The 56,733-nt window shown below is 59.3% G+C and carries 53 protein-coding genes and 1 riboswitch (1 of these 54 only partly in view); of the genes, 28 read left to right on the top strand and 25 right to left on the bottom strand.

The features are described 5' to 3' along the window. The 7 genes from ACJ8IN_RS07070 to ACJ8IN_RS07100 form a co-directional block, all read left to right on the top strand. A partial coding sequence (locus ACJ8IN_RS07070; RefSeq protein ID WP_442519489.1) for a phage tail tape measure protein occupies positions 1–1,922 on the top strand: 1,922 nt, incomplete at its 5' end. Beyond that, positions 1,922–2,392 (top strand): hypothetical protein, encoded by a 471-nt coding sequence (locus tag ACJ8IN_RS07075; protein WP_071883785.1) that lies wholly within the window; start codon positions 1,922–1,924, stop codon positions 2,390–2,392. The genes ACJ8IN_RS07070 and ACJ8IN_RS07075, both read left to right, overlap by 1 nt. After that, complete coding sequence (locus ACJ8IN_RS07080; protein WP_072270286.1) at positions 2,389–2,871, top strand: DUF1833 family protein; 483 nt, start codon at positions 2,389–2,391, stop codon at positions 2,869–2,871. Before ACJ8IN_RS07075 ends, ACJ8IN_RS07080 begins: the two co-directional genes overlap by 4 nt. A 10-nt stretch (positions 2,872–2,881) precedes the next feature. After that, the gene (locus ACJ8IN_RS07085; protein WP_060706310.1) at positions 2,882–3,262 is read left to right on the top strand and encodes a hypothetical protein; all 381 of its coding nucleotides are present in this window, start codon (positions 2,882–2,884) and stop codon (positions 3,260–3,262) included. After that, positions 3,259–6,327, top strand: coding sequence for a host specificity factor TipJ family phage tail protein (locus ACJ8IN_RS07090; protein WP_440483513.1), 3,069 nt, complete (start codon positions 3,259–3,261; stop codon positions 6,325–6,327). The genes ACJ8IN_RS07085 and ACJ8IN_RS07090 overlap by 4 nt, the downstream gene beginning before the upstream one ends. A 64-nt stretch (positions 6,328–6,391) precedes the next feature. After that, positions 6,392–8,689 carry a hypothetical protein gene (locus ACJ8IN_RS07095; RefSeq protein WP_144337681.1) on the top strand — a complete coding sequence of 766 codons (2,298 nt, stop codon included), beginning with the start codon at positions 6,392–6,394 and terminating at the stop codon, positions 8,687–8,689. A gap of 1 nt (position 8,690) precedes the next feature. Beyond that, positions 8,691–9,587 (top strand): hypothetical protein, encoded by an 897-nt coding sequence (locus ACJ8IN_RS07100; RefSeq protein ID WP_442519490.1) that lies wholly within the window; start codon positions 8,691–8,693, stop codon positions 9,585–9,587. A 12-nt stretch (positions 9,588–9,599) separates the two neighbouring features. Here the strand turns inward: ACJ8IN_RS07100 and ACJ8IN_RS07105 are convergent, their stop codons facing one another. Together ACJ8IN_RS07105 and ACJ8IN_RS07110 are read right to left on the bottom strand one after the other, a co-directional pair. Then, a complete protein-coding gene (locus ACJ8IN_RS07105) occupies positions 9,600–9,839 on the bottom strand; it encodes a hypothetical protein (protein ID WP_442519491.1) in 240 nt (79 codons plus the stop codon). Further along, the gene (locus ACJ8IN_RS07110; protein ID WP_197825062.1) at positions 9,839–10,930 is read right to left on the bottom strand and encodes a tyrosine-type recombinase/integrase; all 1,092 of its coding nucleotides are present in this window, start codon (positions 10,928–10,930) and stop codon (positions 9,839–9,841) included. Before ACJ8IN_RS07110 ends, ACJ8IN_RS07105 begins: the two co-directional genes overlap by 1 nt. A 314-nt stretch (positions 10,931–11,244) precedes the next feature. Between ACJ8IN_RS07110 and pgl the strand changes: the two genes are divergently transcribed. Next, positions 11,245–12,240 carry a 6-phosphogluconolactonase gene (gene pgl, locus ACJ8IN_RS07115; RefSeq protein ID WP_033637496.1) on the top strand — a complete coding sequence of 332 codons (996 nt, stop codon included), beginning with the start codon at positions 11,245–11,247 and terminating at the stop codon, positions 12,238–12,240. A 67-nt stretch (positions 12,241–12,307) separates the two neighbouring features. Here the strand turns inward: pgl and ACJ8IN_RS07120 are convergent, their stop codons facing one another. After that, positions 12,308–12,790, bottom strand: a complete 483-nt coding sequence (locus ACJ8IN_RS07120) for a kinase inhibitor (RefSeq protein WP_033637497.1) — start codon at positions 12,788–12,790, stop codon at positions 12,308–12,310. A gap of 156 nt (positions 12,791–12,946) precedes the next feature. On the opposite strand from ACJ8IN_RS07120, the gene ACJ8IN_RS07125 reads away from it, so the two are divergent. Then, on the top strand, positions 12,947–13,348 hold the full coding sequence (locus ACJ8IN_RS07125; RefSeq protein WP_047568831.1) for a YkvA family protein: 402 nt from the start codon (positions 12,947–12,949) through the stop codon (positions 13,346–13,348). A gap of 4 nt (positions 13,349–13,352) precedes the next feature. On the opposite strand, the gene bioA is transcribed toward ACJ8IN_RS07125, so the two are convergent. Further along, on the bottom strand, positions 13,353–14,627 hold the full coding sequence (gene bioA, locus ACJ8IN_RS07130; RefSeq protein WP_060421221.1) for an adenosylmethionine--8-amino-7-oxononanoate transaminase: 1,275 nt from the start codon (positions 14,625–14,627) through the stop codon (positions 13,353–13,355). Positions 14,628–14,715: 88 nt separating this feature from the next. On the opposite strand from bioA, the gene bioB reads away from it, so the two are divergent. Genes bioB through bioD form a run of 4 tightly spaced genes read left to right on the top strand, consistent with a single transcriptional unit; the run spans position 14,716 to position 18,328 of the window. After that, positions 14,716–15,753, top strand: coding sequence for a biotin synthase BioB (gene bioB, locus ACJ8IN_RS07135; RefSeq protein ID WP_033653544.1), 1,038 nt, complete (start codon positions 14,716–14,718; stop codon positions 15,751–15,753). Then, the gene (gene bioF / locus ACJ8IN_RS07140) at positions 15,753–16,904 is read left to right on the top strand and encodes an 8-amino-7-oxononanoate synthase (protein ID WP_060421224.1); all 1,152 of its coding nucleotides are present in this window, start codon (positions 15,753–15,755) and stop codon (positions 16,902–16,904) included. Before bioB ends, bioF begins: the two co-directional genes overlap by 1 nt. After that, entirely contained in the window at positions 16,888–17,655 is a 768-nt protein-coding gene (gene bioC, locus ACJ8IN_RS07145; RefSeq protein WP_033647122.1) for a malonyl-ACP O-methyltransferase BioC, read from the top strand. The genes bioF and bioC overlap by 17 nt, the downstream gene beginning before the upstream one ends. Next, complete coding sequence (bioD, locus tag ACJ8IN_RS07150) at positions 17,648–18,328, top strand: dethiobiotin synthase (RefSeq protein ID WP_060421227.1); 681 nt, start codon at positions 17,648–17,650, stop codon at positions 18,326–18,328. The genes bioC and bioD overlap by 8 nt, the downstream gene beginning before the upstream one ends. A 65-nt stretch (positions 18,329–18,393) precedes the next feature. On the opposite strand, the gene ACJ8IN_RS07155 is transcribed toward bioD, so the two are convergent. Both ACJ8IN_RS07155 and ACJ8IN_RS07160 read right to left on the bottom strand, forming a co-directional pair. Beyond that, positions 18,394–20,028 (bottom strand): hypothetical protein, encoded by a 1,635-nt coding sequence (locus tag ACJ8IN_RS07155; protein WP_308325526.1) that lies wholly within the window; start codon positions 20,026–20,028, stop codon positions 18,394–18,396. 129 nt (positions 20,029–20,157) lie between these two features. Next, positions 20,158–20,868, bottom strand: a complete 711-nt coding sequence (locus ACJ8IN_RS07160) for an ATP-binding cassette domain-containing protein (protein WP_041033958.1) — start codon at positions 20,866–20,868, stop codon at positions 20,158–20,160. A 144-nt stretch (positions 20,869–21,012) separates the two neighbouring features. Between ACJ8IN_RS07160 and ACJ8IN_RS07165 the strand changes: the two genes are divergently transcribed. The 3 genes from ACJ8IN_RS07165 to ACJ8IN_RS07175 all read left to right on the top strand — a co-directional run bounded on the left by ACJ8IN_RS07165 (position 21,013) and on the right by ACJ8IN_RS07175 (position 24,356). Continuing rightward, positions 21,013–21,192: a hypothetical protein gene (locus tag ACJ8IN_RS07165; protein WP_130042688.1), complete on the top strand. Its 180-nt coding sequence runs from the start codon at positions 21,013–21,015 to the stop codon at positions 21,190–21,192. Positions 21,193–21,976: 784 nt separating this feature from the next. Continuing rightward, positions 21,977–23,989 carry an excinuclease ABC subunit UvrB gene (uvrB, locus tag ACJ8IN_RS07170; protein ID WP_033647115.1) on the top strand — a complete coding sequence of 671 codons (2,013 nt, stop codon included), beginning with the start codon at positions 21,977–21,979 and terminating at the stop codon, positions 23,987–23,989. Positions 23,990–24,089: 100 nt separating this feature from the next. Further along, positions 24,090–24,356 (top strand): VF530 family DNA-binding protein, encoded by a 267-nt coding sequence (locus tag ACJ8IN_RS07175; protein WP_004939783.1) that lies wholly within the window; start codon positions 24,090–24,092, stop codon positions 24,354–24,356. Between the two features lie 6 nt (positions 24,357–24,362). On the opposite strand, the gene yvcK is transcribed toward ACJ8IN_RS07175, so the two are convergent. Next, positions 24,363–25,280 (bottom strand): uridine diphosphate-N-acetylglucosamine-binding protein YvcK, encoded by a 918-nt coding sequence (yvcK, locus tag ACJ8IN_RS07180; protein ID WP_049195910.1) that lies wholly within the window; start codon positions 25,278–25,280, stop codon positions 24,363–24,365. Positions 25,281–25,814: 534 nt separating this feature from the next. Next, positions 25,815–25,959, top strand: a riboswitch (molybdenum cofactor riboswitch). Between yvcK and moaA the strand changes: the two genes are divergently transcribed. The 6 genes from moaA (at position 25,946) to ACJ8IN_RS07210 (ending at position 29,631) form a co-directional block, all read left to right on the top strand. After that, positions 25,946–26,932, top strand: coding sequence for a GTP 3',8-cyclase MoaA (moaA, locus tag ACJ8IN_RS07185; RefSeq protein WP_016928681.1), 987 nt, complete (start codon positions 25,946–25,948; stop codon positions 26,930–26,932). Its footprint overlaps the riboswitch before it by 14 nt. A 147-nt stretch (positions 26,933–27,079) precedes the next feature. Next, positions 27,080–27,595, top strand: a complete 516-nt coding sequence (gene moaB, locus ACJ8IN_RS07190; RefSeq protein ID WP_197846943.1) for a molybdenum cofactor biosynthesis protein B — start codon at positions 27,080–27,082, stop codon at positions 27,593–27,595. A 3-nt stretch (positions 27,596–27,598) separates the two neighbouring features. Next, entirely contained in the window at positions 27,599–28,078 is a 480-nt protein-coding gene (gene moaC, locus ACJ8IN_RS07195; RefSeq protein ID WP_033637506.1) for a cyclic pyranopterin monophosphate synthase MoaC, read from the top strand. Further along, a complete protein-coding gene (moaD, locus tag ACJ8IN_RS07200) occupies positions 28,075–28,320 on the top strand; it encodes a molybdopterin synthase sulfur carrier subunit (RefSeq protein ID WP_019453985.1) in 246 nt (81 codons plus the stop codon). The genes moaC and moaD overlap by 4 nt, the downstream gene beginning before the upstream one ends. A gap of 2 nt (positions 28,321–28,322) precedes the next feature. Beyond that, on the top strand, positions 28,323–28,790 hold the full coding sequence (gene moaE, locus ACJ8IN_RS07205; protein WP_197846944.1) for a molybdopterin synthase catalytic subunit MoaE: 468 nt from the start codon (positions 28,323–28,325) through the stop codon (positions 28,788–28,790). 130 nt (positions 28,791–28,920) lie between these two features. Beyond that, positions 28,921–29,631 carry a Bax inhibitor-1/YccA family protein gene (locus ACJ8IN_RS07210; protein WP_033637508.1) on the top strand — a complete coding sequence of 237 codons (711 nt, stop codon included), beginning with the start codon at positions 28,921–28,923 and terminating at the stop codon, positions 29,629–29,631. Positions 29,632–29,706: 75 nt separating this feature from the next. On the opposite strand, the gene ACJ8IN_RS07215 is transcribed toward ACJ8IN_RS07210, so the two are convergent. Genes ACJ8IN_RS07215 through cecR form a run of 5 tightly spaced genes read right to left on the bottom strand, consistent with a single transcriptional unit; the run spans position 29,707 to position 35,425 of the window. Beyond that, entirely contained in the window at positions 29,707–30,813 is a 1,107-nt protein-coding gene (locus ACJ8IN_RS07215) for an ABC transporter permease (protein ID WP_047568816.1), read from the bottom strand. Positions 30,814–30,825: 12 nt separating this feature from the next. After that, positions 30,826–31,980: an ABC transporter permease gene (locus tag ACJ8IN_RS07220; protein WP_060421236.1), complete on the bottom strand. Its 1,155-nt coding sequence runs from the start codon at positions 31,978–31,980 to the stop codon at positions 30,826–30,828. Then, positions 31,977–33,713, bottom strand: a complete 1,737-nt coding sequence (locus ACJ8IN_RS07225; RefSeq protein WP_048232982.1) for an ATP-binding cassette domain-containing protein — start codon at positions 33,711–33,713, stop codon at positions 31,977–31,979. Before ACJ8IN_RS07225 ends, ACJ8IN_RS07220 begins: the two co-directional genes overlap by 4 nt. A gap of 8 nt (positions 33,714–33,721) precedes the next feature. After that, entirely contained in the window at positions 33,722–34,708 is a 987-nt protein-coding gene (gene hlyD, locus ACJ8IN_RS07230) for a secretion protein HlyD (RefSeq protein WP_060421239.1), read from the bottom strand. Between the two features lie 18 nt (positions 34,709–34,726). Further along, positions 34,727–35,425 (bottom strand): transcriptional regulator CecR, encoded by a 699-nt coding sequence (cecR, locus tag ACJ8IN_RS07235; protein WP_041033964.1) that lies wholly within the window; start codon positions 35,423–35,425, stop codon positions 34,727–34,729. Between the two features lie 297 nt (positions 35,426–35,722). Between cecR and rhlE the strand changes: the two genes are divergently transcribed. From rhlE to dusC, 3 genes are all read left to right on the top strand, one after another. Further along, on the top strand, positions 35,723–37,099 hold the full coding sequence (gene rhlE / locus ACJ8IN_RS07240; protein ID WP_033637514.1) for an ATP-dependent RNA helicase RhlE: 1,377 nt from the start codon (positions 35,723–35,725) through the stop codon (positions 37,097–37,099). 114 nt (positions 37,100–37,213) lie between these two features. Continuing rightward, positions 37,214–38,173, top strand: a complete 960-nt coding sequence (locus tag ACJ8IN_RS07245) for a D-2-hydroxyacid dehydrogenase family protein (RefSeq protein WP_060421242.1) — start codon at positions 37,214–37,216, stop codon at positions 38,171–38,173. A gap of 84 nt (positions 38,174–38,257) precedes the next feature. After that, positions 38,258–39,190 carry a tRNA dihydrouridine(16) synthase DusC gene (dusC, locus tag ACJ8IN_RS07250; RefSeq protein ID WP_060421245.1) on the top strand — a complete coding sequence of 311 codons (933 nt, stop codon included), beginning with the start codon at positions 38,258–38,260 and terminating at the stop codon, positions 39,188–39,190. 41 nt (positions 39,191–39,231) lie between these two features. Here the strand turns inward: dusC and ACJ8IN_RS07255 are convergent, their stop codons facing one another. The 8 genes from ACJ8IN_RS07255 to ACJ8IN_RS07290 all read right to left on the bottom strand — a co-directional run bounded on the left by ACJ8IN_RS07255 (position 39,232) and on the right by ACJ8IN_RS07290 (position 48,424). Next, complete coding sequence (locus ACJ8IN_RS07255) at positions 39,232–39,498, bottom strand: hypothetical protein (protein ID WP_060421248.1); 267 nt, start codon at positions 39,496–39,498, stop codon at positions 39,232–39,234. Positions 39,499–39,744: 246 nt separating this feature from the next. Continuing rightward, complete coding sequence (fbpC, locus tag ACJ8IN_RS07260) at positions 39,745–40,791, bottom strand: ferric ABC transporter ATP-binding protein (protein ID WP_060421251.1); 1,047 nt, start codon at positions 40,789–40,791, stop codon at positions 39,745–39,747. Positions 40,792–40,802: 11 nt separating this feature from the next. Continuing rightward, a complete protein-coding gene (locus ACJ8IN_RS07265; protein WP_060421254.1) occupies positions 40,803–42,881 on the bottom strand; it encodes an ABC transporter permease in 2,079 nt (692 codons plus the stop codon). A gap of 67 nt (positions 42,882–42,948) precedes the next feature. Next, the gene (locus tag ACJ8IN_RS07270; protein ID WP_047568801.1) at positions 42,949–43,980 is read right to left on the bottom strand and encodes an ABC transporter substrate-binding protein; all 1,032 of its coding nucleotides are present in this window, start codon (positions 43,978–43,980) and stop codon (positions 42,949–42,951) included. Then, complete coding sequence (gene uhpC / locus ACJ8IN_RS07275; protein ID WP_442519494.1) at positions 43,977–45,305, bottom strand: MFS transporter family glucose-6-phosphate receptor UhpC; 1,329 nt, start codon at positions 45,303–45,305, stop codon at positions 43,977–43,979. The genes ACJ8IN_RS07270 and uhpC overlap by 4 nt, the downstream gene beginning before the upstream one ends. A gap of 60 nt (positions 45,306–45,365) precedes the next feature. Then, complete coding sequence (locus ACJ8IN_RS07280; RefSeq protein ID WP_060421259.1) at positions 45,366–46,907, bottom strand: MASE1 domain-containing sensor histidine kinase; 1,542 nt, start codon at positions 46,905–46,907, stop codon at positions 45,366–45,368. Then, positions 46,907–47,536, bottom strand: a complete 630-nt coding sequence (locus ACJ8IN_RS07285; RefSeq protein WP_060421262.1) for a response regulator transcription factor — start codon at positions 47,534–47,536, stop codon at positions 46,907–46,909. The genes ACJ8IN_RS07280 and ACJ8IN_RS07285 overlap by 1 nt, the downstream gene beginning before the upstream one ends. A 123-nt stretch (positions 47,537–47,659) precedes the next feature. Beyond that, the gene (locus tag ACJ8IN_RS07290) at positions 47,660–48,424 is read right to left on the bottom strand and encodes an arylamine N-acetyltransferase family protein (RefSeq protein ID WP_060421265.1); all 765 of its coding nucleotides are present in this window, start codon (positions 48,422–48,424) and stop codon (positions 47,660–47,662) included. 151 nt (positions 48,425–48,575) lie between these two features. Between ACJ8IN_RS07290 and ACJ8IN_RS07295 the strand changes: the two genes are divergently transcribed. Further along, positions 48,576–49,328 carry an SDR family NAD(P)-dependent oxidoreductase gene (locus tag ACJ8IN_RS07295; RefSeq protein ID WP_047568791.1) on the top strand — a complete coding sequence of 251 codons (753 nt, stop codon included), beginning with the start codon at positions 48,576–48,578 and terminating at the stop codon, positions 49,326–49,328. Positions 49,329–49,360: 32 nt separating this feature from the next. Here the strand turns inward: ACJ8IN_RS07295 and ACJ8IN_RS07300 are convergent, their stop codons facing one another. Together ACJ8IN_RS07300 and ACJ8IN_RS07305 are read right to left on the bottom strand one after the other, a co-directional pair. Beyond that, a complete protein-coding gene (locus ACJ8IN_RS07300; protein ID WP_060421268.1) occupies positions 49,361–51,181 on the bottom strand; it encodes a hypothetical protein in 1,821 nt (606 codons plus the stop codon). Between the two features lie 197 nt (positions 51,182–51,378). Continuing rightward, positions 51,379–52,278 (bottom strand): LysR substrate-binding domain-containing protein, encoded by a 900-nt coding sequence (locus ACJ8IN_RS07305; RefSeq protein WP_060421271.1) that lies wholly within the window; start codon positions 52,276–52,278, stop codon positions 51,379–51,381. 116 nt (positions 52,279–52,394) lie between these two features. On the opposite strand from ACJ8IN_RS07305, the gene ACJ8IN_RS07310 reads away from it, so the two are divergent. Then, entirely contained in the window at positions 52,395–53,174 is a 780-nt protein-coding gene (locus ACJ8IN_RS07310) for a HalD/BesD family halogenase (RefSeq protein WP_060421274.1), read from the top strand. Positions 53,175–53,211: 37 nt separating this feature from the next. Here the strand turns inward: ACJ8IN_RS07310 and ansP are convergent, their stop codons facing one another. Both ansP and ACJ8IN_RS07320 read right to left on the bottom strand, forming a co-directional pair. After that, entirely contained in the window at positions 53,212–54,678 is a 1,467-nt protein-coding gene (gene ansP, locus ACJ8IN_RS07315) for an L-asparagine permease (RefSeq protein ID WP_033637529.1), read from the bottom strand. 436 nt (positions 54,679–55,114) lie between these two features. Beyond that, complete coding sequence (locus tag ACJ8IN_RS07320; protein WP_016928654.1) at positions 55,115–55,552, bottom strand: PACE efflux transporter; 438 nt, start codon at positions 55,550–55,552, stop codon at positions 55,115–55,117. A gap of 112 nt (positions 55,553–55,664) precedes the next feature. Between ACJ8IN_RS07320 and ACJ8IN_RS07325 the strand changes: the two genes are divergently transcribed. Next, positions 55,665–56,558: a LysR family transcriptional regulator gene (locus ACJ8IN_RS07325; protein WP_033637531.1), complete on the top strand. Its 894-nt coding sequence runs from the start codon at positions 55,665–55,667 to the stop codon at positions 56,556–56,558. Between the two features lie 16 nt (positions 56,559–56,574). Here ACJ8IN_RS07325 and ACJ8IN_RS07330 read toward each other — a convergent pair whose 3' ends face one another. Further along, positions 56,575–56,733, bottom strand: the 3' portion of a protein-coding gene (locus ACJ8IN_RS07330) for a DedA family protein (RefSeq protein WP_033647075.1). It continues 405 nt past the right edge of the window; 159 of the gene's 564 nt are visible here — the last part of the coding sequence; its start codon lies off the right edge, out of view; the stop codon is at positions 56,575–56,577.

The following is a 56,733-nucleotide window of genomic DNA, read 5'->3' on the forward strand; positions in this document are numbered from 1 at the left end:
CATCAATTGATGACCTTATAAAAGTAAATGATATTTTCCAAGACATGGAAAGTCAGGTTAAAGGACTAAAAATTGAAATTGCATCAGGGCTAGCAAAAGTTGATTTATCACCATTACAGGACTCTCTTGACAAGGTTAGATCTGTTCTAACAGATCCAGCAATTCAGCAAGGGCTTGTTGATTTGGTCAGCAATGTTGCGCAGCTTGCTGGCTGGTTTGTCAAGACAGCTGCGGCAGCAGGAGAGTTACTAAAGTTTCAGAACAACAGGGTTGCTGTTCTTGGCGGTAACATTGACGCAAATAATTTAGATCAAGTAACAGGAAGAATAAAACAACTCCAAGACATGATTAATAATAGGTCCCCATTAAAAGGGGACGGACAATCTTGGGTCGGAAAGATTTTAGGTGATGATGATTCTGTAGGTGCATTAACAAAAGAACTTAATGGTCTTCTGGTAGTTCAGCAAAAGTTAAATGAAAAGAGATTCGTAGGTAATAATCTACCTACTGGGCTAGCAACAGTAGTTAGTGAGCAGTTTGGGCTCGGTAAAGGCGAAACAAATGGTAAGCCTAAATCTGACCCTGGTGCAAAAAAAATTGAGTCTGCATTCAAAGCTACAGAATTAAATTACATGCGGCAGATAGCGCTTATCGAAACAACAGGTAAAAAGACTGCTGAGGTTACCGAAGCCGAAAAGCTACGCTTTGATCTAGCGAGCGGGAAGCTTGTTGGTATTAATTCTGAGCAGCAGAAGCGCCTTATTCAACTAGCTGATGAGTTAGATAAACTGCAAGCTTTGAAAAAAGCCAATGAAGAAAATCTAAAGGTAGCTGCATTCGCAGCAAATCTGAAATCTTCAAATGACAATGCGAGCCAGGAGCTTTCTGCTGACTTTGTAGGTGCTGGCATGGGTGAAAAAAACCGCAGCAGAATGAAAGAACTGCTGGGGATTCAGCAAGACTTCATTAGTCAGCAGCAGGACCTACAGAAACAATATCAGACTGGTCAAATAGACAAGTCATATTATGATAAAGCAACTAAAGTACTTCAAGATTCGCTAAATGAACGACTTGAGATACAAGAGGATTATTACAAGCGTTCAGATGAACAACGTGATGATTGGTCAGCTGGAATTTCAGATGCGTTAGTAGATTTCGCCGAACGGTCAAGTGATTACTATCAGCTATCGGCTGATGCAATGTCATCTGTCCTTGGTTCTGCTGCTGAATCAATCTCAAATCATCTTTATGATCTGGCGACAAGTGCAGAATCATTAGGTGATTTTTTTAAAGGTATTTTTTCAGATCTGGGACAGTCAGTAATAAAAACACTAGCCGATATGGCGGCGCAATGGATTGTTTATCAGGGAGTTCAGTTATTAGTTGGAAAAACGGCACAAGCAGCTGCAATTCCAGCAATGGTTGCTAATGCTCAAGCTACAGCGTTACAAGCACAACTGGCAGCATTTGCATCTACGGCAGCTATACCTATCGTCGGCCCGGCATTGGCTCCGGCCGCGATGGCAACTGCTGCTACTGTAACGATGCCTATGGTGGCCGCAATTTCTGCAGCTGGTCTTTCTGGTATGGCCCATGATGGTATTGATGCTGTTCCTGAAACGGGTACCTGGTTGCTTCAAAAGGGCGAGAGGGTAACGACTGCTGGGACAAGCGCAAAACTGGATGCAACCTTGGAGCGTGTTAGTCGAGATGCAAATACAGGTGGCGTTGCACCAAATATCGAAATTCATACGCAAGTGAATGGAGATCCTGATGCAAGGACATTGCAGATGCTGAAAGAAACCCAAAGAGCAGCAGTTAAGGAGGCGTTAGAGCAAAGCGCTTACCAAATTGCAACTGGCCGTGGTGATGTTGGAAAGGCTGTCGGCATGGGTTGGCAAACAAAACGGAGAACAGGTTAATGGGTATCACATCCAATATCGATTACCCGCATCAATACCTGCCATTGCCGCTTCAGGATGGGTATGGACTTAAGCCCATCAGCCCGTTGCTCAGAACGCAGATGATATCAGGAAGAGCTCGCCAGAGGCGGCGGTACACTTCAACGCCAACACAGGCGCCTGTATCCTGGTTAATGAATGACGTTCAGGGGCAGGCTTTTGAGGCTTGGTATCGCGATGCAATCAGTGATGGTGCCTCATGGTTCAACATGACTTTGCGTACCCCGATAGGGATAAAGCCCTATGTATGTCGCTTTGTTGATATCTATGAAGGCCCTGTGTTAGTTGGCGGCAAATATTGGCAGTTCAGTGCAACGCTAGAACTTTGGGAACGCCCATTGGTTCCACCTGGTTGGGGTAATTTCCCAGAGTTTATTGCCGGTCAGGATATTATTGATCTTGCTCTTAATCGGGAGTGGCCTGAAGCATGACGGTATTAAATCGACTTTATGCGTCGTCTGGTTCTGAAGTCATTATCGAAACTCTACAGATCGTTGTCGGTGGAACCACATATTGGTTAACGCGTGGATGGGATGATATTACCGCAACGCTTGAAAGCGGAGTACAGGCAACCTTTACGGCTTGCGGTATAGACTTATCGTTACCAGCTCGAAATGCTGACGGTACGCAAGATCTTAAATTTGCGATATGCAACATCGATGGAAAAGTTTCAAATGCAATCCGCGACGCTCTTGGTAATCAGGAAATCGGCACGCTTACATATCGACATTACCTATCTACTGATCTAACGGCTCCGGCTTCTCCTCCATTTACGTTAACAATTAAATCTGGCTACTGGACATCAATAGAGGTTCAGATCACTGCGGGCTACATGAACGTTCTTGATACGGCGTGGCCACGCCGCAGGTTTACTCTTCCAGACTATCCTGGGCTTCGCTACCTCTCGTAAGGAAAATTCCATGTTTGACCCTGACAAATACCTTTCAGTCACTTGGCTGAAGGGCGGTCGCACTTATCCAAAACTTGATTGCTTTGGCATTGTTAACGAGATCCGGCGCGATATCGATATGCCAGCTTGGCCAGATTTTGCAGGGGTAACAAAGGATAACCACGGACTCGATCGCGCTGCAAAAGAACTGATGAAAGAACTGACCAGATGTAACCCATCCGAGGGCGCGGGGATCGTTTGTTATTCAGGAAGTCTGGTTACTCACGTCGCCATCGTGGTCATGATCAACGGCGTGCTTCACGCTGCTGAATGCAATCCTAAAGCGAACGTAACCTTCCTTCCGCTGGCACGGTTTGAGCGACGGTATATCAAAGTGGAGTATTACCAGTGATCAGAATTTATCCTTCTCGCCTGCCTGGTGAACCGCTTGAAACTCATCAACATAAAGCCATGACCTTGCACCAGTGGTTCGTCGATAACGTGGATGGTTATCAGAATGTAATGCGTCATCCTGTCTCGGTTGAGGTTAACGGTAAGGGGATACCCCCTGAAGAGTGGCCACTGTGTTATATCAGCGCTGAAACGGATGTGCGCATATTTCCAATTCCGTATGGGACTGGCTTAGAGATTGCTGCCTGGGCTGCAGTAGCGGTAGCTGTAGCTTCTGCCGCTTATTCTCTGATCATGATGTCTCAGATGAGCAAGGATGGGATGGGGTCAGCCAGCGGCGGGGATTCTCTGGATTTATCGCCAGCAAAAGCCAACACAGCAAAACTTGGCGATCCAATCCGTGAAGTTCTTGGAAGAGATCGCGTTTATCCTGATTATCTGGTGCAGCCGGTAAGTCGGTTCGACAGCAGTAATCCACAAATTTACAGAACAGATATGTTTCTGTGCGTTGGCGTTGGCACGCATGCAATAAATCAGACGACGATAAAGATAGGCAATACGCCGGTTAGCAGTTTTGGTGATGATGTTAGTTTTACGATTTATCCGCCGGGTGCTAGCGTCGCTTCTGACCACCGAACAGAAAATTGGTTTGCTTCAACTGAAGTTGGTGGTACGACATCAGGCACCGCTGGACTTGACCTTGCTTCGACAGGACCTGACTCGGTCAGCATCACGGCAGATGCAATAACCATATCTGGCAACAACGTTACAGTAATTGGCGCCGTGGATGATGCTGGTGATGCTGTGATTCCTGATTCTTGGGTTGTGGGAACAGATCTTACTATCCAAGTGCCAGATACCTTCACGGTAGCTATCGAGGCTGGTCGTAACGTTATCTATGGTGATTTTGCTGAACTCAAACCATCAGTAGGCCTTCCTGTGTCCATGACATGGAATGGAACTCGTATTGACCTGTTCATTTCAGCTTATGATCCAGGCTCCCCAGCAGTGCCAGGCGTAGGTGGTAATGCGGCAAGCATCACCGCATCCGCATCACCAACAACATACGACTTCAGCGCTAATCCGCTTTCATTTACATTGACATGGGCTGGTGTGAACTATGTCATTTCTTTGACAGCTAACTACGTAACTATGTCAGGTCTCACAGATGAGATAGATGATCAATTATCTGGTTCAGGGCTCGAAGTTGTAGGAATAGATACGAAGGTAGTGATCAGGGAAAAGGAAAGCCCATTCAGTGGAAACAGTATTGGTTTCAGCGTACTTCCTTCAGTTTTGTTTGGTAGCGATCCTGTTATTGTTGCCGGTACGGCATCAACAGGCGGAACCCCCGCTGTTATGGAGCACATTGCTTTGTCATGGGGAAGCGTGACTGGTGATCCATTCATTGGACTTCCAAACGGATCCCAACGTATAGCCTTTGGCCTACGAGGATATCGCTATCGTATAACTAACATTGATGGGCAAACCATCAGCGTTGAGAGACTAATTGAAGGTTCAGATGGCTCAACAACGGTAGATCCCTCTTGGCCTGGGTTTACCGGGCGCACGTTGTTGGATTTTACAGTCACTGGATTGAGTGATTCCTATGACTGGATGGGGCCTTTCCTTTGCTGTCCAGAAAATGAGACAACGACTCAAATAGAGCTAAATTTCGTCTATCCACAGGGGTTGTGCGATGTGGGAAGTAAAGACGGAGCGATTCATTGGCATGACGTAGCGATGACCGTTCAATATCGTTTGTCAGGTTCTGATGACTGGACCAGCGTACAAATAAAGCATGGAAATAACACGGTTAATGAGGTTGGTTACACCGAGGTTATCACTTTTCCTGCTCCCGGAAATTATGAAGTACGGATTAAGCGAGATACGCCAGTATGGGGTGGTACTACTCGAGACTCCGTACAATGGCAAGCAATGCGCGCTAAACTTTCTGCTCGCAAGACCAGTTACCCTAATGTGACGACGATCGCGCTAACTATTCGAACCGGAAACCGTTTGGCCGCTCAGTCTGACCGCCGCGTTAATCTTGTCGCAACCAGGCTCTATGATGGGCATGCGTCGAGAAGCATCAGCGGTGCGTTTTACCACGTATTGAAAGACCTTGGCTATGCCGATAGCCAGATAGATTTCGCCACTATCAATGCACTGGAGGATAATTACTGGACGCCACGAGGAGAAACCTTTGACTGGTCAGCAGGCAGTGATAACACTTCTGGCTTGGAAGTACTGCAACGGATCGCCAATGCAGGTATGGGTTACTTTTTACTGAGCGATGGGCTGGCGTCTGCCGGCAGGGAGGGGATAAAAAACTGGTCCGGCGTAATCAGCCCACAGGAACAAACAGAGGAACTTCAGACTGCTTTCAAGGCGCTGTCGCAAGATGACTATGATGGTGTCGATGTTACCTACATTAACGCCACTACGTGGGCTGAGGAAACGGTTCAATGCCGTTTCAGCGACAACCAAACACCTCAGAAGGTTGAGGACTACACGCTTGATGGAGTGAAGGATCCAGATAGGGCTTACCGTATAGGCATGCGCAGGCTAATGAAATATCGATATCAGCGGCTTACGCATACAACCAGCACAGAAATGGATGCTCTTTGCTATAACTACGGTGATCGCATCGTTCTTACCGATGATATTCCGGGAAGCAAAACGATTAGTTGCCTTGTGGTAGATGAACAGCATGATGCTAACACGGTAATGATTCATGTTAGTGAACCCCTGGACTGGTCATTTGAAAATCCACGATGCTTAATCCGGTTTCAAGATGGTTCGGCATCGCCATTGCTGGTTCCAACTCATATTGATGATTACACCCTATCACTGAGCAACACGGTAGATGTTCGTATTGATGAATGGATAATGGATGACTCATCTGTCGAACCACCAAGGATTGTATTCTGTTCTTCTTCTAGGGTTGGGTACGATTCAATAATGGACTCAATAGAACCGGGCTCTGATGGTACGTGTAAAATTAATTCACTGCAGTATAGCCCATTGATTTATCAATACGACGACGCTATGTACCCAGGCTAAGTTCAGTAATATATTCCATATTGACAAACCCGCTACGGCGGGTTTTTTCATTTATGAGGCCAAGATGACTTACAACACCGGAAACCCGTTGGGCTCAACCGATCCTCGCGATCTATTCGATAATGCTCAGAATTTTGATAAAGCGTTGAATGAACAGGTAGATACATGGGTTGATAGAAAAGGGGTAGTGCGATATACGTGGGCAGGAGCACTAAAAAACATTGCCCCACTGGGTCATCCGTGGACGGAGGACGAGGCTAATTCTGCTATTGCATCTGGTGAAATTCCAGTTGGAGCATTTTATTTTGTCTGGTCTGACGACATAAATAACATTGCTGATGTATGGCAGAACGTTGCTGGTGTGCCAACAAAAACAGGGAAAAGTTATCCAAGCACTGACTTTGTTAAAAAGGTTAACGATGTTGCCGAGAGTGCAATGTCAGGTGTTGATGAATTCAATCTTTTACGAATGTATTACACGCTAAAAGGTAGTGAAAAATTCCCATTTTATGTAGGTAACGTTACTGATGGTGCATTAGCAATAGACAGGGATCGCGGGGCGTGGTTTGCTGGTTTGCAGGCCGCAATTCAAGATTATGTTAATCAGTTAATTCCTCGGGCTGCCGGCGCGTATTACAAAGGATTGACCCATGTAATAACAGACATCACCGGAAAAAAAGCATTGCAGTATTTCGATGCTGATAATGCCGCGCACTTTGCCGGATTAAGCGAATCATTACAAGCGCACGTCATCCAGTTAATACCTCGCGGACAGGCTGTAAAATATCGCGATACCGCACATGTGTTTACAGATGAAACCGGGAAGGCTGGCTTTGGGCGAATTAACAGAAAGGGGGAATGGTTTATTCCTGGGGTTGATGGCCCCTTGCAAGATGCGATAGGAAAAACAAGTGCAACTATTGAGATGGTAAATGGCAAACCTGCTTTGTACTGGAAAGGTACAAAGGTATGGGATGATTACTATGCTACTAGTGCCAGACCAATATCAGAAAGCGCAGCACTATTCACGTATGAAAAGGAAGACGGCACCAATGGTTCAGGTTTGCTGTTCATCCCAAGCATTCGTGAAATTCCAGTAACCGCGGCATACATTCTTTGCTACATCTGTTTGGGGCAAAGCCTCGGTGCAGCATTTGACAAGCCAGGCCAAAATATTCGCGTTGTCGGCGCTGACCCATTGCTACGCGGGCGCTGTTTGTCTCCGTCAGGCCGCGCTGACGGCAACAGCGCACCAGTTAGCCAGACCGATTTAGACCGTATCACGGACATGGGCTACAACATCGACCGGCAGGGGCATAACATCCCACTCGCAAACGGTCTGATGTACGAAATGCGTGATGCAGGCATGAATCTGCCGACGATTATTAATGCGCCTTGCAACGCTGGCGGCCAGTCGCTATCTGGGATTTCAAAAGGGACGTTCGCCTACACGAAAAGCCTGGCGATGTTGTCACGCATTACTGAGCTGTCACTGTCAATCGGTAAGCCTCTACGCAATGATTTCATCCTTTTCGAACACGGAGAAACAGATAACGATAACGGAAATTGCCCAACACCGGGTAGTTATCTGTCATTGCTTGGCCCGTATTTTAATGACTGCCTTACTGACTTCAACGGCATCACCGGCGCTACAACCGGCCCGATTATCGTGATTGACCAGGTTGGCAGCCGCATTAATACAAAAGCCAACGATGTTGATGACGAGGGTAACCCCATTGGCGATCCGATCGTGGTGCAGCCGTATTCAGTTACCGCAACAGATCAACTCACATATGTGCGTCAGCATAGCAACTCTATTATGTGTGGCACGAAATACTGGCTCAACTGGCTATACAATGATGGTTCCCTTTCTCACTTGAACCAATATGGCAAAGTGTTGCAGGGCGAAGCTATTGAAAAAGTAGTTTATTGGCATCTTTATGACCCTGCTAAAAAGGGAACATGGAAGGGAACACGGGTGCAGAGTATCGCTGTCAACGGCAACGTGATTGACGTTAAGTATTACGTGCCGTTCCCGCCGCTGGTTATCGACACCGACTTCCTTGGCGACTGCGCTGGGAAAGGGTACTCCCTGGAAGCTGGGAGCGCGTCGGTAGTGTCGGTAGCAGTTGTCGGCGGTGATACTGTCCGTCTAACACTCGACCAGGCGCCAGCGGCCACAGACCACTTGCTAATCGGGTTCACAAACACCACCCCGGCAAATAACGGAAATATTTACCCGCTTGTTTGCGTGCACGATTCATCGCCGTGGGTATCTCGTTACGTAACAAAAAATGGGGTACCTGTCCCTTTATATAATTGGGCAACCCTCGATCGCATTCCATTAACTGGGGAGTTTTAACATGGCAACAGGCATTAATACCGGCGTAGCATTCAACACTAGCCGCTGGTCACCGATTGATCTGAGTGGGCTTATTCTGAATGCGACGACGCTTTTTAATACTCATAAAGCCCGCGTTCTGGCCGATGGCGGTATTATTCCCGACGAAGCCGGCTGCCTGGCTCGTTTTAAATTGCTCGTCGATAACGGCATGTATGAAAATGTCGCCGTTTCATTAACGCCTAGGTTTGGCCTAAAGCTGGCTGGTGATGGTGTTTCTGTACAGAAAATTTATAACCTCTCCGGCCCGGATTTTATCAGCGTAACTCAGGCTGGTAGCTGGCTGCCACAATGGAATTCGGCAACTGGCTCTGTTCGCGTGCAAGTAAATTCATCTGTGGCTGGCTATCTACAGTCTGCGAGTAACATCACAGTGCAGATCGGAAATTCATACGTTGTCAGTTGTGTGGGTAAAGACACTGATCCAACGGATGCGGTTGGCCTCACGTTGGGTGCGGTGATTGGTAACTTGCCGATGGCCTATTGTCGAATCCAGAAGACGCCGACCCAAGATGAAGCATATCGCTATGGAACGCGAGATAGTGCATTCACTAGTCCAAATGTTCCTGGGGGCGCAGTCAGCGCATTCAAAACTCCGTACATCGATTATCAGCCGTCTGCCGCATTTTTTGATGTCAGCGCTGGCGTTGTGACGCCGTTCGACAACGGCCGCATTGGGACATCGGCAACGGCGACAACCGGCGCGCTGTATGCGATGCGTTCCGCTACGCCTGTAATCATCGGAAACCCGGCGTTTACAGGTTCTGTGATGCAAAACTGCGATGGTTCGTTCCGAGATTTTACAATCCTGAGTTCTGCTCAATCTGCAGATGCGCTGATTTTGTCGCGCATCGCGTAACGCGTTCCGTAACTATTTGTACAGCGTGGCAAAGTCGAATGCTAGCGCCGCATCAACGGCTTTGCCATCTGTTTCGAATGGCGTTTCTGATACGAGCGGCCAGCGCCCTTTATGCCAAACATAAAGCCAGTGCTGGCGCTCCTCATCTTCTCGTATCGCGAACATCGGAGGGCTATTTTGCTGCGGTTCTGGGTATCTGTCGTTTTCATTGAGAATGAAGATCTGCCGGCCTGCGAGGGTGATGCTTCCCATCATTTCTCCTTTGATTTCCGAAGTAGATCAAATTTTTCATGAAGCGATTTAGGGTACAGCTCAGTGTAAACTTGCCACAGTGTATTCAAGTTTTTATGCCCGGTTACCTGGGCAACCTCTTCGATACTAAAGCCAGCTTCAAACAACCTACTTGCCCCCTCCCGCTTAAGATCGTGATAGTGCAAGTCATCTATCCCTATCTTCTCTCTCACCTTTATGAATGCCGCTGAGATAGACTTAGAGTTATAAGGGAAAATGTATTTTGAAACCCTCTCTTGACGCATGACTATCTCCCACGCCTCACCCAGAAGCGGAACACTCATGTGGTTTCCTGCTTTTTTCCTCGGATCCTTTCTATCCCTTACAAGAACTGATTTCTGAGCATAATCAATATCACTCCATTCTATGCGGCAAACCTCACCGACTCGCATGCACGAAAGAATAGAAAAATTGAAAATATCGACAAACGGAATCCTGGATCGGGGATGGTTTTGTCGCTCTTGCAAGGCAGCAACGATGACGTCTATCTCGTTTTCGTCAGGGCGTCTAGTTCGCCTATTCGATTTCGAGATTAGGCGCATCTTAGCCAGAAGTGGTTTTGCTTCATCGATCGGATTAGCGGTGTAACTGATGCCGTATATAGGTTTTGCGGCTTTCAATACCGTGCCAAGATAACTCAAGTCATGAGAGACGGTTGATGGACTGGCGCCGTTAGCAACCCTTCGTCTGCAGTGATCAATGATGTCATTGGCCTGCAGCTTTGATAGCGCTAAGAAGCTAAACTCAGCGGTCAGCAACATGCGCAGAGTTGAGGATTTATCTTTTCCCGCCTTCCCGCCTGTTTCTTGATCATCAAGATATTTTTGTATGAGCTCGGCCACAGTTATCCGGTCGGTGTCATTAGAGTTTGGGATGCCGTTTTTTTCCAACTCAGCAACCCGGTTAATGCCCCATGTCTTCGCCAGAGCCTGTTTGCCAAACGTTCTATTCTCACGGAAAAGATAGAGGCCTTTTTCACGGACTCCAACAGTGCAGCGATACCGCACAGTGCCATCTGCTTTGGTTCTTTTTTCGATGCTGTAATAGGCCATAGTTAAACCATTCGGTACGATTTGAGGGGTGCTGTTAGGGGTGCTGATGAGCGGAAAATACATTAAAGCTGATTAGAATGCATTAAAATAATGCAATTTTATTAGGGTGTTATGCTTTGATGTTATTGGTTTTTATATGAAATAACTGTAATTACATACAGTTATGTTTCCGATGGTACACCGGATAGCCAACGGAGAAAACCGCGTGAGCTTCCGGTGCTAAGCGGGGTTGCCATGCGACGGATGTGCGGTAAGCTAGGGGCAATCGAACGGCCTGAAACCGGTTCCTCTTTTACCCTTTGCAAGGAGAACACATGAAGCAAATCGTTTATGTCGCCAGCCCGGAGAGCCAGCAGATCCACGTTTGGCAGTTGGATGACGCCGGCGCGCTGGCGCTGCTGCAAACCGTTGACGTGCCGGGCCAGGTGCAGCCGATGACCCTTCATCCGGACAAGACCCACCTGTACGTCGGCGTGCGTCCGGCGTTCGGCATCGTCAGCTACCGCATCGAGGCGGACGGCACGCTGCAGCAGGCCGGCATGGCGCCGCTGCCGGGCAGCCCGACCCATATCTCCACCGATTTGCAGGGGCGTTACCTGTTCTCCGCCTCCTACAGCGGCAACTGCGCCAGCATCAGCCCGATCGGCCACGACGGCGTGGTGACGGCGCCTATTCAGCAGATCGACGGCCTGACCGCGCCGCACTCGGCGAACATCGATCCGACCAACCAGCTGGTGCTGGTGCCTTGCCTGAAAGAAGACCGCATCCGCCTGTTCAACCTGAGCCTGGCGGGCCAGCTGACGCCGCACGCGCAGGAAGCGGTGGCGACCGCCGCCGGCGCCGGCCCGCGTCATATGGCGTTCCACCACAACGACAAGTTCGCCTACTGCGTCAATGAGCTGGACGGCACGGTGGACGTGCTGGCCATCTCGGAAAACGGCGGCAAATACACCGTGACGCAGACGCTGGACATCATGCCGGCCGACTTCGACGGCACCCGCTGGGCGGCGGACATCCATATCACGCCGAACGGCCGCTTCCTGTACACCAGCGACCGCACCGCCAGCATTCTGACCATCTTCAGCGTTTCCGCAGACGGCGGCACGCTGAGCGTGGTCGGCTATCATCCGACCGAAGCGCAGCCGCGCGGTTTCAACATCGATCACAGCGGCCGCTTCGTGATTTCGTCCGGCCAGAAATCCGATCACATCGCGGTGCATGAAATTGACCAGGCCAGCGGTAAGCTGACCACGCTGGCGCGTTATCCGGTGGGCAAAGGCCCGATGTGGGTGAGCGTGCTGGCGAAGTAATTCGGCGGTCAGACGAGTATGGAAAAAGCGCGATTCGGTGGAATCGCGCTTTTTTATTGGCGGGGGATCAGTTGAACGTCACCGTCAGCGTGGCGCTGCCGAGGCTGTGGAAATGGACGTTAAAGCCCACCAGCGCGCCGCTGGAACCCTCATCCACCTCGATGCGCTCCACGTCCAGCGCATGCACGGTGAACTGGTAGCGGTGGCTTTCGCCACTCGGCGGCGCCGCGCCGCCGTAGCCGGCTGAGCCGAAGTCGGTGCGGGTCTGCAGCGCGCCGGCGGGCAGCGGGGCTTTGCCGGAGCCCGCGCCCTGCGGCAGCTCGCGCACGTCGGCGGGAATGTTGGCCACGATCCAGTGCCACCAGCCGGAGCCGGTCGGGGCATCGGGATCGTAAACGGCGATCACGAAGCTTTTGGTGCCGGCCGGCACGCCGTCCCAGGCCAGGTGGGGCGACAGGTTATCGCCGTGATAGCCCATGCCGTTGAAAACCTGCTGCTGCGGCAGTTTGCCGCCGTCCTGCAGATCGTTGCTGTACAAACGAAAAGCCATAGTGACTCCCAGTTGTCGGTAAACGCGAACCCTTAAGCTAGATCGTTTCGTCGTGACAATACAAGCGGGATTGCCATTCGCCAACGGCGGCGCGGATCGGTTACCATGGCCGCATCTTCCTTCCTACAGACCGCCGGATAGCCAAACAACGCCACCATGATCTCACTGAAAAAACGCACGCCGTGGTTCGGCTGGCTGCGCCGTTGGGCCAAAGGCATCAAGCGCGATATTTACGCGCTGTGGCTGGCCGCCCGTGATAAGCGCACCCCGTGGTACGCCAAACTGATCGCGCTGCTGGTGGCCGGCTATGCGATCTCGCCGATCGATCTGATCCCGGACTTCATTCCGGTGCTGGGCTATCTGGACGACGTGATTATCATACCGTTGGGCATCATGCTGGCGGTGCGCCTGATCCCCAAGCCGCTGATGGCCGAGCTGCGCGAGAAGGCGCAAAAGCGCGTCGATAACCCCACCGGCCGCATGGCGGCGGTGATGATCATTTTACTCTGGCTGCTGTGTCTGGGATTGCTGGCCCGCTATCTGGACCAGCATTGGTAAGCCATTAACGCGCGGCGGCGGCCACGGCGGCGGTCAGGCGGCTGAGCTGTTCCGCTTCGATGATGTAAGGCGGCATCAGGTAAATCAGCTTGCCGAACGGCCGGATCCACACCCCGCGTTCGACGAACCCGCGCTGCAGCTCGGCGACGTCCACCGGTTCACGCATCTCCACCACCCCAATCGCGCCCAGCACCCGCACGTCCGCCACCTTCGGCAGCGCCGCGAGCGGCAGCAGCTCCTGCTTCAGCTGGGCTTCGATGGCGCTCACCTGCGCCTGCCAGCGATTTTCCGCCAGCAGCGCCAGGCTGGCGTCCGCCACCGCGCAGGCCAGCGGGTTGCCCATAAAGGTAGGGCCGTGCATAAAGCAGCCGGCCGCGCCGTTGCTGATGGTCTCCGCCACGTGGCGGGTGGTCAGGGTGGCGGACAGCGTCATGTAGCCGCCGGTCAGCGCCTTGCCCAGGCAGAGAATGTCCGGCACCACCTCCGCGTGCTCGCAGGCGAACAGCTTGCCGGTGCGGCCGAAGCCGGTGGCGATCTCGTCGGCGATCAGCAGCACCTGATGACGATCGCACAGCTCGCGCACCCGCTTGAGGTAGCTTGGGTGGTAGATGCGCATGCCGCCGGCGCCTTGCACCACCGGTTCCAGGATCACCGCCGCCACTTCACCTGCGTGCTGCTCCAGCAGCGCGGCGAACGGCGCGATGTCCTCTTCGCGCCATTCCTCGTCGAAGCGGCACTGCGGCGCGGTGGCGAACAGGTGCGGCGCCAGATAGCCCTGATAGAGGCTGTGCATCGAGTTGTCAGGATCGCAGACCGACATCGCGCCGAAGGTATCGCCGTGATAGCCGTGGCGCAGCGTCAGGATGCGCTGCCGCCGCTCGCCGCGCGCCTGCCAATACTGCAGCGCCATCTTCAGCGACACTTCCACCGCCACCGAACCGGAATCCGCCAGGAACACGCACTGCAGCGCTTCCGGCGTCATCTCCACCAGCCGACGGCACAGCGAGATGGCGGACGGATGGGTAATACCGCCGAACATCACGTGCGACATCTTCTCCAGCTGCTGGCTGGCGGCCTGATTCAGGCGAGGATGGTTGTAACCGTGGATCGCCGCCCACCAGGAGGACATGCCGTCTACCAGACGCCGGCCGTCGGCCAGCTGCAGCTCGACGCCGCTGGCCGACTCGATCGGGTAACAGGGTAACGGGCGGCTCATGGAGGTGTAGGGGTGCCAGATATGACGTTGGTCAAACGCCAGGTCGGAAGCGGTGACAGACATACTTGTAAACCAAATTGAATTAAGATTGGTTGACAGTATATCCACAATATTTAAACTGGCGACACTTTTTCGTTTTGGAGACGCCATGATGGCCGATCGCATTCACTGGACAGTAGGGCAAGCCCAGGCCCTGTTTGATAAACCGCTGCTTGAACTGCTGTTCGAAGCGCAAACCGTACACCGTCAGCACTTTGACCCGCGTCAGGTGCAGGTCAGCACGCTGCTGTCGATCAAAACCGGCGCTTGCCCGGAAGACTGCAAATACTGCCCGCAGAGTTCGCGCTACAAGACCGGCCTGGAGGCGGAGCGGCTGATGCAGGTCGAGCAGGTGCTGGAATCGGCGCGCAAGGCCAAGGCGAACGGCTCGACCCGTTTTTGCATGGGCGCGGCGTGGAAGAACCCGCACGAGCGCGATATGCCTTATCTGCAGCAGATGGTGCAGGGCGTGAAAGCGATGGGCATGGAAACCTGCATGACCCTGGGCACGCTGGATGGCACTCAGGCTGAACGGCTGGCGGAGGCCGGGCTGGATTACTACAACCATAACCTCGACACCTCGCCGGAGTTCTACGGCAGCATCATCACCACCCGCAGCTACCAGGAACGCCTGGATACGCTCGACAAAGTGCGCGACGCCGGCATCAAAGTGTGCTCCGGCGGCATCGTCGGGCTGGGTGAAACGGTGCGTGACCGCGCCGGGCTGCTGGTGCAGCTGGCCAATCTGCCGAAGCCGCCGGAGAGCGTGCCGATCAACATGTTGGTGAAGGTGAAAGGCACGCCGCTGGCGGATAACGACGACGTCGATCCGTTCGATTTCATCCGCACCATCGCGGTGGCGCGCATCATGATGCCGTCTTCTTATGTCCGCCTTTCCGCCGGCCGTGAACAGATGAACGAACAGACGCAGGCGATGTGCTTTATGGCCGGCGCCAACTCGATCTTCTACGGCTGCAAGCTGCTGACCACGCCGAACCCGGAAGAAGACAAAGACCTGCAGCTGTTCCGCAAGCTGGGACTGAACCCGCAGCAGACCGCCACCGAACACGGCGACAACCAGCAACAGCAGGCGCTGGCTAAGCAACTGCTGACCGCCGATACCGCCGAGTTTTACAACGCGGCGCTGTGATGAGCTGGCAACAACGCATTGAGCAGGCGCTGGCAGAGCGGCGCCTCAACGCCGCCTACCGTCGGCGACAGACCACCGAGGGCGGCAATGGCCGCCAGATTCGGCTCGGCGATCGTCTCTACCTGAATTTCTCCGGCAACGACTACCTGGGGCTGAGCCAGGACGCGCGGGTGATCGCCGCCTGGCAGCAGGGCGCGCAGCGCTACGGCGTCGGCAGCGGCGGTTCGGGCCACGTCACCGGCTTTAGCGCGGCGCATCAGGCGCTGGAGGAGCAACTGGCGGCGTGGCTCGGCTATCCGCGCGCGCTGCTGTTCATCTCCGGTTACGCCGCCAACCAGGCGGTGCTGGCGGCGTTGATGCAAAAGGGCGATCGCATTTTGGCCGATCGCCTCAGCCACGCCTCGCTGCTGGAGGCGGCGGCGCAATCGCCGGCCGAGCTGCGCCGCTTCCAGCACAATCAGCCGCAGGCGCTGGCGGATCTGTTGGCCAAACCCTGCGACGGGCAGAGGCTGGCGGTGACTGAAGGGGTGTTCAGCATGGACGGCGACGGCGCACCGTTGGCGGAACTGCATCGCCTAACCCGCGCGGCGGGCGCCTGGCTGATGGTGGACGATGCCCACGGCGTCGGCGTGCGCGGCGAGCAAGGCCGCGGCAGCTGCTGGCAGCAGGGCGTGCGCCCTGAACTGCTGGTGGCGACCTTCGGCAAGGCGTTCGGCGTCAGCGGCGCGGCGGTGCTGTGCGATGAGGCGACCGCCGAGTATCTGCTGCAGTTCGCCCGCCATCTGATCTACAGCACCGCGATGCCGCCGGCGCAGGCCTGCGCGCTGCAGGCGGCGCTGGCCTGCATTCGAGAGGGCGATGAACTGCGTGCCCGGCTGCGGGACAACATCCGCCGTTTCCGCCAGGGCGCCGCGCCGCTGGCGCTGACCCTGACGGACTCCGACACCGCCATCCAGCCGCTGCTGGTGGGGGACAATCAGCGCGCGCTCGATCTGGCGGCCCGCCTGCGCGAGCACGGGCTGTGGGTGAGCGCCATCCGCCCACCGACGGTGCCGCCGGGCGGCGCGCGGCTGCGCATCACCCTGACGGCGGCGCATCAGCCGCAGGATATCGATCGCCTGCTGGAGGTATTGCATGACGTCAGCCAATGACTGGGTGAACAAACAGGCGGTCGCTTCGGCCTTCAGCCGCGCCGCCGGCAGCTACGACGCCGCCGCCGCGCTGCAGCGTGACGTTGGCGAGCGCTTACTGGGGATGGGGAGTGCCCATCCGGGCGAACGACTGCTGGATGCCGGCTGCGGCACCGGCTATTTCAGCCGCCTGTGGCGCGAGCGCGGCAAGCAGGTGACCGCGCTCGATCTGGCGCCGGGCATGCTGGATGTCGCCCGTCAACGGCAGGCGGCGCACCATTATTTGCTGGGCGATATCGAACAGGTGCCGTTGCCCGATGCGGCGATGGACATCTGTTTCAGCAGCCTGGTGGTGCAGTGGTGCAGCGATCTGCCCGCCGCGTTGGCGGAGCTGTACCGCGTGACCCGCCCCGGCGGCGCGATCCTGTTTTCCACGCTGGCGGCGGGATCGCTGCAGGAACTGGGGGATGCCTGGCAACAGGTGGACGGCGAGCGCCACGTGAACGCCTTTCTGCCGCTGGCGCAGATCCGCGCCGCCTGTGCTGGCTATCGACACGAGCTGGTCACGGAGTTGCGCACCCTGAACTATCCGGACGTGATGACGCTGATGCGTTCGCTCAAGGGCATCGGGGCCACGCATCTGCATCAGGGTCGCGAGGGCGGCCTGATGTCGCGCGGCCGTCTCGCCGCGCTGCAGGCGGCTTACCCGTGCCGGCGGGGGCAGTTCCCGCTCAGCTATCATCTGGCTTATGGAGTGATTTATCGTGATTAAACGTTGGTTCGTAACCGGCACCGACACCGAAGTGGGGAAAACCGTCGCCAGCAGCGCCTTGCTGCAGGCCGCCAACCGGGCGGGCTACCGCAGCGCCGGGTATAAGCCGGTGGCTTCCGGCAGCGAGATGACCGCCGAAGGGCTGCGCAACGGCGACGCGCTGGCGCTGCAGGCCAACAGCGGCGTGGCGCTCAGCTACGATGAAGTGAACCCTTACGTTTTTGCCGAACCCACCTCGCCGCATATCGTCAGCGCCGATGAAGGCCGGCCGATCGACGCGGCGCGGCTGTCCGACGGCCTGCGCCGGCTGGAACAGCGCGCCGACTGGGTGCTGGTCGAGGGCGCGGGCGGGTGGTTTACCCCGCTGTCGGCGGAGTACACCTTCGCCGACTGGGTGCAGCAGGAGCAACTGCCGGTGATCCTGCTGGTGGGCATCAAACTGGGCTGCATCAACCACGCGGTGCTGACGGCGCAGGCGGTGCAGCAGGCCGGGCTGACGCTGGCCGGTTGGATCGCCAACGACGTGGCGCCGCCGGGGCGGCGGCATCAGGAATACCTGGCCACGCTGCGCCGCATGCTGCCGGCGCCGCTGCTGGGCGAAATCCCGCACCTGCCGCAGGCTGAGCGGGCGCCGCTGGGGCAGTATCTGGATATCAGCCTGTTGGCACAGTAAGAAATCTTTGCCGTCTCTCTGGCTGATGATATCGCACGCCGGATCTTATGACCCGGCGTTGGCTTTTACATGGCGGTAATGCAGGAGTTATCGAGATAAAGCACGCCATTTTTCGCCAGGGCAAACAGGTTGAACGTCAGGATGACATGGGTCGCCCAGACCGGGACCTTCCGCCGATTGGCGTTGAAACGATATTCGGTGTATTCGGTGTAAGCATCGGCTTTCATGACGGCATCCCAGGCTGCCGGCGCGGCTTTGGCGACGATCGAGATGCCGTTGTCCGCATGCTCTTGAATACAGGCAAACTGTAGCGTTGCAAACAGATTTCCGGTACCGCCGTTGACCGTTTTCAGGGTAAAGCAGGCGCCCAGCTGTTCATATTGCGCGACGGGCACGCTTACTCTCACCCCGGCGTTGGTATTGGCGTTGCCCAACTTGGTTACTTTCAGGGCGTTACCGCCGTCGATGCCCGCGCCGGTTTCGATGCCGATAGTCACCGCATCTGAGGTAAAGGGATCGTCGATCGTGCCGCCGGTCACCTCCCAGCCGAACGGCTTGGTGGAAAAGGTGAAATCGCCGTCTTTGAGCTTGTTATTCACGGTGCCGACCAGCGTCTGGATCCCGGCGCCGCCACCGCCGCCATCCAGGCGGCTATGGGCGATGACAAAGTCGCCGGTGCCGCTGAAATAGCGGCCGCTCGCGGTTCTTACGCCATAGAATTTCACGTTGTCGACGATAATCCCGCTACTGCCGGCCTCGGCGTAAAACAGCGACTCCTGCGCCAGTCGGCTGCCGGCGACGATGATTTCGCCGCCGTGAATCAACAGCGATGCATTTTGATTGGCGCTGCAGCGAAAGGGGATATCCGTGAGCGGGCTATTGCCGTTGTTGAATTCCATATGGCAGCCATGCAGTTCAACGCTACCGGCCTGGACGTAAGCTATCGAACCGGCGTAGTCGAGCGACGTGCCGAATAGACGGAAGGCGCCGTTGGGGTTAGCGTTGCGTACGGCCAGCCCCTGGGAATTGCCGAGGGTGCCGCCGAAAAAGTTGATGCCTTCGCCGAAGTTTTGCGCTCCGCTGCTCGTTGAGGGCATATGTAGGCTTTCAAAACAGCGGATGACTTCACAGGCGTAATGGTGGGCGATATAGGCATTGGTGCCGTAGTACAGGCCGTAGTAGAAACCCGAAATATAGACGTTATTGACCGAGAAGTTGCCCAGCGGCCCTTCAGGCGAATGGAAACGGATACCATCGATATAGTTGTATTCGATCGGGGTTTCATCCTTGCCTTTGTTAATCTTGGCACCAATGCCTTTGACGGTGAAATCTTTCATGATAGGCGCTGGGCGAATAGGAACGTTGTTATCCAACGCGCCGCTGCTGGTATAGCAGCGCAGGAAATAGTTATGGTCGCTTTCCGTGCCGTTAGGGATCTCGGTAGTGATGCTGACGCCGTTGCCGTCGAGATAAACGAAGCCGACGTTGATGTCGGTTTTAGGTGCGGTCCAGGTGGCAAAAGGCGCAGCGAATCTGACGATCGTCGGGCGTTTTAACGTGTTGATGATGAAATCTTGCGCGCTGACCAGTTCATCACGTGAGCTGACATAAATCCCTTCGACATTGAGCCGTTCCTGCAGGCTCCAGTTTCTATTGCGCAAATCCGCGTATTGAATAAATGCCGCGTTGTTGTCTGCCATGCCTAAATCCCTCGATATTGTGGTGTTGGTATAATGCATATCGAGTATGGGAAGACGGCAGGCCGTTGCCTATTGGGCGCAGACCTGCCGTGGCTGATACAACATCGGCATAGGCGGCAAACCGGGCTTTCACTCCGCCAACCCGGCGCCGATCAGCGCCTCATCCAGCTGCGCCAGCGCACCGTGCGCCACCGTGCGCCCGCTGTCCAACAGGCAGAAGCGATCCGCCACCCGGCGCACGAACGGCAGCTGATGCTCCACCAGTAAAATGGTCATGCCCAGTTCGCGGTTGAGCCGGCGGATCACGTTGCCGATGTCGGCCGCGATCGAGGGGGGGACACCCGCCGTCGGTTCGTCGAGGATCAGCAGAGCCGGTTCCTGGGCCAGCGCCCGACCGATCGCCAGCTGGCGCTGAGCGCCCACGCACAGATCGCCGGCGCGGCGCGCGCGCATCTGGCGCAAATGGGGAAACAGGCTGTAGATCAGCGGCGGAATGCGGCGAGGGGCGCCGCGCCCGGCCATTTGCGCCACCTGTAGATTCTCCTCCACGCTCAACTGCGAGAAGAGCTGCCGCCCCTGGGGCACGTGGCTGATGCCCAGCGCGGCGCGGCGCTCCATCGGCTGCAGCAGCAGATTTTGCGGCGGCTGATCCGCCGGCTGCCAGGTCATGCTGCCGCTCACCACCGGCACATGCCCCATGATGCAGTTGACCAGCGTGGTCTTGCCCACGCCGTTGCGCCCGAGCAGCACGGTGCACTGGCCGCGCGGCAGCTCCAGGTTGATGTCCCACAGGGTGTGGTTCTGCCCGTAAAATTGATTGACCGATCTCAGGCTCAGCATTTGGCATTCTCCTCATAGACGCTCGTTTCACTCGTTGGCGGGGGCTGCAAAGGCCGCATGAGCGGCGAATTTCCCGAGTGTGGCAATGTCTGGAACAAAATGCCGTCCGTCCGAGGAGCCAGAGCCAGGTCTGCGGTGGACGGAATGACAGTCAATATGTCGTTAAAAACGACGCTTGTGACGACTTGGTGTCGTTCTTGCGTTTTTACGGGCGATAACGCCGCGGCGGTGAAGCTTCGCGGCCGGCAGCGCATCATGCTGCCGCACCGCATTTATACGCAGGAAGATAAAGCAACTCCCAGGCCAATTTTTGCCGCCGGGTGAAAACGGGGGATTGTTATCGCCTTGTTAACCGCACGTCAGGCCTGACGCGCGCTGCCGTGACGGCCTGAAAATACGCGGGCAAGTTAACCCGGACGTTTTTTGCACTCTTGTGGTGCTGTTCGGTGTGGGCATGGTGCAAGGCATTGCGCCGCCGTCAAGAGCGATCCGCGTGAAAGGAGCCAATGCGATTTTGGCAATGGGGATTTTTAGTATTAATCGGCATAAACAAAGCGATATTTTTATGAAAAAATAACTAAAAAAGGCATTTTGGCCAGTGTAAAGGGCGAAAAGCTTTCTTTCTGTAACTCCCGCCCCGGGCGGGGCGGTGAGAGTTATCCACTATTCCTGTGGATAACCTTGTGTATTAGATTTAGAAAAACGCTGTAAAGCGAGAGCGGACGCGGGTTCTGTTCGCTTTGCCCGCATTCTCGTCTTTTTATTAAAGTAATTAATTATCAATAATTTAATTAAAATCAAGACGCGAGGGTATTGATCAGGTCTCTATGTATGATTTTTCGACGCGGTGCTATCAATAAGTTAATTCGCGGCAAGTTCTGGGGATAAATCTGTTATTGACAATAAAAATGTCACCGGACTGTAACGCCACGGTGCAACGGCGTTGCCGCGGCATCGGGCGCAGCGACGAATCCGCTTGAAGCTGGTTTTATATCCAGTATCATGGGCACTGGCGCAAATCGCCGACACTTTCCATAATTAGGGGCCATGCCCGGCGCAGAGCCGGCTGGCCGCCTGAGCGCGCGCATCTCCACAGGGTAGCCGAGCAATGAGTAAACTTTTCAAACTGCATTCAGAGTTCAAACCGGCCGGCGATCAGCCGGAAGCCATCCGCAAGCTGGAAGAGGGGCTGGAAGACGGCCTGGCGCACCAGACGCTGCTGGGGGTCACCGGTTCGGGCAAGACATTCACCATCGCCAACGTGATAGCCGATCTGAATCGGCCGACCATGGTGCTGGCGCCGAACAAGACGCTGGCGGCGCAGCTGTACGGCGAAATGAAAGAGTTTTTCCCGGAGAATGCGGTGGAATACTTCGTCTCCTACTACGACTACTACCAGCCGGAAGCCTATGTGCCCAGCTCCGACACCTTCATTGAAAAAGACGCTTCGGTGAACGAGCACATCGAGCAGATGCGCCTTTCCGCCACCAAGGCGCTGCTGGAGCGGCGCGACGTGGTGGTGGTAGCGTCGGTGTCGGCGATCTACGGCCTGGGCGATCCGGATCTTTACCTGAAGATGATGCTGCACCTGACCCAGGGGATGATCATCGATCAGCGATCCATTTTGCGCCGGCTGGCGGAGCTGCAATATTCCCGCAACGATCAGGCCTTCCAGCGCGCTACCTTCCGCGTGCGCGGCGAGGTGATCGACATTTACCCGGCGGAGTCGGACGAGCTGGCGCTGCGCGTCGAGCTGTTCGACGAAGAAGTGGAGCGGCTGTCGCTGTTCGATCCGCTGACCGGGCAGATCGAGCAGGTGGTGCCGCGCTTTACCATCTACCCGAAATCGCACTACGTGACGCCGCGCGAGCGGATCATGCAGGCGATGGAAGAGATCAAGGTCGATCTGGCGGACCGCCGCAAGGTGCTGCTGGCCAACAACAAGCTGCTGGAAGAGCAGCGCCTGACGCAGCGCACCCAGTTCGATCTGGAGATGATGAACGAGCTGGGCTACTGCTCGGGCATCGAAAACTACTCGCGCTACCTGTCCGGGCGCGCCGAGGGCGAGCCGCCGCCGACGCTGTTCGACTACCTGCCGGCGGACGGCCTGCTGGTGGTCGACGAATCCCACGTCACCATTCCGCAGATCGGCGCGATGTTCAAGGGCGACCGCGCGCGCAAGGAAACGCTGGTGGAGTACGGCTTCCGCCTGCCGTCGGCGCTGGACAACCGCCCGCTGCGCTTCGAGGAGTTCGAGGCGCTGGCGCCGCAGACCATCTATGTCTCCGCGACGCCGGGCAAATACGAGCTGGAGAAATCCGGCGGCGATCTGATCGATCAGGTGGTGCGGCCGACCGGGCTGCTGGATCCGATCGTGGAGGTGCGGCCGGTCGCCACCCAGGTGGACGATCTGCTCTCCGAGATCCGCAAGCGCGCGGCGATCAACGAGCGCGTGCTGGTGACCACCCTGACCAAACGCATGGCGGAAGACCTGACCGAATACCTGGAAGAGCATGGCGAGCGCGTGCGCTACCTGCACTCGGACATCGATACCGTGGAACGGGTCGAAATCATCCGTGACCTGCGTCTGGGCGAGTTCGACGTGCTGGTGGGCATCAACCTGCTGCGTGAGGGGCTCGACATGCCTGAGGTGTCGCTGGTGGCGATTCTGGACGCCGACAAGGAAGGTTTCCTGCGTTCCGAGCGTTCGCTGATCCAAACCATCGGCCGCGCGGCGCGTAACCTGAACGGCAAGGCGATCCTGTATGGCGATCGCATCACCGATTCGATGGCCAAGGCGATCGGTGAAACCGAGCGGCGCCGCGCCAAGCAGCAGGCCTACAACGAAGCCAACGGCATCGTGCCGCAGGGGCTGAACAAGAAGATCGGCGACATTCTGCAGATCGGCCAGCCGGTCAACCGCGCCAAGAGCAAAGGCAAGGGCAAGGCGGCGGACGGCGGCGCTTCGCTGCAGAACCTTACGCCGAAAGCGCTGGATCAGAAAATCCGCGATCTGGAAGCGCAGATGTACACCCACGCGCAAAACCTGGAGTTCGAGCAGGCGGCTGCGCTGCGCGACCAGATCCACCAGCTGCGCGAGCAGTTTATTGCGATTTCCTGACCGTTGGATGGCGCCCGCGCAGCGGGCGTCGAAATTCCTTGTCGGCCGCGTCAAAGCTGTTAAGGTGTGCGGCCCGATTTGACCACGAAGAGTACCGAACATGAGCCAACACCAGTCCAAAGACCCGCTGCACGGCGTGACGCTGGAGCAACTGCTGAATAAGCTGGTGGATCACTACGGTTGGTCCGAGCTGGGCGCACGCATTCGCATCAACTGCTTCCGCAGCGATCCGAGCATCAAGTCCAGCCTGAAGTTTTTGCGTCGCACGCCCTGGGCGCGCAAAGAGGTGGAAGATCTGTATATCGATATGGTCAGCCATCCCGCCCCAGCCAGCGATAATCCCTGGCTGCGCGGGCGAGACGGTTAAATTCGGTCAGCGGCGGGCGGCCAGCGCCACCAGCGCCCGATCCAGCGCCTGGCGCAGCAGTTGGCGATCGTGTCTGTAGGGGATGTCGCTCGCTTCCAGCGGCTGTTGAATCACCACCCGATCCTGCACTTCACTGGCGTCTACCGCCGGGCCGACGATCAGCGCATCGATCATCCGGCGGCCAATCTTCTCTTCCATCAGCGTCAGCTTATCCTGTAGCGACAGCGCCGCGGCGGCCACGCTCAGCTCGCGGCCGAGGTTGCCGATATAGATCATGCTGGCGCTGCTGCGGCGCAGCGCCTGGGTGAGATCGTCCAGCAGCAGCAGCGGCATCAGGCTGGTGAGGAAACTGCCCGGCCCGATCAGGATCATGTCGGCCTGCGCGATGGCGTCCAGCGCTTCGCGCGTGGCGCTGACCGGCGGCGACAGCATCAGCTCCTGCGGCATATGGGCCAGCTGATCGACATTCACTTCACCGTAAACGTGATTGCCTTCGTGATCGTGCGCCATCAAATCCACCGGCTGTTCCGACATCGGGATCAGCGCCGCGTCCACCTTCAGCAGGCTGCGCACCAGGTTGATCGCTTCCAGAGGGCGCACGCTCAGGTGATCTAGCGCTTTCAGCATCAGGTTGCCGAGGTTGTGGCCGGCCAGTTCGCCGTTGCCGCTGAAGCGGTATTCGAACATCGCCGAGGCGACGCTCGGTTCGGTGATCAGCTGGTTGAGACAGTTACGGGTATCGCCCCAGGCAATGCCGCCTTCCGAACGGCGGATGCGGCCGGTGGAACCGCCGTTGTCGGTGGTGGTGACGATGCCGGTCAGGCGGGAGCCTAAGGACGACAGGGCCGACATCACACGGCCCAGGCCGTGTCCGCCGCCTAACGCCACCACGCGGTCGAGATCGGCCAGGGTACGATTACGCATAAATTTCCTTACAAAGGGGCTGAACTGCCCGCATAAGGTAACGGATCCGGCATAAAAACGCGATATACCCGTCATCCTTGAAGTTGCCTCTGTGTTGGCTGCATTTAGTTACGTGGCCCGTCCATGGGCCACGCCCCTTCAGGGCCGCTGCAAGCAGCGTTCAAATCTGCTCCCGGCAGATTTGTCACCCCAGTCACTTACCTAAGTAAGCTCCTGGGGACTGATGGGCCTCGTCCTGAGGCCCCCCCTTCGGGCCAGCGCAAGCGCTGTTCAAATCGGTTCCCGACCGATTTGTCCCGCTCTTGCCGTCGGGAGGCAACTCCAATTATTTAGGGCATAAAGAGTGTCATTTGCGTGATTCCGGTCAATTCGTCCGCGCAAGTGATGTTTATCATGGTTTACCAGAATACGCGGCGTCTAAAAACGCTGTATAGACAATTATATAGCGAATTTACGCGTTGGCTATCGTTGCCGATTAGCGCTAGAATTCTGCTGAAAACCACGGTTTCGTTCCGGCTACTCAAGGTAGCGGGAAGAGAAATCAAACTCCTAGCCCCTGCGCCTACGTTGTTCATCCGGAACGATATGGCGCCTGGGCCGTGGCGAAGTCAGCCACCAGGGTGCAGAGGGGAAACGCTCGCATCTCCCGACTTTGGAAAGGTGTTATGGTGCCGCAACTCATTGATGCTTATGAGCGCAAGTTCTATTACCTGCGCTTGTCGATCACCGACGTGTGCAACTTTCGTTGCACCTATTGTCTGCCCGACGGCTACAAGCCGAGCGGCAGCCCGAAAAGCTTCCTGTCGCTGGATGAAATCCGCCGCGTCAGCCGCGCGTTCGCCGAACTGGGCACCGAAAAGGTGCGCCTGACCGGCGGCGAGCCTTCGCTGCGCCGCGATTTTACCGAGATCATCGCCGCCGTGCGGGAAAACCCGGCCATCCGTACCCTGGCGGTCACCACCAACGGCTACCGTCTGGCGCGCGACGTCGCCGCCTGGCGTGACGCCGGTCTGACGGCGATCAACGTCAGCATCGACAGCCTGGATCCCCGCCAGTTTCACGCCATCACCGGTCAGGACAAGTTCCGCCAGGTGATGGACGGCATCGACGCCGCCTTCAGCGCCGGTTTCAGCAAGGTCAAGGTCAACGCGGTGCTGATGCGCGACGTTAACCACCAGCAGCTCGGCGCCTTTCTCGCCTGGATCAAGGACCGGCCGATCCAGCTGCGCTTTATCGAACTGATGGAAACCGGCGAGGGCGGCGAGCTGTTTCGCAAACACCACGTTTCCGGCGAAGTGATTCGCCTGCAGTTGGAGCAGCAGGGCTGGCAGCGCCAGGCACGCGGCCGCAGCGACGGCCCGGCGCAGGTGTTCAGCCACCCGGACTACCAGGGCGAGGTGGGGCTTATCATGCCGTATGAAAAAGACTTTTGCGCCAGCTGTAACCGGCTGCGCGTCTCTTCCATCGGCAATCTGCACCTGTGCCTGTTCGGCGAGCAGGGAGTGCCCCTGCGCGATCTGCTGGCGGACGACGGCCAGCTTGACGCGCTGAAGGCGCGCATCCAGAGCGGGCTGCTGAGCAAGAAGCAGACCCATTTCCTGCATCAGGGCAACAGCGGGATCACCCAGAACCTGTCGTTTATCGGCGGCTGATACCCACATATTTCAAGCCGCAGCGTTGTTGGCTGCGTGCGCTCACCCCAGTCACTTACCTGAGTAAGCTCCTGGGGATTTACGCACTGGCCGCCTGGCTGCAGCTTGAAATCTGTTGGGTATCTCAGAATAGGAGCCTATTGAACCATGAGCCATGCGAGCAGCGAGTTTATTGCGGCGCATATCGCCATCCTGACCGTCTCCGACAGCCGCGGCGCGGCGGAAGACACCTCCGGCCACTATCTGCAGGAAGCGGCGCAGGAAGCCGGCCATCAGGTGGTGGATCGCGCCATCGTCAAAGATGACATTTACCAGATCCGCGCGCGGGTTTCCGCCTGGATCGCTGATGACAACGTGCAGGCGGTGCTGATCACCGGCGGCACCGGTTTTACCGCCCGCGACAACACGCCGGAAGCGCTGCTGCCGCTGTTCGACAGAGAGGTGGAAGGATTCGGCGAACTGTTCCGCATGGTGTCGTACGAAGAGATCGGCACCGCGACGATCCAGTCGCGCGCGCTGGCCGGCCTGGCCAACCGCACGGTGATCTTCGCGATGCCGGGCTCCACCCGCGCCTGCCGCACCGCCTGGGAGCGGATTATCGAAGAGCAGTTGGACGCGCTCCATCGCCCGTGCAACTTCCAGCCCCACTTGAAGAAGCCCTGAGTCATGACACAGCTAACCCATATTAACGCCGCCGGCGAAGCCCATATGGTCGATGTTTCCGCCAAGGCCGAAACGGTGCGCGAGGCGCGCGCCGAAGCCTTCGTCGAGATGCTGCCCGCCACGCTGGCGATGATCGTCGACGGCAGCCATCACAAGGGCGACGTGTTCGCCACGGCGCGCATCGCCGGCATTCAGGCGGCCAAACGCACCTGGGAGCTGATCCCGCTGTGCCACCCGCTGATGCTGAGCAAGGTCGAAGTGCAGCTGGAGGCGCAAACGCAGCACAGCCGAGTGCGCATCGAAACCTGCTGCCGGCTGACCGGCAAAACCGGCGTCGAGATGGAGGCGCTGACCGCCGCCTCGGTGGCGGCATTGACCATCTATGACATGTGCAAAGCGGTACAGAAAGACATGGTGATCGGCCCGGTGCGCCTGCTGGCGAAAAGCGGCGGCAAATCCGGCGATTTTAAGGTGAACGTATGATCGATATTCTTTTCTTCGCGCAGGTGCGCGAACTGGTGGGCACCGGCGGCCTGTCGATGCCGGCGGATTACCCGACCGTCGAGGCGCTGCGCCAGGCGCTGTGTGCGCGCGGCGATCGCTGGGCGCTGGCGCTGGAATCCGGCAAGCTGTTGGCGGCGGTCAATCAGTCGCTGGTGGCGGCGGACCATCCGCTGCGCGCCGGCGATGAAGTGGCCTTCTTCCCGCCGGTCACCGGGGGGTAAGCATGGAAAATACCCGCATTCGCGTGGGCGAAGCGCCGTTCAACGTCGGCGACGAGTACCAGTGGCTGGCGCAGTGCGACGCCGATGGCGCGGTGGTGACCTTCACCGGCAAGGTGCGCAACCATAATCTGGGTGACGACGTCAGCGCGCTGACGCTGGAACACTACCCCGGCATGACCGAGAAGGCGCTGGCGGAGATCGTGGCCGAGGCGCGCAGCCGTTGGCCATTGCAGCGGGTGACGGTGATCCACCGCGTCGGCGCGCTGTATCCCGGCGACGAGATCGTGTTCGTCGGCGTGACCGGCGCGCACCGCAGCATGGCGTTCGCCGCCAGCGAGTTCATCATGGACTACCTGAAGACCCGCGCGCCGTTCTGGAAGCGCGAAGCCACCGGCCAGGGCAATCGTTGGGTGGACGCCCGCGACAGCGATCGCGAGGCCGCGCAGCGCTGGCACGACGCGGTTAAATAACGCGTCAACAGCGGAAACAAATCAAGACCTTTGCCGCTTTCGCCCGGCATATTCTGTGGTACGCTTATAGCAGGCGAAGCCCCGTTCGCGGGGCTTCGGAATCTTGTTTACAACGCAAAAGGTAACCGTCATGGACCGATATCCACGCTCTAATGGTTCAATCGTCGAACGTGCCAACAGCGGCATTCAGGCCTACATGGCGCAGGTTTACGGCTGGATGACCTGCGGTCTGCTGCTGACGGCGTTCGTTTCCTGGTATGCGGCCAACACGCCCGCGATCCTCAACTTCATCTTCTCCAGCCAGATCACCTTCTTCGGCCTGATCATCGCCCAACTGGCGCTGGTGTTCGTGATCTCCGGCATGGTCAACCGCCTGAGCGGCGCGGTGGCCACTTCGCTGTTCATGCTGTACTCGGCGCTGACCGGGCTGACGCTGTCGAGCATCTTCATCGCCTACACCTACAGCTCGATCGCCAGCACCTTCGTGGTCACCGCCGGCATGTTCGGCGCCATGAGCCTGTATGGCTACACCACCAAGCGCGATCTGAGCGGCTTCGGCAGCATGCTGTTCATGGCGCTGATCGGCATCGTGCTGGCCTCGCTGGTGAACATCTGGCTGAAAAGCACCGCGCTGATGTGGGCGATCACCTACATCGGGGTGGTGGTGTTCGTCGGCCTGACCGCGTACGACACGCAAAAACTCAAGGCGATGGGCGAGCAGCTGAATGCCGATGATAAAGACAGCTTCCGCAAGTACGCCATCGTCGGCGCGCTGACGCTGTATCTCGACTTCATCAACCTGTTCCTGATGTTGCTGCGTATCTTCGGCAACCGTCGCTAAATCCGTGGCCTTTCAAGCAGCAGCTTGAAATCCCTAGGACTTACCAGGCTCTGCATGTGACATGCAGAGCCTTTTTTATGCGATTTTGCGGCGGAACAGCGCGTAGGCGGCGCTGCCGGTGGTGGCGGTGATCACCAGCAGCGGCCACAGGCTGTGCCAGATGATGTCGAAGCTGGCGTCCTTCAGGTAGATCTGCTTGGTGATGTCGGTGAAGTGGCGTATCGGGTTAACCCAGGTCAGATCCTGCAGCCACACCGGCATATTTTCCACCGGCGAGACGTAACCCGAGAGCAGGATCGCCGGCATCATGAACACGAACACGCCGATGAACGCCTGCTGCTGAGTGGCGCACAGCGACGAGATCAGCAGGCCGAAACCGACCAGCGACAGCCCGTAGATCAGCATGGTGGCATAGAACAGCAGCAGCGATCCGGCGAACGGGATCTGATACAGGAAGATGCCGATCAGCAGCACGATGCTGGCCTGGAAGCTGGCGACGATCAGCGCCGGCACCGCCTTGCCGATAAAGATCTGCCAGGTGGTGAGCGGCGAGACCAGCAGCTGTTCCAGCGTGCCCTGTTCGCGTTCGCGCGCCACCGACAGCGAGGTGACGATCAGCACGCCGATGGTGGTGATCATGGCGATCAGCGACGGCACCACGAACCATTTGTAGTCCAGATTCGGGTTATACCAGTTGCGCACCACCAGCTCGCTGTTATTGGGTTTGGCGCGGTTGCCGAGCAGCTCGTTCTGATATTCCTGCACGATCTGCTGCACGTAGTTGGCGGCGATCTGCGCGCTGTTGGAGTTGCGCCCGTCGAGCAGCAGCTGCAGCGGCGCGGTGTTGCCGGCGGCGATATCGCGCGAGAACTGCGCCGGGAAGCGGATCAGCAGCAGCGCTCGCTGGTTATCGATGGTGGTCTTTATCTCCTGCGGGCTGCGCAGCAGCAGCACGTGTTGAAAGGCCTTGGCCTTGGCGAAGCGCTGGGTCAGCTCTACCGAGGCTTGGCCGCTGTCCTCGCTGTAGACCGCGATGGTGGCGTTGGTGACTTCCAGCGTCGCGGCGAACGGGAACAGCAGCACCTGCAGGATCACCGGCATGATTAAAATGGCGCGGGTTTGCGGATCGCGCAGCAGCGCCTGCATTTCCTTGATGATGAGCGTCAACAGACGATGAAACATCGCTCTTTCTCCTCAATCCAGCCGGCGCTGGGTTTTCCAGGCCGTCAGGCCGATGAACACCACGGCGGAAGCGATCAGAAACAGCAGATTGATCAGCAGCACGGTGCCGACGTTGCCCGCCAGGAACAGCGTTTGCAGCGTGCTGACGAAGTAGCGCGCCGGAATGATGTAGGTCACCGCGCGCACGATGGCCGGCATGCTGTCGATCTGGAAGATGAAGCCGGACAGCATGATCGACGGCAGGAAGGCGGCGTTCAGCGCCACCATCGCCGCATTGAACTGATTGCGGGTGAGGGTGGAGATCAGCAGGCCCATGCCGAGGGTGCTGGCGAGGAACAGGCTGCTGATCAGCAGCAGGATCAGCAGCGAGCCGCGATAGGGTACGCCGAGCACCCAGACCGCCACCGCCATGCACAGCGCCATGGCAGCCATGCCGAGGAAGTAATAAGGGATCAGCTTGGAGAGCAGCAGCTCGCTGCGCGTCACCTGGGTGGACAGCAGGGCCTCCATGGTGCCGCGCTCCCATTCGCGGGCGATCACCAGCGAGGTGAGGATGGCGCCGATCACCGTCATGATGATGGTGATGGCGCCGGGAATGATGTAGTGCCGGCTGATGGCCGCCGGGTTGAACCAGTAGCGCATCTGCACGTCAATCAGCGGCTTGTCGCTGTTACCCCGATCGGCGGCGCGCTGCTGCTGCCAAACTTGCCATACGCCCTGGGCGTAACCCTGCACGAAGTTGGCGGTGTTCGGCTCGCTGCCGTCGGTGATCACCTGGATCGGGGCGCTGTCGTGCGGGCGCGCCATGCGCTGGTCGAAATCCACCGGGATCACCACCAGGCCGCGGATCGTGCCGGCCTGCATCTGCTGGATCAGCTGTTGGCGGTTGTCGCTGATGGTCGGTTCGATATAGGGGGAACCGGCGAATGCCTGGGCCAGATCGCGCGCGTCTTCGCTCTGTTGCTCCATCAGAATGCCCAGATGCAGCTTGCTGGAGTCCAGGTTGATGCCGTAGCCGAAGATAAACAGCAGCATCAGCGGGATGACGAAGGCGATCAGGCCACTGCTGGGATCGCGCAGTATCTGCCGCGTTTCCTTCAGGCACAGCGCGCGCAGCCGGCGCCAGGAGAAGCCGCCGTCGTCGATTGGGGTGCGGTTATCGCTCACCGTGATTCCTCCTCATCGTAACCCTGCACCAGCTCGATAAACGCCTGCTCCATCGAGGGGTTGGGATTGTCGTCGCGCGCCACCTGCTGTTTGAGATCGTCCGGCGTGCCGGCGGCGATGATCTTGCCGCGGTATACCAGGCCGATGCGGTCGCAGTATTCCGCCTCGTCCATAAAGTGGGTGGTCACCATCACCGTGACGCCCTTGTCGACCATGCCGTTGATGTGCAACCAGAACTCGCGCCGCGTCAGCGGATCGACGCCGGAAGTCGGTTCGTCGAGGAACAGGATATCCGGTTCGTGCATCAGCGCGCAGGCCAGCGCCAGGCGCTGTTTGAAGCCGAGCGGCAGCGCGTCCGGCGTCTGATCGAGGATCGGCGCGAAGTTGAAGGCGCGGGACATCTCGTCGATTTTGTCGCGCTGCGCCTTGCCGCTCAGGCCGTAGACGCCGGAGAAAAACTTCAGGTTCTGCGCCACCGTCAGGTTGCCGTACAGCGAGAATTTTTGCGCCATGTAGCCGAGGCGTTGGCGCGCCTGGCCGGAGCTGGTCTTGAGATCCATCCCCAGCACCAGCGCCTTACCGCTGGAAGGGATCAGCAGGCCGCACATCATTTTGAAGGTGGTGGACTTGCCGGCGCCGTTCGGCCCGAGCAGGCCGAAAATTTCGCCGCGCCGCACCTGGAAATCAACGTGATCGGTAGCGGCGAAGTCGCCGAATTTCTTGGTCAGTTGCACCGCTTCGATCACCGTTTCACCGCTTTCACCGTTGACGGTCGGCATGATCTCCGCCAGCGCCGAGCGGTGGTTGGGGCCGCCGCCGAGCAGATCGATAAACGCATCCTCGAAGCGCGGATCCGCTTCGTCCAGTTCGGCGTCCGGTAGATCCAGCGCTTGCAACAGCTGCCGGTGATCTTCGCCTTCCTTCAGGATCAGGCGTAGATACTTGCCCTGGATCACCCCGTCGGTGACCGCCGGCAGGCAGATCGCCCGCTGCAGCAGCGATCGATGGCTGCCGGGGGGCGCGGCGATCAACACCGTGCGCCCGGCCATACGGCGGGTCAGCTCCTGCGGCGCGCCGCTGAACAGCAGCTCGCCCTCGTTGAGCAGCAGCACTTCGCGGCACTGTTCGGCCTCATCGAGATAAGACGTACTCCACAGAATCAGCATGCCGTCGTTGGCCAATTCGTGCACCATGCGCCACAGCTCGCGGCGCGAGATCGGATCGACGCCGACGCCCGGCTCATCCAGCAACAGCACCTGAGGTTCGCCCACCAGCGTGCAGGCCAGGCCGAGTTTCTGCTTCATACCGCCGGACAGCTTGCCCGCCAGGCGCTCGGTAAAGCGGGTCAGATCGGTGAATTTCAACAGCCGCTCGAAGGTCTGGCGGCGAAGATCGCCGGTGACGCCGCGCAGATCGGCGTACAGCGTCAGGTTCTCCATCACCGTCAGATCCTCATACAGCCCGAACTTCTGCGGCATGTAACCGAGGATCGCGTGCAGTTGACGATCCTGCGCGATCGGATCCAGCCCGGCGACCCGCAGTTTGCCGCTGCTGGGTTGCAGCAGCCCGGCCAGCATGCGCAGCAGGGTGGTTTTGCCGGCGCCGTCCGGGCCGACCAGCCCAATCACCGCGCCGCTGCGCAGGGTGGTGGTCAGGCTGGCGACCGCCGGTTTCTCAAGCGACGGGAAGCGCTTCTCCAGCCCTTCCAGCTCAATGGTGTGCGCCTGTTCCATGGCCGGCCTCAGGGTTTGGCGAAGCGCAGGGTGACCGGCATGCCCTGGCGCAGCGCGTCGTCGGCGTCGGTGACGATCACCCGCAGGCGGTACACCAGATCGGTGCGCAGATCCGGCGTTTCAACGCTTTTCGGCGTGAATTCGGCGGTCGGCGAGACGAAGCCGATCTTGCCGTGATAAGGCTTGCCGGGGCGGCCGTCGGTGTAGATCTCCAGTTCGGTGCCGGGCACCGTCTGGCTCAGGCTGGTTTCGTTGACGTAGGCGCGCACCCACACCGGCCGGGTCAGCGACAGGGTGAAGACCGTGCCGCCGGCGCCGAGCATGGTGCCCGGCTCCACCGCGCGGGTCAGCACCGTGCCGGCGGAAGGGGAAACCAGCGTGGCGTCTTGCAGGTTCAACTGCGCCTGTGCCAGCGCCGCCTCGCTCTGCGCCACGTCGGCCTTGGCCTGTTCGATTTCTTGCGGGCGGTTGCCGCTGAGGTATTGCGACAGCTTGTCTTTCGCCGCCTGCAGGTTGGCCTGCGCCTGATTGCGGGCGGTGCGCGCATCCTCCAGCGCATCGGCGGAGGTGGCGTTTTTCGCCCACAGCCCCTGCTGGCGTTTCAGGAAGCTGTCGGCGTAGGCGAAGGCGGACTGGCGCTGCGCCATTTCCGACCGCACTTGGGCGATCTCTTCGCTGCGGTAGCCGGCCTGCAGCAGCGACAGCTTGGCGCGCGCGCTGCCGACGTTGGCTTCGGCCTGCTGCAGCGCGTTGCGGTAGGGCGCGTCGTCCAGCTTACCGAGCAGTTGGCCCGGCTGAACGGCATCACCTTCATCCACCGTCAGCGACGCCAGGCGGCCGTCGACGCGAAAGCCGAGGTTCACCGTGCGGATGTCGACGTTGCCATACAGCGTCAGCGGCTTATCCTGCTGCTGTTGGTAATGCCATACCCCGTAAGCGGCGGCCGCGATCAGCAGAATTAACAACACGATCAAGGCACTGCGTTTTTTGTTCATAACACTCCCTGCCTGAATTTACGCGCCGTGACGTTGGCGCAGCCCAACAACCAGAATCTCGATATGCTCGCTCAGCACCGCCGCGATTTGCGCCGCTTCGCCCTCACCAATCTCTTGCCAGCCGGCCTGACGGCGGATGGTTTCGCGCGCCACGCGGAACGACAGCACCTCGCCGATCAGCGCATGGGTATGCAGCACGAGGCGGGGGGCGCGTTCGTCGATGCCGGTGGCGGCCGCCAGCAGGCGGCACAGCCGCTCGTGCATCGGCGCGATCACCTGGCTGTGGATCAGCGGGTAGGCGTCGGTCGGGGCGAGCTGTTCGCGCGACATGATTTTGCTCAGGTTCAGCGTGTGCGGCTGGGTCATCAGTTCGCTGAAGGCCAGCAGGCCACGCTGCAGCAAACGCAGCGCCGCGTCGGGTGAGCGCTGCGCGACGGGCTGTTGCCAGAAGCGATCGACCTCTTCGGCCAGCGGGGCGAACGCCTGCTGGATGAAATCGGCGAGCGACTGCGCCACGGCCAGGTACAGCCCCTCTTTAGAGCTGAAGTAATAGGTGATGGCGGCGATGTTCTGGCCGGCGCGCTGGGCGATATCGCGGGTGGTGGCGCCCTGCAGGCCATATTCGCCGAACAGGTCGGTCGCCGCGGCGAGCAGCTGCCGGCGCGCTTGCTCGCCGCGCGCCCGGCCGGCGGCCTGATGAGGTACGGAAGCTGGCATGGGTCACGCTCGAAGTTAATCAATCATATGATTAACTTTATGCCAGATTGTTTAAAATGCAACCGCTAATCACAATGCGTTATGTGATCGGCTTCAGACAATGCTGAATTTACGGCAGATTGTGCTCTCCACGCGTAAAAGTGCTTTTTATTGCGCGACTTCTGTTACAATCGCCGCCTGGTGCACTGCAGTTTGTGCCAATCCCTCGTGGTCATGCTTAATGCCCCGTCTGATCATCCTCCCAGGAAACTGCACCGAACACCGTTAGGTTAGGGGGGATCTGGAGTTTTTCTCTTTATGTCATTTGAAACCCTCGGCTTAAGTGCTGAAATTGTGCGCGCTGTTGAAGAACAGGGCTATCGCGAACCGACGCCAATTCAGCGTCAGGCTATTCCTGTCGTGCTGGAAGGTCGTGACCTGATGGCCAGCGCCCAGACCGGCACCGGTAAAACCGCCGGTTTTACCCTGCCGCTGTTGCAGCTGCTGAGCAAGCATGACCATCCGGTCAAGGGCCGTCGCCCGGTGCGCGCGCTGATCCTGACGCCAACCCGTGAGCTGGCGGCGCAGATCGGCGAAAACGTCGATGCCTACAGCAAACACCTGCGCCTGCGTTCGCTGGTGGTGTTTGGCGGCGTGAGCATCAACCCGCAGATGATGAAGCTGCGCGGCGGCGTCGATATCCTGGTGGCGACGCCGGGCCGTCTGCTGGATCTGGAACATCAGAACGCGGTTGATCTGTCCAAAATCGAAATTCTGGTGCTGGACGAAGCGGACCGCATGCTGGACATGGGCTTTATCCACGACATCCGCCGCGTGCTGGCCAAGCTGCCGGCCAAGCGTCAGAACCTGCTGTTCTCCGCCACCTTCTCCGACGACATCAAGGCGCTGGCCAACAAGCTGCTGCACAACCCGGCTTCGGTAGAAGTGGCGCGCCGCAACACCGCGTCCGAGCAGATCGAACAGAGCGTGCACTTCGTCGACAAGAAGCGTAAGCGGGAACTGCTGTCGCAGATGATCGGCGAAGGCGACTGGAAACAGGTGCTGGTGTTTACCCGCACCAAGCACGGCGCCAACCACCTGGCGGAGCAGCTGAACAAAGACGGCATCACCGCCGCGGCTATCCACGGCAACAAGAGCCAGGGCGCCCGTACCCGTGCGCTGGCGGACTTTAAAGACGGCCGCATCCGCGTGCTGGTGGCCACCGACATCGCGGCGCGCGGTCTGGATATCGACCAGCTGCCGCACGTGGTGAACTACGAGCTGCCTAACGTGCCGGAAGACTACGTGCACCGTATCGGCCGTACCGGCCGCGCGGAGCGCACCGGCGAAGCTATCTCGCTGGTGTGCGTGGACGAGCACAAGCTGCTGCGCGACATCGAGCGTCTGCTGAAGCGTGAAATTCCGCGCATCGCGCTGCCGGGCTACGAGCCGGATCCGACCATCAAGGCCGAGCCGATCATCAACGGCCGCCAGGGTGGCGGGCGCGGTGCGCCGCGCGGCAACGGCGGTGGCCAGCGTTCCGGTAACGGCGGCGGTCAGCGCAGCGGTAACGCGAACGGCGGCCAGCGTGAAAACCGCGGCAACGGCAACGGTAACGCCCGCCCGCAGGGTGACGGCCAGCGCCGTTCCGGCGCGCCTTCGCGCCGCCCGCGCAATCGCAAACCGGCCGAATAAGCCTGATTGCTCTAAGAGTAAGCCGCCGATACGGGCGGCTTTTTTTTTGCCTGGCGGAAAGGCATTTTCGTACTAGGCTGGACGGTGGCTACCCCTAGATTCCAGGAGACGGAGATGAAATTGAAGTGCGCAATTCTCGATGATTACCAGCAGGTGGCGCTCAAGATGGCGGACTGGTCGGCGCTGGCCGAGCGGGTGGAGGTGTCCGCCATCAGCGCGCACTTTACCGATGAGGCGGAGCTGGCGGTGCATCTGCAGGAGTGCGACATTCTGGTCATCATGCGCGAGCGCACGCCGATGACCGCCTCGCTGCTGGCGCGGCTGCCGAAGCTGAAGCTGCTGATCACCTCCGGCATGCGCAACGCCGCTATCGATTTGGCCGCCGCCGCCGAGTGCGGCGTGGTGGTGTGCGGCACCAGCAGCGGGTCGGCGGCGCCGATGGAGCTGACCTGGGCGCTGCTGCTCGGGCTGGCGAAGCATATCGTGCCGGAAAGCGTCGGGCTGCAAAACAACGGCCCGTGGCAGCGGGATCTCGGCGTCACCCTGCAGGGGAAAACGCTGGGGCTGCTGGGGCTGGGCAAGATCGGCGGCCAGATGGCCCGGGTGGCGCAGGCGTTCGGCATGCGGGTGCTGGCCTGGAGCCAGAACCTGACGGCGGAACGGGCGGCGCAGGAGGGGGCTGAACTGGCGCCGTCCAAACGGGCGTTGTTCGAGCAGAGCGATTTTGTCTCTATCCACCTGGTGCTGAGCGATCGCAGCCGCGGGCTGGTGGGGCGTGACGAATTGACGGCGATGAAGCCCACCGCTTACCTGCTCAACACCTCGCGTGCGGCGATCGTCGATCGGGCAGCGTTGGTGGACGTGCTGCAACAGCGGAAGATCGCCGGCGCCGGGCTGGACGTGTTCGAGACGGAGCCGCTGCCGGCCGACGATGCGTTTCGTCAGCTGCCCAACGTGCTGGCGACGCCGCATGTGGGTTACGTGGCGGACGACAACTACCGCGCCTACTTCACCGAGGCGGTCGAGGATATTGCGGCGTTCCTCGCCGGTCAACCGATCCGCCGGCTGGGCTGACGGCGCTTTTAATGCCCGCAGAGGCTTGTCTGGCGCGGGCATTCACCCGTATCATTGCGGGTCTTTTTTTAGCTGGGATTGGTCATGCGCGTATTATTGGCTCCGATGGAGGGCGTTCTCGATTCTTTGGTGCGTGAGTTGCTCACCGAGGTGAACGACTACGATCTGTGCATCACCGAATTTTTGCGCGTGGTCGATCAGCTGCTGCCGGCCAAGTCATTCTACCGGCTGTGCCCGGAGCTGCGCCACGCCAGCCGCACGCCGTCGGGCACGCAGGTGCGCGTACAGCTGCTGGGGCAGTACCCGCAGTGGCTGGCGGAGAACGCCGCGCGCGCGGTGGAGCTGGGCTCTTACGGCGTCGATCTCAACTGCGGCTGCCCATCCAAGCTGGTGAACGGCAGCGGCGGCGGGGCGACGCTGCTCAAAGATCCGGAATTGATCTACCAGGGCGCCAAAGCGATGCGCGCAGCGGTGCCGGCTCATCTGCCGGTCACGGTGAAGGTGCGTTTGGGTTGGGACTCCTCCAACCGCAGTTTTGAAATCGCCGATGCGGTGCAGCAGGCGGGCGCCAGCGAGCTGACGGTGCATGGCCGCACCAAAGAGGACGGCTACAAGGCGGATCGCATCAACTGGGCGGCGATCGGCGAGATCCGTCAGCGGCTGAGCATTCCGGTGATCGCCAACGGCGAGATCTGGGATTACCGCAGCGCGCAGGATTGCCTGCAGGCGACCGGCTGCGACGCCATCATGCTGGGGCGCGGCGCGCTCAACGTGCCGAACCTGAGCCGGGTGGTGAAGTACAACGAACCGCGCATGCCCTGGCCGCAGGTGGTTGAGCTGCTGCAAAAATACGTCCATCTGGAAAAGCAGGGCGACACCGGCCTGTATCACGTGGCGCGTATCAAACAGTGGCTGGGCTATTTGCGCAAGGAATATGACGAAGCCACCGAACTGTTCAGCGAAATACGCGCGCTGACGACGTCAGGGGATATTGCGCGCGTCATCTGCCGCAGCTAAAAATAAACCCGCACGCGGCGGGTTTATTTAAATCGGTATTATCAGGCGGCTTTGTCGAGACGGTTCAATTCTATCTCGATATCCTGAATGGTTTTTTCCAGCCCTTCCAGACAGGCACCCTGTTTATTCAACAGGTCGTTAATGGCTTCGGCGAATGCCTTATTTTTGCATTCCCCCTGATCGAAGGCCAGCCAGTGTGCGGAGAGCGTCTCGGTATTCGACTGCGCATAGTGGCGCATTTCCTTCAGCTGGGAAGCGACGTTGCGTAAATTATCCAGCTGCGCCTGTGCGTCTGCATTGTTGCTCATGAATTTCTCCTTGAGTTGGCCGTTAAATAATTTCGACTGCGGGATTAAGCTTACCCTATCTAAATAAAAATATCACCCTTGTCGGCCCTGGCGGTTATTTTTGAGTGAATGCGGCTGTATTTATTTTTCGATTGAACAAGGACTTGGGTGGAATTGTAAAAATAGATAAATACGGTTTTTGAGACGGTTATTTCCGGCCATTCCATGCGGAATGGCCGTTATTCTAACGCTTAAGAGTGATGCTTATTATGCCGCGTCCGCCAGCATAAACATGCCGTAGGGGTGAATTTCCAGATAATAATGTTCGCCGACGTTCGGCTGCAGGCGAGTGGCGTTAACCTGCAGCAAAATTTGCTGCCCATGCCACGCCACCGTCACTTCATACTGCGGCCCCATGTAGGCGACATGCTGGATCACGCAGCGCTGGCTTTCCTCGCCGTGCTCGCTCAGCGTGATCGCTTCCGGCCGCACGCCCACCGTGCCGGCGCCTTCGGCGGCAAAGTGCGCGGGGCGCGGCAGGCGATAGCCGCTGATATCGACATAGTCCGCGCTGAAGCCGGCCGGGAACAGGTTGGCGTCCCCCATGAAGCTCGCCATAAAGCGCGACGCCGGCTGCCGATAGAGATCCTGCGGCGAGCCTATCTGCATGATATGCCCCTTGTTCATCACCAGCACGGTGTCTGAGACCGCGAAAGCCTCGCTCTGATCGTGAGTGACGTACAGCGACGTGATATCAAACTGCTTTTGCAGCTCGCGGATTTTTTCGCGCATGCTGCGGCGCAGGTTGGCGTCGAGGTTGCTCAACGGCTCGTCGAACAGCAGCACTTTCGGCTTAAGGATCAGCGCGCGCGCCAGCGCCACGCGCTGCTGTTGGCCGCCGGAGATCTGATCGACATAGCGATCGTCGAACCCCGCCAGATCCACCATCGCCAGCGCTTCCTGTACGCGCGCTTTCACTTCGGCGCGCGGAATGCCGAGCATCTTCAGGCCATAGCCGACGTTTTCCCCCAGCGACATGTGCGGGAACAGGGCATAAGACTGGAACACCATGCAGATGTCACGCTGCTGGATGGAACGATGGGTGACGTCTTCGCCATCAATGAATATCTGCCCGTCGCTCGGTTTCTCCAGCCCGGCGACCAGGCGCAAAATGGTGGTCTTGCCGCAGCCGGAAGGGCCGAGCAGCGTCACCATCTGCCCCCGAGGGATGGTGAGCGCGATGTTATCGATCACCGTGTTGCTGCCGAACCGTTTGGAGACGTTGCGCAGTTCAACGAAATTTTTCTGGCTCATCATGGGCTCCATTACGCCTGGTTTTTGGCTTTTGAACGGGAGATGCGTGCCTCGCCGATCAGCCAGTCAAAGAGGAAAATAATCGCCAGCATCACCACGATCAGAATTGAACCGTAGGCGATCGCCACCCCGTATTCGCCGTCTTCCACGCGGTTGAGGATGTAGGCGGTGGCCACGCGGGTATCGGGGGTGACCAGGAAGACGATGGCGCTGACGGTGGTGATGGCGCGCACGAAGCTGTAGATCAGCGCCGACAGGATCGCCGGGCGCAGCAGCGGCAGCAGGATGTGCGTGATGGTGCGCAGCGAGCCGGCGCGCAGGCTGAGCGAGGCTTCGTCCAGCGATTTGTCTATCTGGCCCAGCCCGGCGATCCCGGCGCGAATGCCCACCGGCACGTTGCGCATCACCATCGAGATAATCACGATGGCGGCCGTTCCGGTGAGGTACACCGGCGCGCTGTTGAAGGCGAGAATGTAAGAGACGCCGGCCACGGTGCCCGGCACCGCAAAGCACAGCATGGTGGTGAACTCGATGGTCTTTTTGCCCCTGAACTGCTGGCGCACCACGATCCAGGCGATCAGCAGGCCGAAGGCGGCGGTGATCGGCGCGGCGATCCCGGCGTACAGCAGCGTGTCGAGCAGCGAAGGCCACGCGCCGTCGCTCATGCCCTGGCCGAACAGCTTGATGAAGTTATCCAGCGTCAGCGTGTAATCCACCCCCCAGTTGACGGTGAAGCTGCCGTAGAAAATGCTGCCGTAGAGCAGGGCGTTAAAGGCTATCCACACCGCCAGCAGCGCGATCACGCCCCACACCAGCGTGACCGGCAGCGGCTGTACGTCACCGCGGTAGGATTTGCCGGACACGGTGACGTAAGAGCGTTTGCCGATCCACAGGTACTGAATGCAGAACACCAGCAGCGAGAACAGCAGCAGGAAGGCGCCGAGGGTGCTGGCGGCCTGATAGTCGAGCTGTGAGCCGGTGATGTAGAAATAGATTTGCGTCGCCAGCACGTCGAAGTTGCCGCCGAGCACCAGCGGGTTGCTGAAGTCGGCCAGCGATTGCACCACCACGATCAGAAACGCGTTGGCCAGCGCCGGTTTCAGCAGCGGCACGAACACGCCGTTAAAGGTTTGCCAACGGCTGGCGCGCAGGGTGTAGGAGGCTTCTTCCAGCGAAGGATGAATGGTCTTGATCGCGCCGTCGAGGATCATGAACGCCATCGGCGTGAACGCCAGCACCTGCGCCAGCCAGATGCCGGTAAAGCCGTACAGCCAGTTGGTGTTGGTCAGGCCGAACCAGGCCACCATCCACTCGGTGACGTAGCCGGAGCGCCCCATCATCAGCGTGACGCCCAGGCCGACGACGAACGGCGGCGTGACGATGGGCAGGATGGAGAAGATGCGGCCGATAATGGCGCTGCGCCTGGCGATGCGGGTGGTGTAAATCGCCAGCACCAGGCCGAAGAAGGTGCAGCCGGCGCCCACCGCGATCGACAGGGCGATGGAGTTGAGGATCACCTGAACGATATGCGCCTGCGACAGCACGTTCATAAACGCCAGCGGCGCGAACGCACCCGTCTGGTCGGTGAACATCGGAATGAAAATTGCGATGCTCGGCCAGACGATGAAGACGCCGATCAGCGCCACGATGGTGACCAGCGCACCGATAACGAAACGGTCGCCGCCCAGCCATTCGAGGCGGGTCAGCGCCAGCGTCATGATGGCGCCCAGCGCGGTCAATTGCACCAGGGTGGCGTAGCCTAAACCGCGCCCCGCCACCGTGGCGCTGACGACGATAAAGGCCACGCACAGCAGAGCCCAACCGGCATCGAACGCGTGGCGCCGCCGCCGTTCACCGCCCGCCGGGGCGTAGGGGCGAAGCAGCAGCAGGCTCGGCAACAGGCACCATAGCCAGCTGACATTGCGGTGTGACCAGCCGTAGGCCGCGAGGATTTCATCGCCGGTGGACTCCAGCAGGCCGTAATCCAGGCTCCAGCTCGGCAGCAGGGCGAACGCCAGCCAGCCAAGCAAGACCCAAAGGAATATCGCATCTCGTTTTTTCACGAGATGGAGTGCATGTGTATGTGACATAAGTTTCCCGGATGTTCAGGCCGGGTAAGGCGTGAGGCTTACCCGGCAACAGGCGCAGAATGCGGGTTTATTTACCCATCTTGACTTCGCTGACCCATTTATTGATCAGCGCCTTGCGGACCTCGGTCGAGCCGTACTTGTCCATGTCGTAGTTGATCAGCTTCAGGTCGTCGAGCTTCAGCGAGTTCGGCGAGGTAGCGGCGGTGGTATTGGTCAGGATCTGATAGGACTTGCCTTTCTGCCATGCCAGTTCCTGCGCCTCTTTCGACAGCACCCAATCCACGAACAGCTTGGCGTTATCGAGGTTGCGCGCGCCTTTGAGGATGCTGACGCCGCCGATTTCGTAGCCGGTGCCTTCACAAGGCGAGATCAGCTCAAGCGGCGCGCCCTGTTCTTTTTCGAGCGAGTAGTCATGCAGGAAACCGATGCCGATCGCCGTTTCGCCGCGGGCGGCGTTGCGCGCCGGGGCAATGCCGGACTTGGTGTACTGCGAGACGTTGGCGTTCAGCTGCTTGAGGTAATCGAACGCCTGATCGTCTCCCCACAGCTGGGCAAAGGTCGCCAGCGCGGTGTAGGCGGTGCCGGAGCTCTGCGGATCGGCGATTTGAATCTCGCCTTTGTATTCCGGCTTGGTCAGGTCTTTCCAGCACTTGGGCACCGGCAGGTTTTTCTCTTTCAGGCGCTGGGTATTGACGCCAAAGCCGAGAATGCCGACGTAGACCGCCGAGGAGTAGTTGCCTTTCAGCTTCGCCGGATCGCGGAATTGTGGCATCACCTGGTCGAGGTTCGGCGATTTGTACGGCTGCAGCAGCCCCATTTCACCGGCCTGGGATTGCGGATCGAGCGTGCCGCCGTACCAGACGTCCGCCTGCGGGTTTTTCTTCTCGGCGTCCACTTTCGCCAGCGTGCTGCCGGAGCCGTTGCGGATGAACGAGGTTTTCACGTCATATTTCTCGCCGAAGGCTTTGGTTTCCGCTTCGCACATTTCATTGGTGGCGCTGCAGTAAACCACCAGGCGGCCCTTGGCGTGCGCGGCGCCGCTCAGCGTGGCCAGCGCGATGCCGGAAGCTATCAGGGTAGTGACTAAGGTTTTTTTCATTGTTTTATCCTTCTCTCGGTAGAGGTGGTAACGCTCGCCATCAGCAGCGGCATCAGCAATAAACCCATAAGAACGGCGGCGATCGACAGCAAACTGAACATGCCTGACCAGCCGTAGCCTTCGATGATCTGCGACAGCGGCCAGCCCGCCAGCGCAGCCCCCAGGTAGGCGAACAGGCCGAGAAAACCGGTGATGGAGCCCGCTGCGCCTTTGTGCCCGCATTCCACGGCGGCGAGGCCAATCAGCATCTGTGGGCCGAAGACAAAAAAGCCCACCGCAAAGAAACAGCCCGCGAGCAGCGCGTAGTGATGCACCGGCGCCAGCCACAGCGCGGCGACGGAAACCATCAGCCCGAGCGTGAACAGCAAAATCATCGGCGCGCGCTGCCCGCCGAACAGCAAATCCGAGCCCCAGCCGGCGAACAGCGCGCCGAGCAGGCCGCCTACCTCGAACAGCATCACCGTGGCGTTGGCGCTGAGCAGGTTGACGCCGTGGCTTTCCGTCAGCCAGAGATTGCCCCAGTCGTTCAACGCGATGCGGATCAGGTAGACCAGCACGTAAGAGACGCCGAGCAGCCAGATCATCGGGTTCTTCAGCATCGTGGTGCGCAACATCTGCCACAGCCCCATCGGCGGGCTTTGCTGTTCCTGGCGCAGCTCCAGCGGATCGTGGCGCCACCGGCCGACCGACGGCAGGCCTTCTTCCTGCGGCGTGCCCGTCAGCCGCCGCGTGAGCCAGATGCCCAACACCATGCTGACGGCGCCCGGGATCAGCATCGCCGCCTGCCAGCCCCAGCGCTGGGCGGCGAAGGCGCTGATCAGCGGCACGATCGCGCCGCCGAGGTTGATCGACATATTCCAGCAGCCCCACCAGAAGCCGCGCTCGTTGTGCGAATACCAGTGGGTCAGCAGCCGCGCGCAGGGCGGCCAGCCCCAACCCTGAAAGAAGCCGTTCAGCGCCCAGACCGCCAGCAGCAGCGTCAGCGATTCGCCGAAGGCGAACGCCACGTTCAGCAAGCCGGTGGCGCACAGGCCGATCCCCATAAACCTGCGCTGCCCGTGGCCGTCGTGCCACAGTCCGGCGGCGAATTTCGACAGGCCGTAGCTCAGGTAAAACAGCGAGCCGAGCAGGCCGATGTCCCCTTTATCCAGCCCCAAATCCGTTTGCAGCGCCGGCAGCACGTAATTCACGCTTTTGCGCGTCAGGTAAAAGGCGGCGTACCCGATGACCATGTACAGCAGCAGTCGCGGGCGCAGCGCGCGGTAACGATGATCGATTTCAGATGCCGAGCGTGCCTGCATAGCCGCCTCCCTGGTGCTGACTATAAGAAGGTGAAAGGGAAAGGGGATGAGAGAAAGTCCGGAGTGGCTAAGACTTTTTCCTAGTTAGTCGATGGTTTGTTGCAAATTTGTGGGCAGGTTAACAATTACCCGCGTGCCGCAATGCGTTTCCAGCGTCAGCTCGCCGCCCAGCGCGCTGACCCGCTCGCGCATCCCCTGAATGCCGAGGCCGGGCGCCTTGTCCGCGCGGATGCCGACGCCGTTGTCCCGCACCTCGAGGTGCAAAAGCGCGCCCTGTTGATACAAGACGATGGCGACTTCGCTGGCTTCGGCATGTTTGCACACGTTGTTGAGCAGCTCTTGCAGCAGCCGGTAGAGGGTGAAGCGCACCGTTTCGCCGGCGGGCGTGTCTATGAGTCGGTAGTCGAAACGGCAGCGGATGCCCCGTTCGGCAAAGGCGAATTCGCTCAGCAGGTGGTGAAGCGCCTCTTTGAACGCCAGCTCGTCCAACGCGGGCGGGCGAAGCTGGCGCAGCAGCTGGCGCGTGGAGTGATGAATGCGCCGGGCGAGCTCGCTTATCTGGTGCGCGGCGGCCTGGGTTTGCGCCGGATCGCGCGCCCGTTTGACCAGCTGCGACTGGATTTGAATCGCGGTGATGTTCTGGCCGATTTCATCGTGCAGCTCGCGCGCCAGATTTTTCCGCGTGTCTTCTTCGGTGTGGATCAGTTTTTCGGTCAGCGCCCGCCGCGCCGCCAGCTCTTCTTCCAGGCGACGCTGATAGTGGTGCAGGTTTTGCGCCAGGTGCTGCTGGCGGCTGATGGCGATGCCCAGGCCGATGCCGAGCAGCGCCTGCGTCGCCAGAAAGATTTCCAGCTCGACCAGATTGCCGAACCCCACGCCGACCTGCCGGGCGAGGGTGATCATCATGCTGCCGAGCAGGCCGGACAGCACGCCGCCCTGCCAGCCGAACTTCCACGCCATCACCACGTTCGGCAGAAACACCACGATCAGCAGCAGGCGTTCGATTTCCGGCGACAGCACCATCTGCGTGCCGATGCCGATAACGAAAAACAGGCTGCACCAGATGATTAAGGACGCGCGCAGCGGCGGGTTGGGGGTGTCCAGCCCCAGCAGGTGGTAACGGTGCTGCTGGCGCAGAAATTCAAAGATCAGGTAGACGAACGGGGTCAGCAAAACGCCGCCGGTAAACGACGCCAGGCCAAGCAGCATCGCCGGGCTTGGCACAAACGGCGAAAGCAGGGCGGTATTGAGCAGCGAGGCGGCGGTCACCGCAGCCAGCAGCAGCGTCAGCCGCTGCCAGTAGAGGGGAAAACGGCGCCAGAGTCGTTGCGCGACCGCGGCCGGAAGCAGGGTGATAAACGGCGCGGCCAGCAGGCCGTAGCCGCTCAGCAGGCGTTCGCCGTGCAGCCAGAACAGCAACAGCACCGGCGGAATTATCAGGGCGGGCCAATAGCGGCGCGCCAGCAGGATCAGCAGCGCGAGATAGACGCCGTGCGGCAGAAACAGCGCCGCCTGGTTGCCGTTGTGGGTCAGATAGAAGCCGAGCGTCCACAGCATCAGCCAGCCGCTGCCCCAGGCCAACAGGATAAACAGCGAGATAACCCAGGGCCGGAGTTTGGGCGACATCAATGCCCCGCCAGCAGCTGATGGTCGAGGGCGAAATGCACCAGCTCGATGGTGCTGTTGCACTGCAACTTGCCCAGGACGTTGGCGCGATGCACGTGCACCGTTTTATGGCTGAGCGCGAGCTTGAAAGCGATCTCCTTTACGCTGTCGCCTTTGACCAGCAGATCGAAGATTTCACGCTCGCGTGGGGTCAGCACTTCCAGCGCCGTGGCCGGCTGCTCGCCGCCGCGCAGCGCCCGCAGCGCGTCGGCGCACAGGTAATGGCCGCCCATATCGACGGAACGCACCGCCTGCACCAGCTCTTCCGGCCCGCAGCGTTTGGTCAGATAGCCGCTGGCGCCGGCGTCCAGCGCGCTTTGCACGAAGGAGGGGGAGTCATAGATGCTGAGGATGATCGCGCGGAACTGCGGCTTCTGCGCCCGCAGGCGCTTCAACAGGCTGAGGCCGTTTTCATCCGGCATGGCGATGTCCATCAACGCGACGCTGACGTCGTCGCGCAGCAATGCCGGCCAGGCCGCCGCCGCGCTGCTGTATTGCCCCACCACGTCGAGATCGTCCTCGAGGCTGAGCAATTGCGCAAAGCCGGAGCGCACCACCACATGGTCATCCACCAGTATCACACGGATCATTTTTCGCACTCTGTTGCCGAATCATGGCCCTATGATGCCTGCCGCCGCGGTGCTGGCAATCAGCCAAGCGCGGTTATGCAATCGGTGTAACAGAATCGTAATAAAAGGGCGCCTCCTGCGCCGTCAACGATCCAAATCGATGGCGAAATGCTGCCACAGCGCGGTGCGCCGCTCCTCTTCCGAATGCAGCGTCGTTTCGTGGCGCTGATGATCTTCGGTCACGATCAGCTTCATGTCACTGAGGGTCACCCGGCCGTGGTTCGTCGGCCGTGAACACACCAGGCGCTGGGTGAAGTGCGACTGCGGCGAGGTGCTGTGGAAGCGGCACATCTCGTCGAACGCATGCAGTTCGCACGGCTGAACGGTAAAGCGATACAGGGTTTTGGCATGCGAACGTTGGTCGCCGTTGCGGCGCTCCAGCAGGTAATACTCGCCTTCCCGCTCCAGGTGGAAGGTGCCGCTGGCCTGCGGTTGCGGCTCGGCGGCGACGATCTTCAGCGGGGTCAGGAAGGAATCGCCGAAACCGACGTCCACCAGCCAGGCCTGGCCCGTCAGATCCACCCGCAGCGCCAGATGGTCGTAGGGCGGGCCGAAATGGCCGTCGCGCGCGCGGATCTCGCCGGAGATGAAGCTCACCTTGAAACCGATCTCCCGCAGCAGCAGAGCGAACAGCGCGTTCAGCTCATAACAGAAACCGCCGCGGTTGCGCTCGACCACCTTGCTGAACAGCGCCTCCGGCGCCAGCTGAATACCCTGATGATAAATAATGCTCAGGTTCTCGAACGGGACGCTCAGCATGTGGCGATGGTGCAGCTGTTGCAACGTGGGGAGGTCAGGGCGGGCGGCGCCGGTAAAGCCGATATGCTGCAGGTAGCGTTGGGTATCCACAGGGAGTCTCGCATGAGAAAAAGTAGGCATAAAATAGCGGGCTTTGCGGCTTTTGTGAGCGCATTACGTGCTGCGCTGTCGCTGCTGCCGCAAACTGTCACTGGTCGGCGTTAGCCTGTTCCCCTGAGTTCAATCTGGCAGGAGAACGGCTATGCAAGATTTCAAACATCGGGTGGCGCTGGTGACCGGCGCTTCCACCGGCATCGGCGAAGCGATCGCCGCCGAACTGTTTCGGCGCGGCGCCACGGTGGTGATGACCGGCCGCCACGCTGCGCCTCTCGCCGCCGCCGCCGCGCGGCTCGATCCCGAGGGCCGACGGGTGATGACGTTGCGGATGGACGTGCGTGAGGCGCCGTCGGTGCAGCAGGGTATTGAAGAGACGGTGCGGCGCTGCGGCGCGCTGCATCTGTTGGTCAACAACGCCGGGATCACCGGCCCGCATGAGGTGGACATCGATCGGTACGCGGTCGAAGATTGGCATGAGGTGATCGCCACCTGCCTGAGCGGCACGTTTTTCGGCATGAAGTACGGCCTGCCGGCGATCGTCGCCGGCGGCGGCGGGGCGGTGGTGAACCTCTCTTCCGCCAACGGCGTGGTGGGCATTGCCGGGATCGCGCCTTATACCGCCGCCAAGCATGGCGTGTTGGGCCTGACGCGCTCGGCGGCGCTGGAGTTCGCCACGCGCGGCGTGCGCATCAACGCCGTCGGGCCGGGCTATGTGGAGACGCCGGCGATGGGGACGCTGCCGGCGTCGGCGCGGGCGCAGATGGCCGCTTCGCACCCGATGGGGAGAATGGCGACGCGGGAAGAGGTGGCGAAAACGGTGGCTTTCCTGCTCTCGGACGACAGCAGTTTCACCACCGGCGCGTTTTACAGCATCGACGGCGGTTATACCACGCGTTAATGGAAGACAGGCCCCTGACGGGGCCCGTTCGGTTACCAGGATTTACGCGGGTTGCGGGAGACGATGTCGATCTTTTGACACAACAGTTGGGTGATATCCACCGAGGTGGGCTGAGCGGCGCTGCCGGTAAAGTTTTTCAGCACGATGGCGATGCGGGCGTAATTGACATAGCCCTCAGGCAGCGGCAAATATTCCGACGAGTTAAGCGCAGTGATGCGATCCGAGGTCATCGTTGCCGAAGCGGCCGGCGTTACCGTGCCGGTGCGCCCCCACTGGCAAGCTTTTTCCAGTAGGGTAGTGACGCCGGCATCGCCGTTCAGGACATACTTGCCTTGGTAAGTGCCGATGGTGACATCAAGGCTGTTCTGGCCTTTCAGGTTTGCCAGCGTGGCGCGCCACAGCACCAGATCGTTTTTCTCGATTGGGAAGTAGATCTCGACGCGTTTGTCCGTTGTCGTCGCCGTTTTGGTGGTGGCGGTCAGCACGCCGTTTTGTAGCGTCACCGCCAGATCGGCGGTCTCCGTTTGCGAGAGGCGTGCGCCGCCGAAGGCGTAGACGTTATTCAATGCCAGCGCGCCGCTCTCTTTCCAGCTCGGCTCCGGCAGATGGTTGACGCCATCGCCCAGATAGAGCAGGCGCCACATGTTGATGTAGCCGGGCGCGACGATCTTTTTCATCTCGATATGGTTGTTGGACCAGCCTTTTTTAATGTCGGCGTTCACCAGATCGAAACCGTCGATATAACATTTTCCGCTTAGATCGCTGGACTTATCGAAGAAGAAATACTCGACGTATTGATAGGGCACACTGCTGCCGGCATCGGTGTTGTTGGTCATCACGCTGTGCCATTGGCTGTCTTTGATTTTTACCGTACCGCCGTTGTTGCTGGTAAAGACCGGCCGGTAGTTGCGGCAGTTGGCGTTACCCCATTCGAAGTGGCAATTTTTAAAGTCCAGCGTGCCGCCCTTAAGGTCGAACAAACCATAGTCGGTATTGGCCAACTGTTCGGTTTCATTGTTAAAGCCGCTGTAGTCGAACGAACAATCGCGGAAGGCCAGGGCATGCACCCCCTGATAATAGTTTCGGCTGTCGCCGAACAGGCATTTGTAGAAGACGATTTTTTCGCCGGCGTTGGCGGTAGTTTCAGACCAGATCGGCCAGAAGCAGCCCCGCACCATGATGCTGTGCCAGCTCTGGATATAGGCGTTATTGCCGAAGACGATGCCTTTATACAGGTTGGTCAGCCAGACGTTTTGCACCAGCAGTTGGCAGGCCGGCAGGCCGTGCATGTTTGAGGCATCGCTGTAGACGCACAGGCCGCGCAGATTGGCCGCCGTGCCAGGGGCACCCACGATGCGCAGGTTATAAATCGCCGGCGCTCCTAGCGAATATTGCACGCGTACGCACTCGATGTTGGCGGCGCCGCTGAAGTCCAGAATGGTGCCCTTAAAATCGACGGAATTTTTCCATAGCTTCAGATTGGCGGTGGTTTTACAAGGGCGAATGCCGCCGGGGCCCACCAGGGTAATCCCCGCCGGGGTGGTTGGGATAGGCAACTGCCACCACTCTTCGCCTTTGACCTGCAAGAAGTTGCACGCGCGGGTAATGGTCAGCGAGTAATCCAGCTCATCGCCCGGCAGGTGCCACCAATCGATGCTGTAATCGCCGTCATTGATGATGCGCTTCCAGCGGCGGTTTTGCGCATCGACGAGCAGGGTAACGCCGTTGTCCTGGCTGGTGGTATCCGCATCGTCTCGGGTAAATACGCCGTGATGGTAGCGGTTTTCGAGCATCACCGCGGTTTCGCTACCGGCATAGCTGCGCAGGTTGGCGTAATCATTTAATGAAATCATGGAATAGCCCTCGTTTTGGACAATAAGAGGCCGATGCAATATGGCGATTGCAGGGGCGGTGGCATAGGGAAATGGCATTGTGGCCGAAGGGCGAATCGGTTCGCGATCCCGGTCGGCAGAGATAAATTAACAGGCTGAGGTGAGAGGTTTAAGCGTTCAGGGTTGTGCCTGACGCCAGCAAACATCGCCGCCGGGGTTCAGGTTTGGTCTGTAGATGCGAGGGTTTGCAACCAGGCCAGAAACGCCGCTGCGCCGGGTTTTTCCAGCGTGCGCGGCGGATAAACCACGTAGTAGGGTTTGCTGAGCGGCAGCGCCGGTTCGGCCAGGGTGACCAGCTGGCCTGCCGCCAGTTCACGGGCGATCAGCCGCCGCTGGCCGAGCAGCACCCCGCGCCCTTGCACGGCGGCGTCGATGGCCAGCGAGGTCAGGTTATAGGTCAGCCCGCGCCGCGCCGGCGGCATTCGATCGGCGGCGGTGAACCACTCGTGCCAGCCCGGCAGAAACTGGCTCTCCTTACCCCAGTCGACGTGGATCAGCGGCAATTGCGTCCAGTCGCCGCGATCGCGCAGCGCCGGGCTGCACACCGGCTGCACCCGATCCTGAAACAGCCGCACATTTTCCAGCAGCGGATAGTCCTGATCGCCGAAGCACAGGGCGAAGTCCGCCGCCGAATGGGCGAAATCGACCGCCGCATGGGTGGCGTGCAGCCGCAGATCGCCGTCGGGGCACTGCGCCAACCAGTCGCCCAGCGCCGGGTTCAGCCACTTGGAGGCCAACGCCGGCAGGGCGAATACCGTCAGCGCCTGTTTGCCGCGCTGGCGCTCGACGTGCTGCTGCGCCACGCGCAGCGTTTCGAACGCCTCCTGCACGTAGGCCAGGTAGTCCGCGCCCTGTTCGGTCAGCGTGACGCCGCTTTTGGCGCGGATGAACAGCGTGATCCCCAGGTGTTGCTCCAGCTGGCGGATCTGCTGGCTGACGGCGGCGGCGGTCAGCGCCAGCGTATCCGCCGCGCGGGCCAGGCTGCCGGTGCGGGCGGCGGTTTCGAACGCCAGAATGGCGCTCAGCTTGGGCAAGCGCGCGCGGGACGGTGAGTGCATGGGCAGGGCTATCGCTAAGAATTGGTTAGCTTATCCATAACGTATTTTTGTTATGGCGGCAATGCGCCATTCGCTACAGTGAGAGGCATCCGGCTATCGCACACGAGGGGAACGTCATGCCGCAACTTGCCGATATTATCGATCTGTCCGCTCATCCCATCGACGACGCCGCGTTCCGCGCCCGTTGCCGGCAAACGCTGGAGCGCAGCGGTGCGTTAGTACTGCCGGGATTTCTGCGCGCCGCCGCGCTGGCGACGGTGCGGTTGGAAGGCGCCGAACAGCACCACGCGGCGTTTTACGCCACCAGCAAACACAACGTGTATCTGCGGCCGCAGGACGACGCGCTGCCGGCCGATCATGCGCGTAACCGGCTGGTGGTGTCGTCCAAAGGCTGCATTACCGACGAAGATATTCCGCCGCAGTCGCCTCTGCGTGCGCTGTACGACGCTCCGGCGTTTCGCGCGTTCCTCTGCGCGGTGTTGGATGAGGCGCAGCTGTATCCCTACGCCGATCGGCTGTCGTCGATCAACCTGCATTACGCCCACACCGGCCAGGAGCTGGGCTGGCACTTCGACAACTCGTCGTTCGCCATCACGCTGCTGATCCAGAAACCGGCGGCAGGCGGGCGTTTCGAGTACGTGGAGAACCTGCGCGACGCCGATCGCGGCGAGATGAACTATGCCGGGGTCACGCAGGTGCTGGACGGCGAGCGGGCGGTCAAACGGCTGGCGATGGAGGAGGGGGATTTGGTGCTGTTTCGCGGGCGCAACGCCATGCACCGGGTGACGCCGACCGAAGGCGACACTACGCGCATGCTGGTGGTGCTGGCCTACAATGCGCAGCCGGACGTGATGCTGTCGGAAAGCGCCAGAATGACGTTCTACGGCCGCTTATAGCGGATAAAAAAACCGCCCCGGAGGGCGGTTTGTCGATTCAGTGCGGGTTCTGCTCTTCGTGAGCCTGCTGCTCCCGCTTCACTTCCTGCGCGCGCTTGCGCAGGCCGAACCAGCCCAGCGTCAGCAGCACCGCCAGCACCGGAATGGTGGCGATGGTCCAGGTACCGTTCGGGTAGTCGAACGCCATCATCACCACCACGATCAGCAGGAACGCCAGCGTCAGCCAGGAGGTGAACGGCGCGCCCGGCATTTTGAACGATACCGGCTGCGCGCGGCCTTCACGCACGGCTTTGCGCAGGCGCATCTGGCAGACGATGATAAACGCCCATGAGGCGATGATGCCCAGCGAAGCGATGTTCAGCACGATCTCGAACACCTGCGACGGCACCAGATAGTTGAGCACCACGCCGATCACGTAGATGCCGCAGGTGACCAGGATGCCGGCGTAAGGCACCTGCTGGCTGCTCATTTTGGCCATCAGCTTCGGCGCCGAGCCGCCCATCGCCAGCGAACGCAGGATGCGGCCGGTGGAGTAGAGGCCGGAGTTGAGGCTGGACAGCGCGGCGGTCAACACCACGATGTTCATGATGGTGCCGATGTAAGGCACGCCCAGCTTGCTGAAGAAGGTGACGAACGGGCTTTGGCCGGCCTGGTAGGCGTTCCACGGCAGCAGCAGCACCAACAGCACCACGGAGCCGACGTAGAACAGGCCGATACGCCAGATCACGCTGTTGATCGCTTTGGGCATCATTTTGGCCGGATCTTTACACTCGCCGGCGGCGGTGCCGATCAGCTCGATGCCGGCGAAGGCGAAGATCACCCCTTGCACCAGTACCAGCGCCGGCAGCAGGCCGTGCGGGAACATGCCGCCGTTTTCGGTGATCAGGTGCATGCCGGTGGTGTGGCCGGCGACCGGGGTGCCGGTGCCGAGGAACACCACGCCGACAATCAGGAACAGCGCGATGGCGACCACCTTGATCAGCGCGAACCAGAACTCCATCTCGGCGAACCATTTCACGCCGATCATGTTCATGGTGGCGACGATGCCGAGCGCGCCGAGGGCGAACAGCCACTGCGGCACGTCGGCAAAGGTGCCCCAGTAGTGCATGTACAGCGCCACCGCGGTGATATCGACGATGCCGGTCATCGCCCAGTTGAGGAAGTACATCCAGCCGGCGACGTAAGAGGCTTTCTCACCGAGAAATTCGCGGGCGTAAGAAACGAAGCTGCCGCTGGAAGGGCGATGCAGCACCAGCTCGCCCAGCGCGCGCAGGATGAAGAAAGAGAAGATCCCGCACACCAGATAGACCAGCGCCAGCGCCGGCCCGGCCAGTTCGAGACGACCGCCGGTACCGAGGAACAAGCCGGTGCCGATCGAACCGCCGATGGCGATCATTTGGATCTGCCGGTTGCCCATGCTTTTGTGATAACCGGATTCATGAGAGTCTAGCCAGCGTCTTCTGGCGGCGTGTTTATCGTCCGCCGACTTTTTTTGTGAGTGCATTATCCGTCCTGTTTACCTGTCTATGATGAACGCCGCCCTGAGCTGCAGGGCAAACGATTGCCATCAGCAATCGTAATGAGAATGAGGTCGTGGCATCATTCCGCTGTTTATTGTGTATACAGCCGCCGTTAAATAACGGCGTGGCATGCTACCGTTTCCCGATAAAGCTGGCAAAAAAACCTGCGTACAAAGCGTGAACAATTGTGTGTATTTTTTAAACTGAAAACAAAAGCGCATATTATTCAGTAAGATGAGTCTCATTATCAACACGGAAATATCGAACGATAAAAGTGATTGAAATCACAGAATAATAATTACCGCGCAAATTAAAGGGATTTGGACGTTATTTTGCGTGAGGGGGAAGGCGGGCGGAAAATAAAGCGATGGCGCCTGCGCAGTAATTAGCGTGCGCAGGCGAATCGGACGTGGGGGCTTTTTAGGCGGATTCACCGGCCGGCAGAGCCGAAGCCGGCAGGCCGAACAGCTTGTCGAACGCCCAGTTAAACAGGAAGGTGTAGCAAGGAATGATGACGATCAGCGCCATATCCAGCAGCAGCGCCTGCCACAGCGTGATGCCCATCCACCAGGCGATCAGCGGGATCAGATACACCACCAGCGTCAGCTGAAAGCCGACGGCGTGCAAAATGCGGCGCTTGAGGGTGCGGGTGCGCGACGCCTGGCGGCTTTCCCACCACTCGAATAAATAGTTGTAAATGAAGTTCCAGCTGACCGCGATGGTGGTGATCACCACCGCCAGCGGCCCGGTGCTGCTCGGCGCATGGCCCGACAGCAGCGCCAGCCCCAGCGCCGAGATCGCCATGCCGATGATTTCATAAGCGGTGACATACACCAGTTTGCGTTTGACGCCTTGCATTGTTTTCTCCCGATCTGTTTTTAGTTGCCTCTGCGGCGACGGCGGCTAAGATAACGTCAATCACATTGATAGAAAAAGTCAGGAGCTGTCAGTTTAACTGACAGATTAAACGATGAACTTTTCCAGCGACAATATCGAACTGTTTCTGGCGGTGCTCGATCGCGGTTCGTTTTCCGCCGCCGCCCGCGCGCTGCGGCGCGTACCGTCCGCTGTCAGCATGGGCATCGCCAACATGGAGGCGGAACTCGGTTTCGCCTTGTTCGATCGCTCGCACCGTGAACCGACGCCGACCGCGCTGGCGTTGGCCCTGGCGCCGCACGCCCGCCTGATCGCCGGGCAGCTCAAGCAGCTGCAGGTGCACGCTATCGAACTGTCTCAGGGGCTGGAGAGCCGGCTTTCGATCGGCGTGGCGTCGGACATTAACGGCGCCAGCCTGCTGGCGGCGGTGAAGACGCTGTCGCAGCGTTATCCGTTGCTCAACATCGAAGTGCTCAGCGCGCCGCAGGATGACGTGCTGCACATGCTGCACCAGGAGCGCATTGGCGTTTGCCTGGCGTTCGGCGGGCTAAACATCAACAGCGCGGAGCAGTTCCACTCCGTTGGCGCGGAATCGCTGGTGGCGATGGTCTCGCCGCAGCATCCGGCGCTGGACGGCGCGGCGGGCGAACTGTTTCTCGAGGATCTGGTCAACGTGCGGCAGATCATGGTGGCCAGCCGCGATCTGCCGATCGGCGATCTGCGCCCGCAGGTGGCGGAGGCCTACTGGCGCACCGATAGCCTGCCGATGGCGCTGAACATGGTGGAAGCGGGCCTGGGGTGGGGCAATTTCCCGCTGTCGCTGGCCGAGCCGCTGCTGGCGCAGGGGCGGCTGGTACGGCTGAAATTCAAAAACACCAAGAACGAGCTGCGCTTGCCGATGCATTTGATCTGGCTGAAGAATCGCCCGCTGGACAAGGCGGCGCGCGAGCTGGTCGAGCTGATGCGCGCGGCACCGCAGGAAGGCTGACGCCAGGCGCGCTGGCTTATTCCGCGTGGCGTTTGCGCCACCAGAAGCGCACCAGCAGGATGGCGGCGATCGCCAGCGCGACAAACAGCAGGCTGGAGAGTTTTTTGTCGAAGCCGGTAACGAAGCGTTCGATCGCCTGGCCGCCAAAATAGCCGAGCATGACGAAGATCGTCGC

The sequence above is a fragment of the Serratia sp. CY31944 genome (assembly GCF_052169175.1).
Taxonomy (GTDB): Bacteria; Pseudomonadota; Gammaproteobacteria; order Enterobacterales; family Enterobacteriaceae; genus Serratia; species Serratia sarumanii.

Coding starts and splice junctions, on each gene's coding strand:
- ACJ8IN_RS07075 (WP_071883785.1), top strand. CDS start 1,922: ATGGGTATCACATCCAATATCGATTACCCGCATCAATACCTGCCATTG.
- ACJ8IN_RS07080 (WP_072270286.1), top strand. CDS start 2,389: ATGACGGTATTAAATCGACTTTATGCGTCGTCTGGTTCTGAAGTCATT.
- ACJ8IN_RS07085 (WP_060706310.1), top strand. CDS start 2,882: ATGTTTGACCCTGACAAATACCTTTCAGTCACTTGGCTGAAGGGCGGT.
- ACJ8IN_RS07095 (WP_144337681.1), top strand. CDS start 6,392: ATGACTTACAACACCGGAAACCCGTTGGGCTCAACCGATCCTCGCGAT.
- ACJ8IN_RS07100 (WP_442519490.1), top strand. CDS start 8,691: ATGGCAACAGGCATTAATACCGGCGTAGCATTCAACACTAGCCGCTGG.
- ACJ8IN_RS07105 (WP_442519491.1), bottom strand. CDS start 9,839: ATGGGAAGCATCACCCTCGCAGGCCGGCAGATCTTCATTCTCAATGAA.
- ACJ8IN_RS07110 (WP_197825062.1), bottom strand. CDS start 10,930: ATGGCCTATTACAGCATCGAAAAAAGAACCAAAGCAGATGGCACTGTG.
- pgl (WP_033637496.1), top strand. CDS start 11,245: ATGAAGCAAATCGTTTATGTCGCCAGCCCGGAGAGCCAGCAGATCCAC.
- ACJ8IN_RS07120 (WP_033637497.1), bottom strand. CDS start 12,790: ATGGCTTTTCGTTTGTACAGCAACGATCTGCAGGACGGCGGCAAACTG.
- ACJ8IN_RS07125 (WP_047568831.1), top strand. CDS start 12,947: ATGATCTCACTGAAAAAACGCACGCCGTGGTTCGGCTGGCTGCGCCGT.
- bioA (WP_060421221.1), bottom strand. CDS start 14,627: ATGTCTGTCACCGCTTCCGACCTGGCGTTTGACCAACGTCATATCTGG.
- bioB (WP_033653544.1), top strand. CDS start 14,716: ATGGCCGATCGCATTCACTGGACAGTAGGGCAAGCCCAGGCCCTGTTT.
- bioF (WP_060421224.1), top strand. CDS start 15,753: ATGAGCTGGCAACAACGCATTGAGCAGGCGCTGGCAGAGCGGCGCCTC.
- bioC (WP_033647122.1), top strand. CDS start 16,888: ATGACGTCAGCCAATGACTGGGTGAACAAACAGGCGGTCGCTTCGGCC.
- ACJ8IN_RS07155 (WP_308325526.1), bottom strand. CDS start 20,028: ATGGCAGACAACAACGCGGCATTTATTCAATACGCGGATTTGCGCAAT.
- ACJ8IN_RS07160 (WP_041033958.1), bottom strand. CDS start 20,868: ATGCTGAGCCTGAGATCGGTCAATCAATTTTACGGGCAGAACCACACC.
- ACJ8IN_RS07165 (WP_130042688.1), top strand. CDS start 21,013: ATGACAGTCAATATGTCGTTAAAAACGACGCTTGTGACGACTTGGTGT.
- uvrB (WP_033647115.1), top strand. CDS start 21,977: ATGAGTAAACTTTTCAAACTGCATTCAGAGTTCAAACCGGCCGGCGAT.
- ACJ8IN_RS07175 (WP_004939783.1), top strand. CDS start 24,090: ATGAGCCAACACCAGTCCAAAGACCCGCTGCACGGCGTGACGCTGGAG.
- yvcK (WP_049195910.1), bottom strand. CDS start 25,280: ATGCGTAATCGTACCCTGGCCGATCTCGACCGCGTGGTGGCGTTAGGC.
- moaA (WP_016928681.1), top strand. CDS start 25,946: ATGGTGCCGCAACTCATTGATGCTTATGAGCGCAAGTTCTATTACCTG.
- moaB (WP_197846943.1), top strand. CDS start 27,080: ATGAGCCATGCGAGCAGCGAGTTTATTGCGGCGCATATCGCCATCCTG.
- moaC (WP_033637506.1), top strand. CDS start 27,599: ATGACACAGCTAACCCATATTAACGCCGCCGGCGAAGCCCATATGGTC.
- moaD (WP_019453985.1), top strand. CDS start 28,075: ATGATCGATATTCTTTTCTTCGCGCAGGTGCGCGAACTGGTGGGCACC.
- moaE (WP_197846944.1), top strand. CDS start 28,323: ATGGAAAATACCCGCATTCGCGTGGGCGAAGCGCCGTTCAACGTCGGC.
- ACJ8IN_RS07210 (WP_033637508.1), top strand. CDS start 28,921: ATGGACCGATATCCACGCTCTAATGGTTCAATCGTCGAACGTGCCAAC.
- ACJ8IN_RS07215 (WP_047568816.1), bottom strand. CDS start 30,813: ATGTTTCATCGTCTGTTGACGCTCATCATCAAGGAAATGCAGGCGCTG.
- ACJ8IN_RS07225 (WP_048232982.1), bottom strand. CDS start 33,713: ATGGAACAGGCGCACACCATTGAGCTGGAAGGGCTGGAGAAGCGCTTC.
- hlyD (WP_060421239.1), bottom strand. CDS start 34,708: ATGAACAAAAAACGCAGTGCCTTGATCGTGTTGTTAATTCTGCTGATC.
- cecR (WP_041033964.1), bottom strand. CDS start 35,425: ATGCCAGCTTCCGTACCTCATCAGGCCGCCGGCCGGGCGCGCGGCGAG.
- rhlE (WP_033637514.1), top strand. CDS start 35,723: ATGTCATTTGAAACCCTCGGCTTAAGTGCTGAAATTGTGCGCGCTGTT.
- ACJ8IN_RS07245 (WP_060421242.1), top strand. CDS start 37,214: ATGAAATTGAAGTGCGCAATTCTCGATGATTACCAGCAGGTGGCGCTC.
- dusC (WP_060421245.1), top strand. CDS start 38,258: ATGCGCGTATTATTGGCTCCGATGGAGGGCGTTCTCGATTCTTTGGTG.
- ACJ8IN_RS07255 (WP_060421248.1), bottom strand. CDS start 39,498: ATGAGCAACAATGCAGACGCACAGGCGCAGCTGGATAATTTACGCAAC.
- fbpC (WP_060421251.1), bottom strand. CDS start 40,791: ATGAGCCAGAAAAATTTCGTTGAACTGCGCAACGTCTCCAAACGGTTC.
- ACJ8IN_RS07265 (WP_060421254.1), bottom strand. CDS start 42,881: ATGTCACATACACATGCACTCCATCTCGTGAAAAAACGAGATGCGATA.
- ACJ8IN_RS07270 (WP_047568801.1), bottom strand. CDS start 43,980: ATGAAAAAAACCTTAGTCACTACCCTGATAGCTTCCGGCATCGCGCTG.
- ACJ8IN_RS07280 (WP_060421259.1), bottom strand. CDS start 46,907: ATGTCGCCCAAACTCCGGCCCTGGGTTATCTCGCTGTTTATCCTGTTG.
- ACJ8IN_RS07285 (WP_060421262.1), bottom strand. CDS start 47,536: ATGATCCGTGTGATACTGGTGGATGACCATGTGGTGGTGCGCTCCGGC.
- ACJ8IN_RS07295 (WP_047568791.1), top strand. CDS start 48,576: ATGCAAGATTTCAAACATCGGGTGGCGCTGGTGACCGGCGCTTCCACC.
- ACJ8IN_RS07300 (WP_060421268.1), bottom strand. CDS start 51,181: ATGATTTCATTAAATGATTACGCCAACCTGCGCAGCTATGCCGGTAGC.
- ACJ8IN_RS07305 (WP_060421271.1), bottom strand. CDS start 52,278: ATGCACTCACCGTCCCGCGCGCGCTTGCCCAAGCTGAGCGCCATTCTG.
- ACJ8IN_RS07310 (WP_060421274.1), top strand. CDS start 52,395: ATGCCGCAACTTGCCGATATTATCGATCTGTCCGCTCATCCCATCGAC.
- ansP (WP_033637529.1), bottom strand. CDS start 54,678: ATGCACTCACAAAAAAAGTCGGCGGACGATAAACACGCCGCCAGAAGA.
- ACJ8IN_RS07320 (WP_016928654.1), bottom strand. CDS start 55,552: ATGCAAGGCGTCAAACGCAAACTGGTGTATGTCACCGCTTATGAAATC.
- ACJ8IN_RS07325 (WP_033637531.1), top strand. CDS start 55,665: ATGAACTTTTCCAGCGACAATATCGAACTGTTTCTGGCGGTGCTCGAT.